Source organism: Flavobacterium fluvii (assembly GCF_900129545.1).
Taxonomy (GTDB): domain Bacteria; phylum Bacteroidota; class Bacteroidia; order Flavobacteriales; family Flavobacteriaceae; genus Flavobacterium; species Flavobacterium fluvii.
The window spans coordinates 57,672-115,342 of record NZ_FQWB01000004.1 but is presented as its reverse complement, the minus strand read 5'-3'; the positions used below and the strand labels follow the sequence as shown (position 1 = coordinate 115,342).

Genomic DNA, 57,671 nt, shown 5'->3' with positions numbered 1-57,671 from the left:
TTGAATCCGATATGACCGTTACCACCAATTCCCAGTACCTGTAAATCAATCCCGCCCAAAGCTTCAATCTTGGCTTCATAATCGGCACAATAATCCGCAATTTCTTCTTTTGACAAAGTTCCGTCAGGAATATGGACGTTTTCCGGCAGGATATCAACCTGGTCAAACAACAATTCCTTCATAAATCGCACATAGCTGTTTATGGAATCCGGTTGCATTGGGTAATACTCATCCAAATTGAAGGATATCACGTTTTTAAAACTCAGTCCTTCTTCTTTGTGTAAACGAACCAATTCAGCATACAATCCTTTTGGAGAAGATCCTGTCGCCAATCCCAATATACAGGATTCATTATTTTCCTGCTTTAATCTGATGAGTGATGCTATTTCTTTAGCAACCGCTACGGAAGCAGTCGTAGAGTTTTCAAAAACTACGGTGTTAATGTTCTCAAATCGTTTCTCAAATCCCGTTGATTTATCAATATTACTTTTTAACATTTTTCGCTTTATTAGATTATTGTTTTTTATACTGTGCTATTATTTTAGGCTATGGACCAGGTTCTGTATTTATGTCCTTTTATTGCAAAAAACAGAATCATAAGATAAGAAGGCAATAATATTATGTACGCCATTTGATTGCCGCTTTTTGCTGTTTCTGTAATGCCTTGGGTTTCATTTGCAATGTTAATGGAATCGGCTAAAGCACCATACATTAACGGAAAAATAGCACCACCTATAATTGCCATAATTAGCAAAGCTCCACCAATTTTAGTATAACCTCCCAAGTCTTGAAGTGCCATTGGCCAAATTGCAGGCCAGCATAGTGCATTTGAAAGTCCCATTAACGCCACCAAAAGTATTACAAGCGGTAATGCCGGAATTCCAGGTAAAGCAACCATTATTTCTGGAGAAATGAAGACAGTCAACAATACCAAAACAATTCCAAGTATTCCGGAAAGTTTTAAGGCATTGACTTGTGAAACATATTTTGGAATTAAAGTTATGCCCAAAACGTATCCTATAACCATTGCGACCATTGTGAAAGAAGTTAATTTTAGATAAAAATCTCCATTATCACCATATACTCCCAAGTGTTTACCAAAACTCCCTATTGAATCTCCTGCTATCACTTCGGCAGCTACATACAACATCAGGGTAATCACACCCAAAACTAATTGAGGGCGCTGTAATACATTTTTGATTTGTTGAAAAATGCTGAGATGCTCTACATTTCCATCTTCATCAAGGTTTATTTCAGGAAGTGGCGAGAATTTTACCAATACCGCCAAAACGAGAATGATTATTCCCATATAAATATAAGGAGCTTGTAATTGTAGTGCAAGAGAGTCTAATGCAGCAGTTTTTGCAGCAGCGTCCAGAGCGGCAATTTTGTCGGCGGTATAATCGGCCATGTTTGACAATACCAAGGATGTTAATGCCAGCGGAGCTATAAATCCGGCCAATTTATTGGCAGTACCTAAAATACTTATTCGAGCAGCGGCACTTTCACGAGGGCCAATTACCACAACATACGGGTTGGAAGCAGTCTGTAAAACGGCTAAACCTGTTCCCATAACGAATAGAGCTCCCAGGAACAACCCAAAAGTTCTTGTTTCTGCGGCAGGGTAAAACATAAATGCTCCAACTGCTATAATTATAAGTCCAAGTGATAAACCATTTTTGTAACCCGCTTTTTCAATAATCCAGGATGAGGGGATAGCCATTACAAAATAAGCAATGTAAAAGGCGAAAGTCACGAAATAGGCCTGTGATTCTGTTAGCTCGCAAGCTAACTTGAAAAACGGAATCAGAGGACCGTTTAACCAAGTCACAAATCCAAAAATAAAAAACATAAAGGTTAAAATAGCCATCGGTACCAATGTGCTGTCTTGTTTATTTGCCAGGGGAATACTCATTTCGTTCATATTATTTTCATTAAATGTTTTATAATTTTAAATCTAGGTTTTTTGGATAGGTTGGTGTTAAAAAAGAAAAATACTGATAGAATAACTATTTAATTTGCAGTAATTCATTTTCATAGAAACTAATAGTTTCCTGTAAAGCCCTGTCAATCGTATAGTCCGGTTTAAATCCAAGTTGGTTAAATTTGGATGGATTTGCAACGGAATGTTTGATGTCACCCGGTCTTTCTTCCAGAAATTGAATTTGGGACTTTGAGTTGGTGATTTCGATTATTTTTTTTGCCAAATCCAAAATAGACGTGCTATATCCCAAAGCAACATTGTAGGTTTCTCCACCCACTTTTGAAGCCAAAATATTTGCTTTCACGACATCTTTCACATAGATAAAATCCCTTGTTTGCGAACCGTCTCCATAAATAGTTATAGGTTGATTTTGAAGTGCTTTATTTATAAAAATGGGCACTGCGGCCGCATAAGCCGATTGCGGATTTTGACGAGGTCCAAAAACATTGAAATATCGTAATGAGGCAGTTGGAACATTCCATTGATCCTGATACATTTTCAAATAAAACTCTCCATCCAGTTTTGTGACAGCATAAGGAGTCATGGGTTCAGGCGTCATTGTTTCTACTTTTGGCAATATGGGATTGTCACCATAATTTGCCGCAGAAGACGAAAGCACCACTTTGCAGTTGGCACTCTTCTTTGCTGCCTCCAAAATATTTATTGTTCCCAATGCATTTATTTCAATGCATTCATTTATGTTTAACAGTGATTCGGGTACACTAACCAAGGCCGCTAAGTGAAATATTCCACTGGCTCCCTGCACTAGTTCTTCCACAAGATCTTTATCGCGTATATCTCCTTTTATGAATTTAACGTTCAGACCGTCAAGATTTTTTTCAAAGCCTGTTCTTAAGCTGTCCAAAACAATTACTTCATGTCCTTCTCCTGATAAATATTCGGCTATGTGGCTTCCTATAAAACCGGCTCCTCCTGTGATTACGTAATTTCCCATTTATCTTTTTTTAAAATATTTATTTTTTCTGAAAAACTTTCAATTAATTTGAATTGGTTTTTTGCCCGATCAAAATTATGTTCCGGATATTTGGTTTTATAATACACATCACCGTTTAAATAATCGGTTAAAAAACGCAATGCCATTATAAAAATCATCGTTTTTGCTCCCAGTGGAAGGTATTCTAATTCTAATGGAGACAAGAAAGGCTTCATTTTTTTCAGAAAACCTTTGGCATAGGCATTATAATAGTCGATATTAAACTCAACCAAGTCCAAATTAGTTTCATCCTCGGCGGCTGTATTGCAAATCGTTCGTATCGCATCACCAAAATCATAATGCACAATTCCCGGCATAACGGTATCGGTGTCAATAACACAAAGCCCTTTGTTTTTTGTGCTAAAAAGAATATTTGATATTTTGGTATCGTTGTGCGTTACACGGGTTTTTATGGCTCCAGACTCTTTCAAGTGCTGGATAATATGCATTTCTTCTCTAAGATCTTCAACGAGTTTAATCTGTTCTTTTGCTTTGTCCATACGCTCTATTGAGGCGTTTTTCAGAGCATCTTCAAATTGCGCGTAGCGAAATGACATGTCATGAAAATTTGGAATGACTTCCGTCAATTTGGACGCATCAAAATCACTGGTCAGCGTTAGAAATTTCCCTAGCAATCGTCCTCCTTCATAGGCAATTTTTTCATCTTTAACGATTTCATAAGTCACACTATCGTCAATAAAGTACATTATATTCCAATAATTGCCTTCTTCGTCTTTATAGTAAGGCTCTCCGGTTTTGGTATCTGCAAAAGCCAGCACGCTTCGTTTTTGCTTTTTCTCGGATAAATCTTTTAATTTTTCCTGAATATGGCGACTTATGGCAACCTTATTCCCAATAAGTCCGGGAACATCTTTAAAAACACCGTGATTAATGCGTTGCAATACAAAAAAAGGCTTCTCTTTTGTTTTTATCAAATAGGTATCATTAATATGCCCCGATGCCAATTCTTCATAAGAATCAAACTCTCCGTTATGGTTGAATTGATTAAAAATGCATTCTAGTTTTTGTTCTAACATCTTACCAAAGATTACGTGGGTAAAAATTCTGTTTTTTTAACTCGCTTATCGCCTTTTGCACAATTTCTTTGTCTTCTTTATAAGTAACCCCAAACCATTTGGAATCCGATTGCAAAACTTCTACAGTGGCTTTCCCTGATTTCAATATTTCATTCACAATGGAGGGCAAATAAAACTCTGCCTTTAAATCTTCTTGGTTTTCTTCTAAAAATTTTTCGAACAATTGTCCCCCAAACTCAAAACATTTTGGTGTAAAACCCCAAAAGTTCATCGACACAACGGCGTTCTCATCGATTGGAACAAATTCCCCGTTATCCTCTTTTCGCATTAATTTGCCGTCAATCTTTTCAATATGTGTACGCTCGGTAACACCTGTTAAATATCCATTTTCATTTACTTCACACTCGCCTCTGGAAACAAAACCATGATCGGATACCGTATTCTTCAACAAATAAGCCATGGTATTAAAATCATACGACTCTTTGTTCTTTTCTGCCAAAGATTTAGCCATCACTTTAAAAGCTTCGGCACCATAAAAATCATCTGCATTTATAATTGCAAAATTTTCTTGAACAGCATCTTTGGCCATTAAAAGAGCATGTCCCGTACCCCAAGGTTTTGTTCTTTCCGGATTAATATATTTCTGGGGAACATTTTCAAGTTCTTGATACACATAATCCACTTCTGCCTTTCCTTCCAGCTTTTTATTGAAAATTTCTTTAAACTCTTTTTCAAAACTCTTGCGTATTATGAATACAAATTTTCCAAAGCCGGCCTGAAGTGCATCATAAAGTGAAAAATCAATGATGGTATCCCCTTCTGGAGTAAACGTATCTATTTGTTTTAAGCCACCATAACGGCTTCCCATGCCCGCAGCTAAAATGACAAGAGTTGGTTTGTCTTTGTACATGCTTGTTTAAAATTTAAGTTATTGTAAATCAGGTATTTGAATATTTATCTATTGTCCAAAATTATTCTTTTGTTCCTTTTCACGAGACGAATTTATAGATTAAGTTTTAATAAAACAAGTAAAAACCAATAAAATGTGCTCGAGCACACTAAATTTATGTTTTCGAGCACAAATTTCTTATGTTTTCGAACACATTATTAGTGGAGTATCCTTAAATTAGCAAAATTATGTACTGGATTTGTCGATGTTGATTTTAAAAACAGATTAGGATTGTTTTTGTTTTTAAAGTATTTCCTTTTGGCAGTTTGTTTAAAAGAAGAAAAGAAAGATTATTGTAAATCTAATGGAATTATAAGGTGATAATTCTATTTAAATCAAATCTATCTTATCTCGTTTGATAATTAAAAAAAATCAGCAGTCAAATCTTGGACATAAAAACTTAACGAAAAAAATATATATTTGCGCATATGGATAGAAAATACACAATAAAGGATATTGCCGAGATGGCTGGTGTTTCGAAAGGAACTGTAGATAGAGTGCTGCATAAAAGAGGAAAGGTTTCTGATGAAGCCCTAAATAAAATCAATGAAGTTTTAAATGTCATAAACTACGAACCCAATCTTATTGCCAGGAATTTAAAGAACAATAAAGTCTATCGCATTTGTATATTGTTGCCGGATCCTGAAATCGATCCCTATTGGAAGCCTTGCATAAAAGGTATTGAAGATGCAGTCCAAGAATTCAGGGCTTATAATTTTTCGATTAAAACTTTTTTCTTCAATCCGGAAAGTAAAAAATCCTTTTTGAAAAAAAACGGAGCCGTTTTGGAGATGTCACCCGATGCTGTTTTATTGCCACCTTTATTCCATAAAGAAGCGTTGGAGGTTGTCAAGAAATATGAGGAGCAGAATGTTATTGTGAATATCTTTAACAACCAAATCCAATCGGATTCCATAAAGAGTTTTGTCGGTCAGGACTTATTTCACAGTGGAAGAGTCGCCGCCAAATTATTGGATTTGCTTTTGAAAAAAGGACAGATTGCCGTTATTCATATAGACGAATCCATAAAGAATGCCATTCACATGCAGGAGAAGGAGAGGGGCTTCCGAAATTATTTCAGTGAGAGAAAAAATCAGGATTATACTATTACAACCTTAAAATTAAAAAACCCTAATGTTGAAATTAATTTGACTAACTTTCTGAATGAAAATCCCGATTTGTCAGGAATCTTTATCTCTACTTCAAAAGCGTATCAAATTGCCAAAGCAATTAGTGAAATAAAAGATAAAAAAATTGCAATCATCGGATATGATTTGATTGAGAATAACGTGAGTTATTTGAATCAGGGAGTAATCGATTTTTTAATTCATCAAAATCAAAAAAAGCAAACTTATCTGGGAGTTACCTCGATTATTGAGTTTTTCCTTTTTGACAAACAAATTCCAAACACTATCCTTTTACCTATTGACATAGTCAACTCTGAAAATGCTTCGTTTTATATCGAATAGTTTTATTTTTTAAGATTAAAGATAAAAATGAACTATCCGGAAAGTCAGTTGATTTCTGTATTGATAATTAGATTTTGAAAACGGAATATTAGATAAGTACCCCATATAAAAAAAAGGCTGCCCAATTTTGGACAGCCTTTATTCATTTAATTTTGTTCTGCTAAATTAGCACTATAATTTTATCAAGTTGACAACTTTGGTGTCATTTCCTTGTTTAATTACAGTAAGATATTGACCTGGACTCAATTCCTGTCCAAATACAATAGGTTGATTGTTGTTTTTTTCTATGCGTTTCACCATTCGGGCAAGCATGTCGTAAACAATTACTTCTGTTTTTTCATTGCTGGCACCCTCCACAACCAATGTAAATTGATTATTGCTTGGATTCGGGTAAACTTTTACGTCGAACGAAGCGGATTCAATAGTGCTTTTTTCATTCTTGGCAAATTTTGAATTTGGCGTAGATGATGTACAAGGACTTAGAGAATCACCATGATCTAAATGGGCCTGAACTGCTGATTGAGCCACACATATTTCATTACAAGGGTTTTGACTATTTCCCGTTTGATGATAAATCTTGATTTTAGTATTGTTTCCAACAATGCAACGGGCATCTTCAGCATTTACCGTAGTTGTTTTGGATACTGAACATCCATTGGCATCAGTTACAGTTACCGTGAATATTGCTGTTTCCATCAAAGTGGCGGTAACACTATTAGTGTCTGATAGCCAAATTTCATCTCCTGAACTATTAATAATATTAGACTTAAGTGGACGATCCATCGTTATAGAAAAGGTATAAGGTGCAGTTCCGCCTGTTGGTATTCCTGCTATCGTTGTAGATTGATCCAATGAGTAACCATAATAAAGTTGTGGATTGCTATTGGTAACCGTTAAATCAAGTTCAGATTGTCTTGTAACAGTAAATGAACAATTACTGATATTTCCACCTGCATCTTTTACCTCATAGGAAATAGTTGTTGTAGTGCCATTTGCAAATGTTGAACCGGAAGCAGGACCATCGGTTTGGGTAAGTATCACATCAGGACAATTATCATTTGTTACAGGAAAAGGCCATTCGGCTGTAGCTTGACAAGCTGTTAAAACAATATTCCCAGGACAAACTATTGTCGGAGCTGTGTTGTCTGTTACTGTTACATAAAATGAACACGTACTGGTATTTCCTGCTGCATCAGTTGCTGTAGCTGTAACAATCGTTGACCCGATTGGGAATAAACTACCCGTTTCAGGACTATAGGTAATAGAAGCATCACTTAAATTATCTGTTGCCGTTGCAGCAAAACTTACATTGGCACCGCATTGATTTTGATCATTAGTCACTTGAATATTTTCAGGACAGTCAATTACTGGAGGAGTAAGATCTTTTACGGTTATCGTAACCGGAACAGCATCTCCCACAAGACCTGAAGCATCAGTTGCCTTTGCCGTGATAACATAAGAGCCTAATGGTAAACTTGGGGAAATCCAGGTGTATGGCGCTTGTGTTACCGTTGCTTTTTCGATTCCATCAATAAAGAATTTCACCGAAGAAACACCTCTGTCATCTGTAGCTGTTGCGCTAAGGGTTAGAGGATCTCCCTGATTTATTACTGCTTCATTAGCAGGTGATGTCAATGCCACTTGAGGTTTAGAGTCGGTAATTATTTGTGGTTTTAGAGATATATCTCCTGCCGCTTCTTTAGAATTTAAAGTTAAATCATAAGCACTTCCTTGTGTTAAAGAAACAATAGCAAGAGTCAGGATTTTATCGCCGTTTATTTCTGCTTTCAATTGATTTTTGATGTCCCATTCAAGAACATTTCCGGCAGCTTTTCCTTTTTGAGTAGCAAGTAAAGTGGTTTGGGCAGGTTTGTTGTTCCAGTTAAGACCAGTTTCAGTCCAAGTGTCGTTACTGCAGTACCAAAGTTGATAATCTGCTGAGGGACTTCCGGTTCCCGCTGTTTGTACAGTCAATTTTAGTTTTGCTACATCAAAATTGTCTGTTTGGTATTGACCCAAATTAAATTTTAAATAAGTAATTCGGTTAAACCCTGCGGCATCTTTTTTGACGGTTAGTGCAGTTTGAGTGCCAAAATTTGCAGTAGTACTACCGCCATCTCTTACATAGCTGTCAGCTGCAGACAATAAGTTGGTCAATGCTTTAACAGTAATAACAACTTCATTTGAAATGCTTGTTGCACCGGAATTATCGGTTACTTTTGCAGTCAAGGCATATTGGCCTGAAGGCACATTAGTCCAATTGTAACTGTAAGGTGCTGTTAAATCCTCTCCTAACTTAGTGGCTCCATTAAAAAATTCTACTTTAGATACGGTTCCACCAATGTCGTTTGCATTAGCAGTTATGTTAATATTCGTACCTAGTGCTATTGATGCTCCATTGGCAGGAGAAGTAATGGCAACTGTTGGTTCTATATCTTGTTCTTTGTAGAAGCCAATCTCACCAATTTGGGCAAATTGTTCTCCATCCCAACTGGATTTTGCAATGATTTTAAAATACCTGAAAGTAAGCGGAGCACCTTCAAAATCCTTTGCGTCTGTTGATTTTGGAATAACAAAATCGCCTAAAGAAGTAAAATTCACTCCATCGGTACTGTATAATATTTCTGCATTTTTAATGGCTCTTCGAAACGTATTTACGATTGTATATCCGTATAAGGTCTCTAATTTACCCAAATCTATAGTAATAGTATGTGGATATGTTGCTGCCGGGGGTGTTGACCACTGACTGTGCCAAGAGGTAGCCGGGTCGCCATCAATTAGTAATGCAGATGATGTAGCTTGCTGAGAACTTGTTGTTGCAGTCCATCCTGTTTTACTTATTTCTTCCTTGGTTCCAAAGTCCAGAACCGGTATTCCGTTTACAAAATTATAGGTGTAAATGGTTTCTTTAATAGTCCCGTTGGCATGTACTAATTTTACTTTCAATTCATAAGGGGTGGCATCGTCTTTTAGTGCCAAATCACTTATAGGCATCTCGACATGAAAACTGTCAACAGCAATGGTTTTTGTTTCCCAGGTAATGGCATTGTAGTCATGATTTACGCCTGTTCCTTCGTATACCATATTGGCATCATGGCTATTGGGATCATTGTAAAAAACAACACTATTAACTGGTGTGTCTGTCGTAAATTTTCCTGAAACCACTATCGCACCTTTAGTGGAAGAATAACTAGGGTGAATAGTTTTAATTTTAGAATTTACGGCTCCATAATAGGTTTTGGTATCTTTATTGAAAATCTGGTTGGTATTCAAAATGGCGCAGTCAGTGGCGGTTAAAAAAGTAGCCGACTTTCCTAATGTACTGTTTCCTGCCCACATCAAAGCCATTCCCAAAGTAGCGTTTTCAGATTCTTTTTGGCGGTTGTGTGGTAAGTTTAATCCATGCCCCAATTCATGGGCTAGACCACCGGCCCATTTTATCCATCCGGAAGTACCTTTAAGGCTCATGTCTATGTCTGCAATGTCTTTTGCATAACATGTTTTTCCCGTTCCAAAGAATGGTACTCCTGTAGGACTAGGGTTATGAGGTAAAAGGATAAGGAAATGTTCGCCTTGTCTTTCATCTGGATGTGCAGCATAATACGCATCTACTTCAGATTTTACATTTGGTGCTCCAGCATCGTAACCATAACTTTCTTTTCCTAATTTTCCTTGAATCAAGGTGATTTTTACTCTTTTGGCAGCATCATCTTTTAATAGCCCGAAAGTTTTGTAACCATAGCCATTTTTCTCCATTTCCTTGCCATAGTAGTCTTGCAGCCATAGCATAAATTCACTAATTCGTCTTTCGTAATCCGGTATGGCAGGGTTGTCATTAGGAATAAAGTAAACCAGGTTTAAATTTCTTGCATGGTCCGATACGTATTGAGCTTTTGCTAAACAAGGTATTAGCAAAAGCAAAAAAGCCATTCTTCGAAATCCCAATGGCGTTAGAAATTTGAGATTGCAGATTTTTGATAAAAAAGCCTGTTGGGCTTTTACCAAAAAGGGCCATAAGTGGCTGAGTAATTGTTTTTTCATTTGTTTTGGTTTAGTTAAAAAAATAGTTATTAATATTTTGAGATTTTTAGAACAACTTATGTAACGCCTTCACGGATAATTGACAAAAAACAGAACTAGTATTGCTAATTTCAGAAATCAAATAATATGAGTTTTTTCATATTAAATTTAAAGTCCGAAAATTCCAAAAAATCATGTTGTTTTTTTGCTGAAAATGACAAGTTATAAATGTTTATTTCGCGCTTTTAACTCCTTAATTATGACGAAACTATATTTTATTTTTTAATTAAACAAATAAAACGATAAAAAATGTGCTCGAACACGTTAAATTTATGTTCTCGAGCACATTTTATTGGTTTTTGTTTGTTTTATTAAAACCGAATCTATAATTTCGTCGCGTAATAAAAAAAAACAGACCTTGTTTTTTTTATTAAATAATATTCTTTTGATAATTTATTTTACTCGATTCAAGTATGATCCAAGCTATTTCTAAAAAAATATAAAGCATGAAAAATAAAAAAACATTCGTAACAGTTTTCTTTTTGCTAACTGTATTTCTGCAAGCATTTTCCCAGGAGAAAATGCTGAATCTGAATAAGCCCCAACGGGAAAAATGGTTTTCAAATCTTGGTTTTGGAATGTTCATACATTGGAGTATGGATGTACAGCTAGGGACGATTATTAGTCATAGTATGGTTGGAGCTTCAGATGATTATTTGAAACGTTATATCGATGATTTGCCCAAAACATTCAATCCGACGAATTTCAAACCTGAACAATGGGCAAAAGCAGCAAAATTAGCAGGAATGAAATATGTGGTGTTTACAACCAAACATCACAATGGTTTTTGTATGTTTAATACTAAAACCACAACATTCAGTATTGCAAACACACCTTATAAAAAAGATATTACCCAAATGGTCGTGGATGCTTTTCGCAAAGAAGGTATTGCAATCGGACTCTATTTCTCTCCCGATGATTTTTATTTCTTACACAAACAAGGTACATTAATATCAAGGGAAAGGCCAGAAGCCCTTGCTTCGCACAATCCAGAGTTGAACAGTTATGCAAAAAAACAAATGACAGAGTTAATGACCAACTACGGGAAGATTGATATAGTGTTTTTAGACGGTCTTGATCAATTTGGAAAAACAGAACTTGCAAAAGTTTGTTGGAAAATAAATCCTGATGTGGTAGTAACAAGAGGGGCTATACAAACTCCCGAACAAGTAATTCCGGACAAACCAATTAAAGCGCCGTGGGAAGCTTGTTATACACTAGGCCAAGCATGGCAATTCCAGCCGACTAATGAAAATTATAAGTCAGGAAATGAAGCAATTAAAAAACTGATAGAAATTAGAGCAAAAGGAGGAAACCTTCTTTTAAACTTTGGTCCAGATGCAGAAGGAAATTTTCCTCCAGAGCAACTAGCCATATTAAATGAAATATCGCTCTGGAATTTTATCAATCAGGAGGCGCTGGAAAACACAGTGGCCTGTCCCGTTATTAAAGAAGGAACAAACTGGTTTCTTAAAAATGAAAAAGATAATTCACTGTATGTTTTTTTAACGGAGAGCAATTGGAAGTATAAAGAACGAAAAACCATTCAACTAAAATCGTTGAAAGCGAATAGCAATGCCAAAATTTTATTGTTGGGGCACAATGGAAAAGTACTCGAATACATTACAAAAGCCAATCCTGAACCAACCATTATATCTAAAGGCGATGAAGGAATTGAAATATCGGTAATGAATGCACAGCGTATTTATGATGGTTCAAATTGGCCCAATCCATTGGTTGTAAAACTCGATAATGTGGAGTTTAAGAATTAAGAAGCAAAACAGTAAAGAAAAATGGATGTAATTGCCTCCATTATTAAATTCGATGGACAGCGAACAAATAAATCAATCTTATATAATGACAAAAATTTTAATAGTTGGAGCCAGTGGACAACTAGGTTCTGTTTTGACCGAAAAACTACAGGACAAGTATGGTGCGGATAATGTAATAGCTTCGGATTTACGCATGAATCCATCTTTTAATGGTTGTTTTGAAGTCCTTGATGCAACAGATTTTGAGGCTTTACAACGGCTAGTTTTAAAATTTGGAATTACACAAATTTATCATCTTGCGGCTATCCTGTCTGCAAATGGCGAGAAGGCGCCACTAAGTACTTGGGATATAAATATGAAATCTCTTTTTAATGTTTTGGAGGTTTCAAGATTGACTAATATTGATAGAGTATTTTTTCCAAGTTCTATTGCTGTTTATGGAAACGATGCACCAAAAAATCAAACACCGCAAGATTATGTTTTGGCACCTTCAACGGTGTATGGCATCAGTAAAGTGGCCGGTGAAAATTGGGCCAAATATTACCATGAAAAGTATGGTCTTGACATACGTTCCATAAGATACCCGGGTGTGATTGGACATCAGTCGTTACCGGGCGGAGGAACAACTGACTATGCAATTGATATTTTTCATAAAGTTGTTAAAAATGAGGTTTTTGAATGTTTCTTGGAACCTACAACAATATTGCCAATGGCTTATATGGATGATGCTATCAGGGCTACCATCGAATTAATGGAAGCGCCTAAAGAAAACATTAGCGTGAGAACTTCTTATAACTTGTCGGGGATGAGTTTTTCACCCGAAGAATTAGCCAAATCCATTCAAAAGATTTATCCGGAATTTGAGATAGTGTACCAACCGGATTTTAGACAAAAAATTGCCGAAAGTTGGCCATCCAGTATTGATGATTCAGTTGCCAGAGCGGATTGGAATTGGAAACCAAAATTTGATATTGATGCGATGACCAATGTCATGATTGACGAATTGAAACTAAAATATACAACAGAACTTAATATTAATTAGACGATGTACGGAACTGCAAAAAATGAATTGATAAGCGAGCTGGAAAACATAAAATCCAACGGGCTTTATAAAAATGAAAGAATAATTACTTCGAAACAGGGAGCCGAAATCAATACAACAGCCCAAAATAATGTATTGAATTTTTGTGCCAATAACTATTTGGGTCTTGCATCAAATGGGGAAGTAATTGAGGCAGGAATTGAAGCCCTTACAAAATATGGTTTTGGACTTTCGTCAGTGAGGTTTATCTGTGGGACACAGGATATCCACAAAGAATTGGAACAGAAAACAGCTGCGTTCTTGGGAATGGAAGACTGTATTTTATATGCTTCGGCATTTGATGCCAATGGAGGTATATTCGAACCGTTACTTTCTTCCCAAGATGCAGTAATATCAGATGAGTTTAATCATGCATCCATAATTGACGGTATTCGACTTTGCAAAGCCAATCGATTTCGATACAAGCATAATGACATAGCAGATTTAGAAGAACAATTGAAAGCAGCCAGCTCTGCAAGGCGAAAACTTATTGTTACCGATGGTTCATTTTCGATGGATGGAACGATTGCCCAATTGGATAAAATATGTGACTTGGCCGATAAATATGGTGCTTTGGTAATGATCGACGAGTGTCACTCCACAGGTTTCATAGGGACTAGTGGGAGAGGTGTTCATGAATACCACAATGTAATGGATCGCGTTGACATCATCACGGGAACTTTTGGAAAAGCGTTGGGAGGTGCTTCGGGTGGATTCACGGCTGCAAGAAAAGAAATTGTAGAATTGTTGCGTCAAGTTTCCCGACCTTACCTGTTTTCAAATACAATAGCTCCGTCCATTGTTGGTGCTACTTTAAAAGTGCTTGAAATTTTAACCGATTCCACTCATTTAAGAGATAAATTGGAAGAAAATACAAAATATTTCCGTCAAGAAATGACGGCAGCCGGATTTGATATTGTTCCCGGTGTACACCCCATAGTGCCTATAATGTTATATGATGCACAATTGGCCCAGGATTTTGCACGAAAACTGTTGGAAGAGGGAATTTATGTAATAGGGTTTTTCTATCCGGTTGTGCCAAAAGGAAAAGCCAGAATACGAGTGCAGATTTCTGCGGGACATGATTTGGATCAAATAAAGAAAGCTGTTGATGCTTTTGTTAAAGTTGGAAAAGAGCTGAAAGTAATCGAAAGTTCAAAAGCTTAAAATGCTGATGATTCCGATTTATACTCAAATAAAATTAGATAGCATTTAATAGTTTTTAGCTAGAAAAAAAACGAATATTTATATATCTAAAAACTAATAAAAAAAGACATTTATCGCTAAAATTATTTGTGTAATAGTGACTGTGTCATTGCTAAATACAAGTTAACGCTTAAGTGATAGGAATCTGACGAATTGTAAAATAGAGGTGCGACAAATAAAAAAATTTGAATAAATTTCATCTATAATGGCGAATAAATTAAAATTAGCTTTGATAGCGTGCTGTTTTTCAACAGTAACTTTGTCTCACGCACAAGGGGACATCATGTTACCCGAAAATGTGAAAACACCTTATGATTCCTATGTAGGTCCAAAAGATAAACCTGCAAAAGAAAATCTTGCCAAATGGCGGGATTATAAATTTGGGGTCCTGATTCATATGGGATTGTACAGCCAATTGGGAGTCATTGAATCCTGGGGGTTGGCTCCTGAAGACTGGGTAACACGAAACGGTTATGAAGATTATGAATCTTATGCTTCAGATTATCGCGGAGCTCGATTCAGTTTTAATCCAACACATTTAGATTCCGAAAAATGGGCTAAGATGTTCAAAAGTGCGGGTTTTAAATATTTAGTTTTCACGTCCAAACACCACGATGGATTCTGTATGTATGATTCGAAATTTACCGATTTTAAAATCACGAATCCGAATTTACCTTACGCCAAAAATTCAAAGCCCGATGTGTTAAAAGATGTGATGGATGCTTCCCGGAAAGAAGGATTGGCGGTTGGGATTTATTTTTCGAAACCGGATTGGAATTCTCAGGATTTCTGGTGGAAATATTATCCCCCAAAAGACAGAAATCCAAATTACAACATCAAAGACCATCCCGAAAGATGGCAAAGTTTTGTAAAATATACCCAAAATCAGTTGGATGAATTGACTTCCAATTACGGTAAAGTGGATATATTATGGCTTGATGGCGGATGGATTCGTCCCGCTTCTAATGCAAAAGGGCGTCAGAACTTGGATATCAACATGAAACACATTGTAGATAACGCACGCAAAAAACAACCAGAATTGATTGTTGTAGACCGAACGGTATCGGGTGAATATGAAGATTTCCTAACCCCTGAGCGAAGAGTGCTTGAAAAACCAATTCCTGTGCCTTGGGAAAGTTGCATTACCCTTGGAGGAGCCTGGGGCTGGGTTCCAAATGATAAATACAAATCAGGTACTCAAGTAATTCAATTATTGACTGGTATTGTTGCCAAAGGAGGTAATTTATTGCTTGGTGTGGGGCCTGACGGGAAAGGAGAATTTGAACCAAAAATAAAACAAACATTGGCCGAGGTTGGAAAATGGCTTGATGTGAATGGAGATGCCATTTATGCCACAAAGCCAATATTACCTTATTCTGAAGGTAATTTATATTACACTTCGAAAGGTGAAAAAACCGTTTTTGGAATTTACCTTCCCACTGCAACCGAAAAAGAGATTCCTTCTCAGATTGTCATCAAAAACAGTTTAAAAGGAAAATTGAACGTTATGCTTTTGGCAAACAAACAAAAACTGAATTATAAAAATGTGAATGGCGGAATCAGTGTTACGATTCCTAATTCATTGCGAGCAGAATTGGCTAAACAAGCCGGAGTAGTCATAAAAGTAAGTGCCTAGTAAAGAACTTTCTTTTAGGATTTATTCATTAACTTTAAACATTTAAACATTTAAACCTTAAATAAGCCTATTCTTTTAAAATTAGTATGCCGAAAGAAGAAGCGATATGGAAATTTGGTGTTTCCGTATTTGGATTTACCCATGTTATCCAGGTAGGCTCAAAATTTCCGCTTTTGTCCGGGGAATATTTAGCCCGAAAAATTCCTGTTTCGATTTTGTTGTTTTTTATTAAATTAAAATCGTTTAGGGATTGAATGGAAATTGACCCTTCAACAGTGAAAGAATCCTCTTTTACGGATGATTTAACCACGATATCGTCCTTTGGCCAATTCCAACTGAAATCCAAATTCTTGTTTGGATGCGCCATAAAATCCATTAATCGGGCATCCGTGTCCATTTCCAGACAGTAATAGGGATTCATGGAATCGTCGGGTCTGAAAAAAAGTTCGACTCTATCTGAATTATTGATGCTGTCAATGCTGTCATTCTGCTTTTCTATGTGAATGGACGAATCCAAAACGGTGAAGTTGAAAAACAATTTTTCGGTATCCCAAAGTGCCCTGAACGTTATTTTTGATGGTTTTTCAGTATCCCATGGAGAACAAAAATCGGTTAGCATCATGGCGTTATTCCATAAATTGTCATCTCCTTTTCCGGTGATGATTAACTGTTTTTTTTCGATTAAATTTACTTTGTAATCTTTTACTTCGTGATTCATTTTTGTGTTTATTATTTGTTTTAAAACCAAGTCCAAACATTCTTTTAAAAACGAAATTATTAAAAGAAAGAGCAATTAATTTCTTTATATAATCCCCATTTATTTTATCGTATTTAACAGCTCTTTTTAAGCTGGTTTTTAGCATCCAAAAAAAATAGAAAAAAGTGATTGCAAGATTGAATAAATAATTATTGATTTTCCGCAAATTAATATCATTTAATCAGTGTTTCAACCATTAGTAGGAAAAAAATCATGTAAATCTATTGAATTTATTTCAAAATTAATAAAAATAGATTATGAAAAAACAGTATTTCACTACATTTTGTGCTCGATAACATAAATTTAATGTGTTCGAACACATTTTTTAATGTTTTCTTTGGTTAATAGAAATATAATCTATAGTTTCGTAACGGAATAGTAAATTTTATTGTTTTGAATTTTCTTTTTTTATCAAATTGAGATGTTTGATTTATAGTTGAAAAAGGCGAAAACTAGATAGTCAAAAATAGTTTGCAACCTTTTCATGAAAACAGAAAACAACAATTCTAAACCATCCGATTAAGTAATTTGTAGAGTATTAAATTTATGGAAACTACCAATACACGTCGTTCCTTTATAACAAAATCCATTGCAGGTGTAACAGGAGCTGTGGCGGCAGGCATATTGCCTTTGTCCGCTTTTGCTGAAGAAACAAAATCGGATTTACTTACAATAGACGATTCCCATATGTTTTTGACTAAACCGTATTTGCAGGCTCCAACCATAAACGGTATGACTATAATGTGGCTTACCAATTTAAAATGTCTGAATTGGGTTGAGTTTGGCGAAACAGAAAAATTGGGAACAAAAGCACAGCAAGTTATTAATGGAATGATGAATACGCATTCTAAAATAAATTGTGTGTCCATAAATGGTTTAAAACCTGGCACCAAATATTTTTACAAAGTTTTTTCGAAGCAAATCGTGGAATTTCAGCCCTATAAAATGACTTTTGGAGAAACTATCAATAGTGAAATCTATTCATTTACGACCTTGAATCCTGATGCAGAAAAAGTCAGCTGGTTGGTATTGAATGATATTCATGATCGTCCGAAATCATTTGAAGAACTGATAAAAATCAATCAAGACAAACCTTATGATTTTGTTTTTCTAAATGGTGACATGTTTGATTACCAAAAAGATGAAAACCAGGTCATCAACCATTTATTGAATCCCTGCAGTTTTTTTTCAACCGAAAAACCATTTTTATTTGTTCGGGGAAACCATGAAACCAGAGGGCAATTCTCGAGAAATCTTTATGATTATTACTGTAATTATGATAATCGAGAATACTATTCTTTTAAAATGGGCTCCGTGTTTACAATAGTTTTGGACACTGGTGAAGATAAATTGGATACGCACCCCGTTTATGGTGGTGCAGTCGATTTTGACAAATATAGGGAAGAGCAAGCCGTGTGGCTGGAGGAACAAATGCAAACGAAAGCGTTTAAAAAAGCACCTTTTCGAGTGGTAATGATGCATATTCCACATTTTTATTCTGGGGAGGACTGGCATGGACCTTTGGAGTGCAGAAGACTTTTTGGGCCATTGTTCGATAAGTACAAAATTGATTTATTTATTGCGGGACATACCCATGAATATGGATTGTATGAACCAAATCCAAAGCATTCTTATCATTTTGCCATTGGCGGAGGCCCAGTTACAGGAACAAGAACTTTGACTCGAATTGAAGCCAGCTCAAAAAAAATGAATCTGACGATGTTCAAAGACGATGGCAGCGAGATAGGTCAATTCAATCTGGATGCCAAAAGGTAAAAACCACAAAATTAATTACTGCCGCAAGTGAAAAAGATAATTCTATTAATTGTGGTCAATGGAATAGGAACGAAAAAGCAGTGATAAATAGTAAGTGACCAGATTCTATGTCAAAAAATAATTACGCATTACAAACTAAACTTAGAAAAATAAGTTTCATAAAACATTAATGAGAACCAAATGAAGAAGCACTTTTTTGTATTATTTCTATTCTTCTTGTTTATTGCAAATTCAGGGGCGCAATCAAAACATACTTTTTCCATTACAGGAGGTAATTTTGTTTTGGATGGTAATCCCATTCAAATTCATAGTGGTGAAATGCATTACTCACGTATTCCACAACCGTATTGGCGTCATCGCTTAAAAATGATGAAAGCTATGGGGTTAAATGCTGTTGCGACCTATGTTTTTTGGAACTATCATGAAATTGCACCCGGTGTTTGGGATTTTAAAACCGGAAATAAAAACTTGGCCGAGTATATTAAAATTGCGCAGGAAGAAGGTTTGTTTGTAATCTTGCGTCCGGGACCCTATGTGTGTGCCGAATGGGAATTTGGTGGGTATCCGTGGTTCTTGCAAAATGTGCCCAATATGGTTATTCGAGGCCATAATGAAGCCTATTTGGCTGCCACAAAATCGTATTTCACGGCATTATACAATCAAGTCAAAAATTTGCAAATTACCAAAGGCGGACCAATTATTATGGTTCAGGGCGAGAATGAATTTGGTTCTTACGTGGCGCAACGTAAAGACATTCCGTTGGCAGAACATAAAAAATATAGCGCTGCGGTATTCCAGCAGTTAAAAGATTTAGGATTCGAAGTTCCTTTCTTTACTTCAGACGGGAGTTGGTTATTTGAAGGAGGAGCTTTACCCGGTGCGCTTCCAACGGCCAATGGTGAGGGTGACATTGCAAAATTGAAAAAGGTAGTTGAGCAATTTAACAACGGCCAAGGTCCTTATATGGTGGCCGAATTTTATCCCGGTTGGTTAGACCATTGGGCAGAACCATTCCCTACACAAAAACCGGAGCAAACTGTTCGTCAAACCAAAAAATATTTGGATAACGGAGTTTCATTTAATTACTACATGATTCACGGAGGTACAAATTTTGGTTTCACTACCGGAGCAAATTACAACAAGGAACATGATATTCAGCCTGACATGACCTCATACGATTATGATGCCCCAATTAGTGAAGCCGGTTGGGCAACGCCTAAATACAATGCTTTGAGGGAGTTGTTGAAAACGAATGAAACACCAGCTGTTCCTGCAAAAATAGCAGTGATTACTATTCCTGATATAGCCTTGACCAAAGCAGTTGATTTGGCTGATCTTAAATCAGGGATAAGCTCCGTAATCGAAGACAATCCTTTGACTTTTGAGCAGTTAAATCAAGGGAATGGATACGTTTGGTACAGCAAAAAATTCACGCAACCCATCAGTGGAAAATTAGAATTAAAAGGCTTACGTGATTATGCAATAGTTTATGTTAACGGAATAAAAGTTGCCGAGTTAAATAGATACTATAAAAAATACGATTGCGAAATTGACATTCCATTTAATGCTACTTTAGACATTGTTGTGGAAAATATGGGACGTATAAATTACGGTCCACAAATAAATGAGAACAACAAAGGAATTATTAGCCCGGTAATAATTAATGGGGAAACGATTACGGGTGATTGGGAAATGTATAAACTCCCCATGACTGACGTTCCGAATTTGGCCAAACACAAAAGTTCCGCAAAAACAAACCGTCCCACTTTATACCAAGGCTCGTTTAATCTTGCGAAAACAGGTGATACTTTTTTGGATATGCGGGATTGGGGCAAAGGAATTGTGTTTGTAAACGGAATCAATATTGGTCGCTATTGGAGTGTTGGTCCGCAACAAACTTTGTATCTGCCGGGATGTTGGCTTAAAAAAGGCAAAAATGATATCGTGATTTTCGAACAAAAAAATGAGGTGGTGCAACAAAAGGTCAAAACTATCATTACGCCTATTTTAGAAGATTTAAAACCGGAAAAAGGACAATAAAGAATAGTAATAGACCTTATTCAAAACCATAAAAAAAACATAACGATAATCCTGATACAGATTATTTCAATTTTATAAATCAATTAAATAGCATGAAATATTTTAAAAAAACGCTTTCTTTTTTTGCGCTAGTTCTTCTGGGTTCTAATCTAAACGCCCAAGAAGCGGCCACTAATTTAGCTTTGCCTCTTGGGGGCAATGCGTACAGTTCTTTGCATCTGGGCAGTAAAACCATAACAAACAACGGAATAGAAAACTGGACTAATCCCGAAGAATATTTTACGGCTTACTTCCGAATTTCGAAACCAGGAACTTTCAAAATAGCAACAGATGAATCAGTTGCCGTTTCCGGAAAATCAGTTGTTGAGTACATAATCAATAATGTTTCCAAAAAAGTAACATACAATGAAACTAAAAAGCAATCGCTAATCGCAGGAAGTTGGAAAATATCCGATACAGGATATGTTGCCGTAAAAATAAAAGGTATCAGCAAGACTGCTAATGCTTTTCCTTCCATTCCAAAATTAATAATTAGTAGTGAAGATGCTAAAGGAAATATAGGATTAGTTCCTAATAATGAAGGGCATTTTTTTCATTGGGGCAGACGTGGGCCTTCGACACATTTGGCGTATCAAGTGCCAGAAAAAACAAACGCCGAATGGTTTTATAACGAAGTTACCGTGCCAAAAGGCCAAGATTTGATAGGGTCTTATTATATGGCAAACGGATTTGGCGAAGGATATTTTGGCATACAGGTTAATTCTGCCAAAGAACGCAGATTCCTGTTTTCTGTTTGGAGTCCCTTTAGTACAGACGATCCTAAAAGTATTCCAGACACTCATAAAATTAAATTGTTGAAGAAAGGGAAAGATGTTCATGCAGGGGAGTTCGGGAATGAAGGTTCAGGGGGACAAAGCTATTTGAGATACAATTGGATTACCGGTAATACCTATAAATTTTTACTCCATGGTGTGCCTCAAAAGGATAATACAACCACTTATACGGCTTACTTTTTTGCTCCAGAATTGGGTCAATGGCAGTTAATCGCAAGTTTTAATCGTCCGCAAACCAATACGTATTTGAAACGATTCCATTCATTTTTAGAGAATTTTATTCCTGAACAGGGTGATTTAACGCGCAAAGTGTTGTTTGGTAATCAATGGATTTGCGATGATAAAGGAAATTGGGTTGAAATAAATGCTGCGAAATTCACGATCGATAATACCGGAAGTAAAGGGTATCGCATGGATTATTCAGGAGGTTTGGATGATAACTCATTCTATTTGAGAAATTGCGGGTTCTTTAATGATTACACTAAGTTTAAAACTCTTTTCACAAGACCTTTAAATAATATAAAACCTAACATTGATTTTAATAATTTACCCTAAGTTTTAAAGCATTTTTACCTTTTTTAAACAATAAGAGATTTACATAATTTTTAATAATTTTAATTAATATAATAATGAAAACTACTTTTTTTAAATCCATTCTGACTATCTGTTGTGTATTGGGATGGATAGGGGCATCTGCCCAAATGATTAAGACCGCTACTCCAAAGCGTGCCAAAGGACAAACAGACGTTTTGCGTATGGCTTGTACCCCATTACCAAAGGTTCGTGTCGCATTCATAGGATTGGGTATGAGAGGACCGGGTGCTGTTGAGCGCATGACACATATTGAAGGAGTTGAGATTGTTGCACTTTGCGATATGCTGGAAGACAGAACAAAATCAGCAAACAAGATTTTGGAGAAAGCGGGACTTCCTAAAGCACAAGAATTTTTTGGTGATGCAAATGCTTGGCGTAAAGTAACGGCTCTTCCAAATGTAGACCTTGTTTATGTTGCTACCGACTGGAAACATCATGCGCAGATTGGCGTTCAAGCGATGAAAGACGGAAAGCACGTGGCAATTGAAGTGCCCGGTGCCATGACAATGGAAGAAATTTGGGATTTGATCAATACATCCGAAAAAACCAGAAAACACTGCATGCAATTGGAGAATTGTGTGTATGATTTCTTTGAATTGACTACTTTGAACATGGCTCAACAAGGATTGTTTGGTGAAATTCTTCACGCAGAAGGTGCTTATATTCACAATCTTGAACCTTTTTGGAAAGATTATTGGAGTAACTGGCGTTTAGACTACAATAAAGAACACCGTGGAGATATTTATGCCACACACGGTATGGGACCAGCTTGTATGGCGTTGAATATCCATCGTGGTGACAAAATGAATTATTTGGTTTCCATGGATACCAAAGTTGTAGGTATTCCTGCTTTCATTAAAGAAAAAACAGGAGAGGAGATAAAAGATTTTAAAAATGGAGATCATACTATGACCATGATTCGTACAGAAAAAGGAAAAACAATCCAAATTCAGCATAATGTGGCGAATCCTCGTCCGTATAGCCGTATGTATCAACTTACTGGAACAAAAGGTTTTGCCAATAAATATCCTGTAGAAGGTTATGCATTGGATTCAAAATCGATAAGTGCTGATGTAAAAGTGAATCACGAGAATTTGAATGCCCACAGTTTTGTGCCTGCAGACGTGAAAAAGGCCTTGATGGAAAAATACAAACACCCAATTGTGGCTGGAATCGAAGAAAAAGCCAAAAAAGTTGGAGGTCACGGAGGAATGGATTTCGTAATGGATTACCGTTTGATTTACTGTCTTCAAAACGGACTTCCGTTGGATATGGATGTATATGATTTGGCAGAATGGTCTTGTTTGGCTCCATTAACAGAAACTTCCCTTAATAATAATTCGGCTCCAGTGGAAATTCCTGATTTTACTCGTGGAGGTTGGAATAAATTAAAAGGATTAGAATTTTCAAAATAAAAGGAATTAGAACCTTTCTAAATGAAATAGGAATAAAAACCATTGATTCGATCAATGGTTTTTATTCCTTAGTTGATATTTATGATTAGATGGTGACCGAAAAGAGGGAGGTAAGATTATAGTCATATGTTTTTTAAAATAAAAAAAATGTAAAGATGAAATATAATTTAAAATATGGGGTTTCCATCTTGTTGTTGATTATAGTAGTCAGTTCCGGAAAAAGTCAAACTGTAACAGTAGTGGAGAAGCCCGATCCTTCAACAATGGTTCAGCCTATTAATTGGAGTAAGTTTCGAAAAAAAGTACCTCAGGATCAATTAACGAATACGGTAAAATCAGCCTTGCTTAATGTCAATAAATTTGCACTTAATTCTTGGTATCGTGATGTAAAAAAATACGAGTCAGATTCTACGGGCTATCTTGACTTGAAAAGCAAATCGAAGGTAAATGAATACAGGTATCGTTTTCCGGCAGGAATGTCATTTGGTTTGGCTATTGCCATTAAAACCGGAATATATGACCCTTCCATCACAGGAGTGTCCTTGCAAGAAGCTAAAGACAAAACGATCAAGTTGGTTCGTTCAGTGGCTTATGATCATAAAGTTAATGGCAAACGCAAGGTTTGGGGCGGGGATTGGCAAGCGGCTCTTTGGGCTTATTACTCGGGATATGCAGCTTGGCTTTTATGGGACGATTTTTCACCGAAAGATCAATCCTATATCACAAAAATGATTGTTACCGAAGCCGATCGCTTTCTTCCTACGGCTCCTCTTTTTTATAAAGACAGTAGCGGAAAAATACTTTTCCCGGGTGATTCTAAAATTGAAGAGGATGCTTGGAATGCTGAATTATTGTATTTGGCAGCAACAATGTTGCCAGATCATCCCAATTCAAATAAATGGTTGCAAAAAGCTGTTGAATATATGGTCGCAGCGACTGCTTTGCCTTCGGATTTGCATAACTCGAAAGTTATACATGGAAAGCCTGTTAGTAATTGGTTGAAAGGTTACAATGTCGAGGAGCCCGGTTTTGTGATTAATCACGGTATAATTCACCCAATATACAATGCGCTTACTTCGATGATCAATGCGCCTATTGTATTTTCGTTAGCCGGAAAAAAGACACCGGAAGCAGCCCGATTTAATCTAGATAAAATTTACTATTCAGTGACTGCTCATCGGTTTTCGTCACCGCCTTACAAAGCGCCGGGTGGAACAATGTATCAGGAGGGATCGCCCGAGGTTTATTACCCTGAGGGATCTGATTGGGGATTAGGTATTTATGATGCTTTCGCAAATATGGATATCGCCGCTTTTACCTATGGTTGGGATAATCTTGCGCAAAAACATAAAGGGAAGTATTGGGCAAAACTGCATATGGACAAAGTGTTGGCGCAACAGGAGCGTTTTGCCGACAGGCATACCTATACCGGTGATAATGAAAACAGTTATCCGGGTAGGGAAGAAGCTATTGCCACTCGTATGGGATCGGCTTGGATGACGATTTGGATGCAGCAACAGATACCTGCAGTTTATGATAACAAACCTATTCCTGAATGATTTTTTGTTTAGTTATCGGAGGAATTAACAATAGAAGAGAACTTTCTCAAAATAAATTATGAATTAATTAAATCTAAAAAACAATGCGTAAACAGATATTATTATTACTTTTTGTGGCTTTTTTTGTTAGTACGGCCAATGCCCAACTACCGGAATTGCGTGCAGATAGTATTTATCATCAAATGAAAAAGGTGGCTGACTGGCAATGGAGAACCTTGGAAACTGAAGGCTGGAAAAATTCGAAAAAAGACTGGACTAGCGGAGCTATGTATACGGGCATGATGGCCTGGGGCAAAATTGCCAATGATGAAACCTATTATAAAAAGCTTGTACAAGTAGGAGAGGACAATAAATGGAAAATAGGTCACTATCGCCAATTTGCCGATGATTATTGTGTAGGACAATTGTATTCCCAGCTTTATACAATTTATAAAAATCCAAAATACATTGAAGACTTTAAATCTCTTGCAGATACGCTTGTAGTGTTGCCGCATACTGAAAGTCTTGAATGGAAAAACAAAATTTTTGCCCGTGAATGGGCATGGTGTGACGCCTTATTTATGGGACCGCCTGCATTGGGTTACCTTACGGAGGCAACAGGTGACATGAAGTATTTGGATACTTCATCAAAACTGTGGTGGAAGTCAACGGAATACTTATACGATAAGGAAGAGCATTTGTACTACAGGGACAGTCGCTATTTCGGCAAGAAAGAAAAGAATGGAACAAAAGTGTTTTGGAGCCGTGGTAACGGATGGGTAATGGGAGGTTTGGTTAGGGTATTGTCCGTAATGCCGAAAGATCATCCAGACAGAGAAAAATTCATCCAGCTTTTCAAGGATATGTCGGCCAAGGTGGCCAGTATCCAGCAAGCTGATGGAAGTTGGCATGCAAGTTTATTAGACCCGGGCACGTATCCTGTAAAGGAAACCAGTGGTACAGGTTTCTTCTGTTATGCTTTAACTTGGGGGATTAATCAGGGGATTTTACCGTATAAAAAATATGCTACGGTTGTTGAAAAGGCTTGGGACGCATTGACGACTTCGGTGCATCCAAACGGTAAATTAGGGTATGTTCAGGCGCAGGGTGCCGCACCCGATAAAGTAACTTTTGATGATACGGATGTTTACGGTGTTGGGGCATTTTTATTGGCCGGAAGCGAAATGTTGCGCATGACGGTTGATCAGGAAAAAAACACTGCCGTGGTTGAAGCCGTAAATACTACTTCATCAAATAAAATTGAAAAAGTAACTGTTGATTGGAAAACTTTATCATCAAAAATTAAAAAGATAAAGGCTAATGAGCTAGTGGTGCAAGAAGCTGTAAATGGACAAAATGTTCCGTTTGAACTTGTCTATAATGATAAGAAAAAACCCGAAGCGATTGTTTTTAATGCTTCAATGACACCTGGCAGCAGTAAAATATTTAAGATTGGTAAAAAATAATAATGAAAAAGGTTGTTTCAGTACAGCCTTTTTCTTTGTATAAGAGTGACTTAAAAAAGGATAGTATTCAAATAATATTCAAAAGGAAAGGTATGAGGCGCCTATCAGTGATTGCTTTTTTGTTTTCATTTCATATCCTTAAGTTTTTTTAATTTGATAGTTATAATAGTATGGATGACAAAAAAATAAGAATTAAAGATATTGCCAAAAAAGCTGGGGTTTCTACAGGAACAGTTGATAGAGTTATTCATAATCGGGAAAGTGTAAAAGAAGAAACCAGAACCAAAATATTGAATTTATTGCAGGAATATGATTATCAGCCCAATTTAATGGCACGGGCTTTAATTTCTAAAAAAGAATATACTATCGCTGTGTTGATACCAAAAGGAAGCCAGGAAAACTCTTTTTGGGAAAAGCCTTTAAAGGGTATTGTCAAAGCTGCGATGGAAATCAAAGCGTATAATTTCAGGGTGGAATTGTTTTTATTTGACCAACACGAAGAAGAAGACTTCACACAACAAGTCCAAAAAATAATAGCCTTTAATCCTCAGGGGGCTGTCATAGCACCTTTTTTTGTCGATGGAACCAAACATCTTGCCAATGAATTAAACGAAGCCAATATTCCGTACATATTCATCAATTTTGATATGAAAAGTGAAAAACGTCTTCGGTTTATTGGCCAGGATTTCTATGCAGGAGGCTATTTGGTAGCCAAATTGCTGCATTATGGTTTAAAGAAAAAAGGAACTATTTTAATTATAAATAACACAAATAAAACAGAGAATTTTAACCATTTCCATGAACGTAATATGGGATTCTTAAGTTACTTCGAAGAACATGGCATGGGACAAGATTATTTGTTGCTGAATAAAAACATCTTTGATGATTTTGAGAGCGCCATTGGTGAAATATTCTTGGAGCACACAGATATAGTGGGAATTTATTTTTCCGGTTCAAGAGTCTATTTAACGGCAAGATACCTTGAAAAGATAAATAGAAAAGATATTCTTTTGATTGGGCATGATTTGATTGAGGAAAATGCTAAATATCTTGAGTCTGCTTACATAGATTTTATTATTTCCCAACGTGCTGTAGAACAAGGATATTTATGTGTTACTGAACTTTTTAATTATATAGCCAAAGGGGAGAAGAAAGAGGAAGAGGTTGTAATGCCTATAGATATTCTGACCAAAGAGAATTTAAAATATTATAGTAGAAAACCCTGAATAAAAAGGAAGGTTGCTTTTGTTTGTTCTTTATTTTGATATTGTTTTCAGTGCCCGCCATATTTCTTCCATTCAAAACTAAAAAAGAATTCTCAAAACTAAAACAAGTTTTTGAGAATTCAATATTTGAAATATATTCTCCGACAGGGGGACAAATAAAAAACAGAAAAAGAGGGTATTTCACTAAATGAACAGCCCCCAAAAGTTAGACACTATTTGGGGGCTGTTTATTTTATGGCTGCCTTTTTCTTTGTATATCCAGTTTTTTTTTATTGTATTTTATACTGTTTTACAGTATTTTACCAACTATTTTGGATTATTAAACTATTATCCAAAGAGGATAGGATGAATACTGTGACATTCATTCTCATTTTACTGAAATGGTTACCTTATTTTCTGAGATTACATTCCCCTGTTTCCATTCGTGTTTGTCTTTTATGGCATTTAACACCAATAAATCAGTATGACGTGAATCTTTCATTTTAGTGGCAGCCTTATAGATAACATTACTTTGTGAGCCCAGGTCAAAATTCAAATTATCTACTTTTACAGATTTTGCCACAGCCTGATTGGTTTGTCCTGATGCTGCTTTTACATTGGATTCCTGTTGATCCAGTTTAAGGGTTCTCGATCCTTTTTCATACACCCAGTTGGGATTGTTTAGAATCCCAAAAGACAGGGTTCCAACAGAATTAGTAGTACAGTCCTGTAATGCGGTAAGTTTTTCGCTAATCGTTAATTGTCCATTAGGTTTGGATTCGCATCTGATAGCTGCTTGTATATATTTCCCATGTTGTACTACCATGTTTACTACAAAGCTGTTTTTGGTTTCTTTTACGTCAACAGATTTTAGTACAACACGCTGTACAGTATCATTTACAGATATGGATCCAATCCCGTTTCTTTGATCGGGGGAAACAATATGATCTTTTGCCAGCGGCATTAACTGAATCATAATTTTTTCTCCCCAGGAAATACTGTGGAATGCATTTTTAGTTCTATTAATGAGAAACTTGCCATCAACAAAGTAATTGGTTCCTGGTTTTTGCATAACCGGTTTTAATTCCTTTTGAGCAAACTGTAATTCCAGCCACGCTTGCGCCAGCCAGTAGCTTAAATGACCCTGTGCCGAAGCGAAATAATTTTCACCGGGTGCATAAATAGCTCCGTCTTGATTTCTTTGTTGCATTTTTTCAGCAGTTTCAAGCCCTGCTCTTAGAAAATAAACTGCCTCTGGATCATTAAACCTTGCTACGGCCGTTGCGTGCGAAGGCATCCAGTCGGCATTTCTGAATATTGCCCAATCCTGTCCGCTTGGATAGCAATAGCCGCCATCTGGTAAAAACAGGCGCATTTGGTTTTTATAGATTTGTGGCAGATTATATAAAAAAGCCTGAAGCGGTTTTCTTCCGGACAATAAATAATAGACATCATTTTCGGCATTCTGAATCCAGGCTCCCATATAATCAGGGTGGACAATATCGTGGTTTTCCAAAGTAAAATCATCGTAGATATTTGCGCCGTTAAATTGTTTTGAAACAGGGATCTGATCTACAATAGCGGTAGAAGAGGAGTCGGCTGGACGCAGATAACTGGACATGGCCCATTTTTGCAGCGCTTTTTCCCATTTAGCATATCTAGAATCATTGGGCATTAGGAACAATGCAGCAGAAATTACCTGGCTGTTCCAAGAATTTTCTTCCGATTTACTATCTAATTTTAGCTTGTGTGGAGGATTACCGGCAGCAATCCTGTCTGCTTCGTGTGCCACAACATTCCTTGCTCCTTGTTGAATATCACTTGGTAGTTCATCCCATACATACCAAGCCGCATTCCCCATTAAGGAAACCCAAAGTGCCGATTGCCAAGCATCTCCCCAAGCTTTGCCGTCATCTGTTTTTAAATCTCCGACCCTATGTGTGCGCACCAAATACCTAATCATCGGAATAATTTCATTCTGCAGCATTTCTTTCTTTGATAGACCAACGGTCGCTGGGTCGAATTTGCCAAAGCGGTACAGAAAAGACATACTGGCGGCAAACGCAGCGTTTGGACGAATGGATGCCTCTCCGGATCCACTTTTGGTCATTAGTTTCATGGAAGAATCGCCTTTCCAGTTTTGTATTCCGCCACGAAGGTGGTGTACTTGTTTTTCGATTAATTGGTAAATCCTGTCTTTTTCCTGCTGATACAGTGGATTTTCTTTTATTTGACAGGTTAATACACTAGCATCGCTGCTTGCGCTACTTTGGGCTTTCACGTTATAGTGAAATACCCCACCCAAGAAAAGCACGGAGTATAAGAAAGTCTTCATTTATTTGTTCTTTATTTTGATATTGTTTTCAATTAGTGTTTTGCAGCAAATTGCTGTATTTCAGTATTCATTGTTTTTAAAAAAAGTCTCCTCCTTACATTTTCAACCTAACTTGCGATTACGTTTTTTTATCGTACAAATGATACTTCAATAGGATTTTTCAGTGCTTCTGCTTTTTGGTTCAGGTATTTAATCCAGACCTCTGCCGAGGTAATTCTTCCGGCTCTATCCCAGGCTGCTCCATTATAATATACAATCGATGAAGGTTTTGTTAAAACGGTTTCCGTTAACAAACTACCTTGTTTCACCTGCATTTGTTTTACAGGCGCAGTAAAAATACATCCTGTACCGGTAGTGCCATTTTTAGGATCAGTTGGTTCCCAATATGCCATTATTCCATCTTTTTCATTCAATGAAATCATTCCGTTGGCAGGTCTTTTGGCGATTCCCACTACAACGGGCAAAGGTTTTGCATCATTCCATGAATATTCCGCTTCGGTGCGACTCAGCTGCGAGCCCGCATCTATAGAAATGGTTTTAACAACATTCACCATTCTTCCTGAAGCCAGCCATTCATCATAGCTCAATTGGAACGTTGAGCGTAAAGGACCATTATCCAAAACTTTCCATTTGGTATAGTTTTTTGGGAACCGGATAGTATCGTTAATATATGGAGCATTATCTCCTGCACCTAGCGTGTGCCCAACGTTGTAATAATCCATACCCTCTCCTTTGTCAGTATGATAGGTTTCTGATTTATACCATTTGTTGACGATAAGAGAATCTGTTCGTTTTGTCCAAACATCAACCCCATAAGCCATTTCGTTAGGGAATTTCTCTAGCGCTTTACCATACATACGGAAAGCAATACGGTCATTCTCCCAGGCAAAATCGTCTTTGCGTTCAGGCACGTATCGGGCAAACGTTTTAGCTTGAAAAGCCTTATGCTTTCCCTTTACCAATTTTAAACTAAGCGATCCTTTGGCAGGAATACTTACCTGCACGAGCAGATTTTGAAGCTGGGGCGTACCTTTATATTCCAACTGGAAAGGAAGTTCGGCTTTACTAACCGCATTAATGACTTTAAAATTGGCGGGATCCAAATCAGGATAAGTTGCGATTATTTCGTTCCAAGAAAGTGAAACAACTTCATCTTTTCTTTCTTGAGCCAAGGAATTGTATAATTTAACGGTTTGCTTTTGAGCCGAAGAATTTAAAGACAAAAGCGAACATAAACAAATTAGTATAAAACGCATATCTAAACTTTTTTTAATATTTAATGTAATAATTTTTTTCTTAAAAAGGAGAGCGCATAACTTTTGCATCTTCAGTAATGGCAATTTCAGGCGCATCAAATCCGGGTGTGATAATTTCTTTCATTCAAAAGGAAAAAGACAGCCTTTGCTGTCTTTTTCTAAAACGTATTAAGGAGCTATAGCAACAACACCAATCAGGCCTGCATTGCTTTTTACAAAAAATCTGCTGTTATAATTCATCAGACGGTTTAAGCTCCATTTATTATCAATAGTCTACGTGATAGTCTCTCTTAAACGCTTGGCTGCTCCATGCTTTTTTTGAGGTCCAGTCAGCAGCCGGATCGGTCCAGAATTTATTATCAGCCGGTAAACCCAATGGCAAAAACCCTAAAGTGGCCATGTACAAACTTCCGGTTGAAGTGTAACCATCAGCAATCGTTGGCTGAGAGCCGCAGAAACCTAATACCAACCAGCCGTTGCTGTCAAAATTATTGCACTGATCGTACATGCGATGCATAACTGCAGTCAAAGCGCAACGTACCTGTGCGGGCTCAATATATTCCGGTAATTTTTCCATCAATGCCACTTGTCCCAACGCCTGAAAAGCAGCTGTACGATACGTGCTGGAACGGCCAAATGCAGGATAGGTTCCTTCAGGACTAATGAAACGCTCCGAGAATTCAGAATAACGGATCATGCGTTTCAAAGCAAGTTCATAGTCCTCTGTTTTAACCCTTTTTTTATCTGACAATACTTTGAAAAAATCAACAAGCATAGGGTGAATAACGTAACTATTATAATAATCGAGGCTAAAGCTAGGGCCATCACTATAAAAACCATCTCCTACATACCATTCATTAATTTTCTTTTGTGCAAATTGAATACGTACCGGATCAGCCTTTTCGCCAATGTACATTAAAAAAGCTTCGTTGATTCCTGCAAACAGCAACCAGTTGTTGTAAGCGCCGGTCATGGTACGAAGGGCTTTAAACTCTTCGGCCACTCTTTTCTTGGTTTCGGAATCCAAAGGTTCCCATAAAGCCTTCGGCGCTCTTAAAAATGCCTGTGCCATGTAGGCTGCATCGACAATAGGTTGGGCGTCTGTTCTGAAATTCAGATAATCCGGATTGGTAGGATCTACCCCATTAGCTATACCTTTTAACAAGGCTGTACGTAATTCTTTGCGCAGCTTTCCTTCTTTGGTATTGTCATCTGGTAAAGCCAACCATGGAGCCACCCCGGCCATAGTACGGCCTACTGCTTCCAAGTAAGTTACTCTTTTATAAGAATCTGGCTTGGCCCCTGGAGGAACTTCCACCGGCATGTTTTTCTTTAATGTTCCATTGGACAAATTGAGTATTACGGGAGAAGCCATTTTATATAACAAATTGCTCCAATATTCGCGATCTTGTTGTCCGGTAATTACTGCCGTTTTAGACACTTTGCTCTTTTGGGCATTTACATTATAGTTGAATATTCCACCTAAAAAAAGCAGGGAGAATAAGAAAATCTTTATTTGTTTGTTCATTTTGGTATTGTTTTTTAATTCTTTTTTTTCTGCAATCTGCATTATATTATTTGTATATCCAACTTGGCACGAATAAGGACAGTCATATAACTAAAAACAGGGTTACTGCATAATACAGCAACCCTGTTTTAATTAATTTTCCCACCCTGGGTTTTGAATCAATTTATTAGAAATGTTAATTTGCGATTGGGGAATCGGTAACAAATTTGAAGTATTCTCAATAAATACAGAAGGTTTAAGTAGATCAAATTCTGTATAAGTATAATTAGTAGGAATATCAATGTAATTAACATAAGCAGGATTAGTAAGAGCAGCAGGAGAAGGAGCTCCGGGTTTAAGAACAATCTTCATCGCTCTTAATTTTTTGCCGTATGTGCTTGTTCCTATTTTCCAGCGTCTGATATCCCAGAAACGATGATCCTCAAAAGACAATTCAATGCGACGTTCGTCACGGATTATCTGGCGCATTTCGTCCTGGGTCATACCTGTTTTCAAACCGTACTTGCCATCCGCTCCAGCTGTAATGCCTGCACGTTTACGTAAATCAATTAAAGCGTTATAAACGGATGCATCAGGTGCACTAAGTGATTCGTTTTTTGCCTCGGCGTAATTTAATAAAATTTCTCCATATCGTAAAAACGGAAAGAAATGCTGTGCCCCTCCCGAGGTTCCAGTAAGATCTTCACTCATGCATTTTCGGTTGTAATAACCTGTACCTGAGTTTATTCCTACCCATGGGTCTATCAGCCCGTCCATACCAGTGGGTTCGCCTACAAATGTATAAACAGGTTGTTTTAAACTGTTGCTTGGATTGAGCCATTTTGCACCATTATAAATAACAGAACGGTAAAAGCGTGGATCGCGGTTTATATAAGGATTTTGTGGGTTATAACCAGACAGTGGATCCGTAATGGCTTTACCATTACTCATTGGAAAAGCATTCACATAATGGGCATTGAGATGGGTATGAAAACCACCACCACGAGACTTAGGCAAGTGAGAACTTTCTAAGCTACGATTGCTTCCAGTAAGACGCGCAAGAATCATTTCTGGATTTATACGAGTCAAATACAACAGGTAATATCCTTCGGCCGTACTATTATTTCCATTCGTCCCTTGAAGCAATGAATAATTTCCCGAATCCATTACGGCTTTTGCTGCATCGGCAGCTTTTGCCCATCGGCTAGGATCATTCGAAGGGTAACCAAATACAGGGTTTGGTTTAGCCGCACCACCGTTGAACAATGGACTTGCAGCAAACAATAATACTCTCGCTTTCAAAGCCAGACAAGCACCTCTGGTGGCACGACCATAATCCTGTCCCTTTCCTGCGGCGATATAATCAACAGGAAGATCTGCTGCTGCCAAATCCAATTCACTAGTAACAAAATTCACACACTCTTCGTATGTGTTGCGAGGCAAATTAAAATCACCATCAATTGTTAATACTTCTTCTATTATGGGCACACCTGCATAATGTTTCATTAGCATGTGATAATAATAGGCTCGCAGAAAACGAGCTTCTGCTTTCATGCGTTTTTTCGTTCCTGCAGATAAAGGAGCCTCATCCACACGTGAGAGGAACAAATTGGCTCTACGAATATTAACATAGTTGTCGCTCCACGTCGTATTAAATGGTTGTGGGATGCTGCTGGCACTCATAGTCCCTTTCTGAAAAGCCGCTACCGGAGGATTAGAGTTGCTTGCAACCCAACGTTCGTCTGATTCATCAGAATATTCAGATAATGAATTAGAGGTGTTGATACGTACCAACATCGTCTCAGGTCCCAGACCGGAATAAACAGCTGTTAAAACCTGTGTTGTTTTTAGACTGTCTGTCCATACTTGTTCATCAAATATATCTGTTTGGGTACTGTTTGTCAGCACTCCATCTTTTTCACAAGATATAGCAACTATGGCTATAAAAGCAGGCAGAATTAAATATTTATAAATTTTCATCACTATTTGCATTAAAAGTTAAGATTCAAACCAACACTATATACTATTTGTTGTGGATAGTTTTCACCACGTCCTGAAGGAGATTCAGGATCGACAATTCCTAATTTATCCCAGGTTATCAGATTCGCACCATTGGCATGTATACGCATGCTTTCCATACCAATACGTTTAACGAATTTTTGGTTAAATTGGTATCCTATTTCTACATTTTTTAGCCTCAAATAATCAGCATCACGCAACCAGAATGAATTGGTATTTCTATTGTTGGCGCTAGTTAAATGCAGTTTAGGATAGGTAGCAGTTTCAGCAGTTTCAGGAGTCCAACGCCCAAACATCGTTTCTTGAAAACGCCCGACATTATCATAAACAAGTTCGTCCGACAGTCTTACGCTTCCATTCTTTGCTCCTTGGAACAAGAAACTAAAATCAAAACCTTCGTAGTTCATTCCTCCTGAAATACCATAAGTAGTATTTGGAATCTGTGGATTTCCAATGGCTCCTTTATCATTATCATCAATAATACCGTCACCATTTAAATCTGCAAATTTCAAATCGCCCGGTTGTGGATTAAGATTAGCAGGTTTAGGACTGTTTGCCACATCGGCAGCATCCTTGAAAAAACCAATAGCTTTCCAGCCAAAAGGTTGACCAACCGATTTTCCGGTTTGCTGTAACCAATCGTATTTTAATGTTGGCTCATCACGTTCCAATATTGTATTCTTGGCAAAAGATACATTTGCATTCACGAAATATCCAACATTTCCGATTTTATTATTATGGCCTAATGAAAAATCAAATCCCTTATTTTTAACTTCACCCATATTGACCTGTGGGAAAGTAACTCCAACAACTTGACCCACTGTGGCACGTGTAGTGATAATATCGTAACGGTAGTTGTCAAAATACTCAAAAGTCAGTTTTATTTTTGAAGAAAGGAATTCAGCATCAAGAGCAATATTGGTTTTGCGTTCTTTTTCCCACGTAAGGTCAGGATTACCAATCTTTCCTTCAGCCAATCCGTTATAGATAGTATTGCTGCTATCACCAAACCCATATGAACCTGTAGGTATATAGGTACTTAAATAAGGATAGCTAGTTAAATCAGCGATACCAACATTATCATTACCAGTCAAACCATAAGATCCCCTAATTTTAAAAACATTGATAAATTTCACATTGTTTTTGAAAAACGATTCTTGACTCAATGCCCAACCTGCCGAAACTGCCGGAAAAAATCCAAAACTATTCTTGTCATTAAACATGTTTGAACCATTGTATCCTGCACTAACCTCAAACATATAACGTTGATTGTAGTCATACGCAACACGACCTACGTATCCTAAATAATTAACATCTTTGTTGGCACCTCTTACGGTTGTGTTTTGGGTATACATGGCAAGTGCAGTAACATTGTGCTTCCCAAAATGGTTCTCATAATTTAATTGTAGTTGCAAATCAGAAATTAATTTAGGCGTCTTATCGCTTGCAGTTCCTGTACCAACCTGAAATGGTCTTAAAACGGGGTAAGCAGCATTGAATAAACTATACTTGTCTTGTGCCGGATCATAACGGTAAGTAGGATATCCGTCTCTGTATAAACTCCTTTGTGAAGTCTGGGTATTATTAAATGCCATTTGTAGTCTTGTCGACAATCCTTTTGTGATAAAACCTAACTTGTATACACCTGCAATGGTAGCGTTAACATCATTCCTATAAGTCCTGTCGTAGCCTGCCAATGTTAATTGAGCCACCATGTTTGCGTGGCTGGTAGTTTGTGAAGGAGCACCCCATGAACCATCTGGATTATAGACAGGATAATTATAAGCCTCGAAACCCAAACGCATTAACTGGTTGAATACTGATCGACCCGATTCGGCTGGATGTGGTTGATTTACATTCTGTAAAATAGCGCTTAAATTAAGAGTTAAATCGAAATCCTTATTCACGTTAATATCGAGGTTTGAACGGAAATTATATCGTTTAAAATAATAGTCATTATCTGTTTCGCTTGCATCAAAAGTTTTGAAAATACCGTTTTGGTACAGATATCCTCCTGAAATAAAATACTTGGCCCGATCAGTACCTCCCACAACATTGACATTGGTTTGAGTCTGCAATGAGTTATTACGCGTCACCTCTTTCTGCCAGTCAGTATTTGGATAAGCCGAAGGCATGTCACCTGTTCTGTAGTGTTCCATTTGTTCATCTGTGAAAGGGAAGGCGAGTCCATCATTTAGATAGCTCTCTTTAAGCAAAGTAAGAGCATCGTATGCGTTCAAAAATTTAGGCAGACGGTTCGTTATATTAACCCCTACTTGTGTGCTAACACTCACTCTAGCTTCTCCAGTTTTACCTCTTCGAGTTGTAATAATAATTACACCGTTTGCCCCTCTAACACCGTATACGGCTACGGCAGAAGCATCTTTCAAAATAGAGATGCTATCTACCTCGTTCATGTCGATTTGCCCAATATTATCCTGTTGTACACCGTCAACAATATAAAGCGGGGTGCTGCCTCCTGTGTAGGTACTTACACCTCGGATTTGTATGTTAGACGCATCTCTACCTGGTTGACCACTGTTTTGTTGAGAAAACAAACCTGGTAATCTACCCGCTAGTGCATTGGTAAGATTGGCCACGGGACTCTGTCTTAACTCTTTTCCGCTCAAGGTCGCAATGGAACCGGTAACTGTAGGTTTTTTCTGTTTTCCATAAGCCACAACAACTACTTCATCCAATTCATTGTTGTCTGGCTCTAATTGGACACGCAAAGTAGATTGCCCATTTGTTGTAATCTCACGAGTATTAAAACCTGTAAATGAAATTAAAAGTACTGCCTTGCTATCGGCAGCGATACTGAACTTACCTGTTTCATCAGTTATCGTAGATATTTTAGTACCTTTAATTAGGACAGTTGCTCCTGGCAATGGCAGGCCTGTTTCATCAATGACAGTACCTTTTACGACATTGGTTTGAGCGCTTAGCATACCTGGTAAAAGGAATGTGAGCATATATATTATTAATAGAATTTTTTTCATAAAAACACATTTATATAATGGTTATAATTTTATTTGCCTGAGGCGCATACTACCAACCTTGATTTTGTTTTAGATTAGGATTTTTACTAATATCTGTAAAAGAAATAGGATACCAATACATTCTGGCAGCATCAAAAAATACTGTTTGTACGGGTACAACCTGATAGGTTAAAGTTGTGCCTGACTTGGTAATCTGCATACCCTTAAGTTGACCGTTTAAAACTGTTTCTGCAATTTTCCAGCGTCGAATATCCCAAAATCTATGTTCCTCAAATGCCAATTCAACGCGTCGTTCATTACGAATAAGGTCACGCATTTGAGTTTTAGTTAAGCTGCCATTTGCAATTACCGGCGTAATACCAGCTCGTGTACGCACTGTATTTATAGCTGTATAAACTGATGCATCAGGTGTTGCAAGGGCTTCGTTTTGCGCTTCAGCATAATTCAATAAAGTTTCAGCGTACCTGAAAATCGGAAAATTATGCGTTGCATTTGCATAAGCTGCAGCCGTACCGCTGACAGCCATAAACTTGCGCAGGTAATATCCGGTCTTTGTTCCGGAAGCTCTTCCTGGCTTAAGATTATTTTTACCACCCACAAATAATTCTAAAGGAGTACTCAACCAAGAAAATCCGTTATGAAATATGGTTAAAGCAAAACGATTGTCCCTGTTGACATACGGATTAGTTGCGATATATCCTGATCCGGCCTCATTAATTAATTTTCCGTTTTTCATTGGAAAGGCATCTACCAAATCTTGAGTAGGATTAGTAACACCCTGACCTGTGCGCTGAAATCCAGGAGGTTCATTTAAATTTTCAATAGTTGCATTATCACCTTGTTGATAGGCAAAAATGAACTCTTTGTTTTTTCGGGTGGTGAACATCGTTCCAAAATTGGCCTCAAGAGAGTATAGATTCGTCTGTATTAAGTCATTTGCCGCTGTGGCTGCCGCTTGCCATCTGGCAACATCGCCGGCAGGATTATATAACGGACTGGCATTATACAACAATAATCGGGATTTTAAAGCGAGAACAGCTCCTTTGCAAGCACGCCCTATTTCGGCATCAGTCAATGTAGCGGGCAATATATTATCACTGATTAGTGCATTACATTCACCTAGAATATAGGCCACGGATTCATCTAAGGTATTACGCTTGAGTGCTACATCATCATCAAGAGTAAACACTTTATCGCCAATAAGCGGTATTCCTCCCCAGCGCTTTAGCATTTCAAAATAGAACATGGCTCTTAAAAAGCGAGCCTGGGCACGATAGGAGTTTTTACGAGCTTCAGATATTCCTGAATTTCCAATATTGGCCAATAATATATTGACACGCCTGATAGCGGCATAATTACTTGCCCATGGATTTTCGGGTAAATCGGATGGACCCCATTGGCCGGTTTTAAACTTGTCAACCGGTACGGTGCTTACATTTGCAGTAACGGCATCATCGGTTCCTCCATCTAAATAATTTTGATCTATACGATTAAATCCACGTGGTAATTGTGTGTAAATACTGGATACGTATTCATCAATATAAGTACCCTCTTTGTCCTTTGGGTTAAATATGTCGTTAATCTCAGTACGCTCTACTGGCAATTGGGTCATTACATCCTTCTCACATGAAGTTAATGATAATAAGGCCAACGCTAAGCTGCTAATTAGTTTGTATGGTGTTTTCATAATTATTCCTCTCTTTCTTTAAAACTTTATACTAATTCCTAGACTAAAACTCTTGTATAGCGGATAATTACTGAATAATGATTCCGGATCCAAATCTTCGAGCTTGGTAAATGTGAAAGCATTAAAAGCATTCGCATATACTCTAAATTCGGATAGGTGAATTCTTTTCATAAAATCACTTGGCAATGTATATCCTATTTCTATATTTTTAACACGAAGATAATCGCCGTCTTTGATCCAATAAGTTGATGTACGGTCGTTATTGACGTTTGTACCATAGCTCAAGCGCGGATAAGTGGCAGTAGCGGCAGTTTCCGGAGTCCAACGTCCCAAATGATGAGGTTGAACACCTGTGTTTACCAATCCATTTGTCTGAAACGCCCATGCATTTGATCCTGTATAGAAAAAATCTTTATTGGCAACACCTTGTACTAATACAGAGAAATCGAAGCCTTCGTATTTTAACCCTATTGAGCCGGAATAATTAATTGGACTACTTTTCTTTCCTATGGCGGTTTGATCATCGTCATTAATCACTCCATCACTATTTACATCTTTGTATTTTATGTCACCGGGTTGTAGGTTGGCAAAAAACTGTCCTGGGCTTGCATTTATTTCTGCCTGTGATTGAAATAACCCTAGAGCAACTAAGCCAAAAGGCTGACCGATACGACCACCAGTACGTTCCTGATAAGAATACTGTCTAGGTAACTCATCTGTAAAAATCACTTTGTTGGCAAAAAATTGAGTATTGGCCATAAGAGTCACACCCATCTTACCGATATTAAAATTGTAATCGGATCCTAATTCGATACCATTATACTCATATTCACCAATATTTTCAACCGGATAAGTTATGCCTAAAATTGGGTTTGACGCACCGCGAGTTTGTAATACATCATATTGACGGTTGTTAAAATATTCTAGGTTCACTCCCAATTTAGAGTTGAAAAAACGGGCATCGATACCTGCATTTATTGCTCTTGATTTTTCCCAAGTGATATTTGGATTACCAAGAGTTTGCTCGTTCCAACCATTTAAACCGGTACCAGAAGCACCAAATACATATCCTGAACCCGGAGTATAATACGGTTGAGTGGCAAAATAAGATGCGCGATCAAACCCCAATAAACCTGCTGAAACTTTTAATTTCAATTGATTAATGCTGGCCACTTTAAAAAAGTCTTCTTTGCTGATGTCATAACCTGCCGAGATTGCCGGGAAGAATCCAAAACGATCCCCTTTTGGATATTGTTCCGTGCCTTGGTAACTGAAAGCAAAATCTGCAAAATATTTTTCATTATAATCATAACTTACCCGACCCATAAGTCCTTGATAAGCATGTGTTAGCGGCACAGTATTGTCATTGTTTGAACTAATGTCATACTGATCCCAAGTATAACGTAAGGTGGCATCAACAGAATGTTTGTTGAAAGAACGATTGTAAGCCAAGCCTGCATCATAGTTTAAGCGTCTTGTAACATCGCCATAGGAGTCTGAGCTTGAAAAAGTACCATCAGAATTAAATTGTCTATAAGTCTGGGCTTGTGTAACCGGATCAATGATTAACTGATAAACTGCAAAGGCAGAGCGACTCTTGTTCACGGTATTGCTATAGTATGACGAATAATGTACCGAACCTGTTAATGAAAGGCCTTCAGTAATAGAATTAAGTTTTCGGTTGATATCGGCATCGACAAAAAGTGTTCTTCTATTTTCAAGACTGTAACCTGTACTATATAGTAAGCCACGAATATTTCTTTGATACAATGAGTTACCACCCAATGAGCCATTGGGATTTAAAACAGGGTAAGCATTTGGCGGAGTGTTTTTCATTGACGAAAACAAGGCATTAACATCTGTACCCGGACTATTTAATTTTTCATACCTACCGGCTATTCCCAATCCAACAGTCAAATTCTTGTCAATGTCAATTTCTACATTGGAACGGAATGAATTACGCTTGGAACCATTATTGGTATCATAATCATTAGGACCGCTTTTAAATATTCCGTCTTGTTTTAAATTTTCAAGCGAGATAAAGTACCGTGCAGTCTTATTTCCTCCGGAAACATTCAAGTTATGGCGGGTATAATAATAGGATGGTTTTAGGGCTTCTTTATACCAATTTACATTTGGATACAAATACGGATTTTGTCCTGTTCTATACCCTTCAATTTCTGCTGGTGAATAAATCGCCGGATTTCCATCGTTCTTTGATGCTTCGTTTGATAAAAGTGCATAGTCATATGAACCGAGGTAATTGGGCAAATAAGTAGGTTGTTGTATCGCCAGTTGAGTGGTAAAGTTGACTAGTTGTTCAGAATCAGATCCTTGTTTGGTTTTTACCATTATAATTCCTCCTGAACTGCGCATGCCTAACGGTGCAAGAGATACAGGATCTTTTAATACGGTAATGCTTTCTATTTCATTGACATTTACTTGGTCGATATCACGTATCGCACCATCAACCATAATTACTGGTGATTGATTTCTAATCGAAAAGTTGGAACCATCGTTGCCTAACGAAATGGATTGAGTTGCAATTAAACCCAACAATCTGCCAGCCAATGCATTACTTGTCATTGGGGAACTAACCGTTCTTATTTCTTCGCCTTTGATGCTGGCTGAAGCACCCGAAAACGTTTTTGTTTTATGTTTTCCATAGAGAATTTCAACTGTATCTTTTGGTGGAACACTTTCGTCCAAACTAACGTCCAAACGATCGGTTTTCACTTGCTCTTCATATAGTTGAAATTTATGGGCCGAAAAAACAAGAATGTCATCTTGTTGGGCACTGATGTTGTAAATACCATCTTTATTGGTTGTAACTGAATTACTACCCCCTTTTATGGAAACCTTCACTCCCGCAATTGGAGAGCCGTTTTTATCTGTAACCTTTCCGGAAACAGATGAATCCTGCTGCCTAATTTTTTGAATATTAGATATGTAGGACGTTGCATAAGAGCTATCGTGTGACAAAAACGCTCCTATTACTGCCAAAATTAAATATTTTTTTTTCATATTGAAAAAGTTGTTTTGAGGTAAAACTTTATAACCGCTCATCAGGCTATGTTTACCGATTGTTTTCTCATTAAAATCACGACGAGATGTCTTGTGTCACTCTGCGTCTAAAACCGATAGACGGCAATTCTTTTTTGTGTGCAACAATATTTTTAGTTTAGCTTTATTATGGTGTTTTTGCGACGACCATAATACTTTGCATTGATTTTTAAACATACTTTGTTTTTTGTTAGTTATTAGTTATTATTTTGATTTGGCTTTTCGTTTATCAAATAAGTTTTTTGTTAGTGTAACATTGAAAAAAATAATAATTGAGATTTGGTTTGTTATTTCAATAATACTTGTTTTTTTCTTACAAAAATCAAATTTAATGAGCGTTGTTTTTTGTTGAGTATTTATTTAAAAAAGGTTTTGTTTTCTTAAACGTTTATGCACTGTGAGAACATATTGATAATTTTAGTTTTTAAATCGGGGGATTTTAATGCTTTTAAGTTTTATCATAGGCTTAGTTTTATGTGCATAAGTGAATGATTCGCTTTTTTTATTCTAATGTGTTGGTTTTGTTTGTTTTGGTTTTGTTTATTTAGGTTAATAAAGAGTTCGTTTTCTGTTTGAATTCGAAAAATGAATAGTTCCTATTTCATTGTAACTATTGTTGTTAAATTTAAATTTTAACTTTTTTTTTAAATTACTAAAGCGAAACTATAGTATTATTTTTTACTAAACAAGAAAAAATACAAAAAATGTGTTCGAACACAATAAAAAAAAATATTTTAGTGGGTTCGAACACATAATTGTAGGAATTATGGATATGTGAATTGACATTTTTTGGAAAATCTATTAAGTTTTTTTATTTTTAAATTTTTCTAAACATTTAAAAAAGAATGTTTTTGGAGTGTGTAATAGAAAACTTGGAGTCAAAATATTGTGACATTATTATTTGAGTTTTGAGAAAAAGATATTTTCAAGAAAAACTACAAGAAAATAGATTAATGAAGTTGTATTTTTTTAATTAATTCAAGTTGCTAGTTAATTGATTTGTTAAATTGCAATCCAAAACACAAACAAAGTTAGTTTTATCAGAAAACCTTAGTTGTAAAACAACAATTTCCATTATTAGTATAGATATGTCTATCAGGTTTTTTAGGAATTCTTTCAGCAATTTCTTTAACATTTGGAAACCCTTTAGGGTAGGGGCTTAAATCAATCGAGATTTCGTAATAATCATTTTCGGTTATATATATATCCCAATAATAATGTTTTTATCTTCTAAATAAATTAAATTCTTGTAATTAGTTAACAAATCACTTATCTGCTTTCTAGAATCCATAAGGTTTAGGGATAATTGGAGCAGAACTCAAAAACTTAATATTAGCCTCAAAGGTTGCATAATTTCATTCATTTTAAAGAGTTTTTTAAAAAATAGTAACTCTATAGTTTTAATGTATAATTAATTTTTATATTTGATGATTAAATTAATAAAATGAGCGAAAAAACGAAACCGTATGCCTTAATTACTGGTGCCAGCAAAGGCATTGGAAAATCTATTGCTTATGAATTGGCTAAACAGGGTTATCCACTATTGCTTGTTGCAAGAAGTGACGAGGAATTAAAAGCACTATCTGATGATCTTCAAGTTAAATATGCCATCAATGCTCCAATTTTATCGATTGATCTTTCGATAAATGGTGCATCGCTAAAAGTAACCGATTGGATAAAAATGAATAACTATCCAGTTGGCTTGTTAGTTAACAATGCTGGTTATGGTGTGTGGGGCGATTTTAGTCGGTCTTCTCTAACCGACCAGCTTGGCATGATGCAACTTAACATGAATGTAGTTGTAGAACTTTCACATTTATTGGTACCTATACTATCGCAAGAAAAACAAGCCTACATTTTAAATATATCGAGTACTGCTGCATACCAAGCTGTACCTACGCTGGCTGTTTATTCAGCCACAAAGGCTTTTGTCTTATCTTTTACCCGTGCCTTGCGTTTCGAACTTGCCCAAACTTCAATTTCAGTAACCTGTTTTAGTCCAGGCCCAGTTGATACTGGTTTTGCGGCAAGAGCTGGTTTAAACGCTTTGAGCAAAATGGCTGAAAAGTTTAATATGCAACCTGATGAAGTTGCAAAAATTGCAGTAAAAGCCATGTTCAGCAAAAAATCAGAAGTTATTCCGGGTTTTACCAATATCATTTCGGTTTATGCCAACCGCATACTACCAAAGGCATTCATCGAAAAAACTGCAGCCGGAATTTATAAAATTTAATTTTTTCAAAAAAAAAATAAAAAATATTTTTTGCAAAAGTGAAAATATATATTATGTTTGCATTAAATTCTACTAATCCTATAGAGTATGTCAAATAAAAGAAAAAATACGTTTAGTTTTCCTGAGAACCGAATGCACGCAAAGATGCGAATGCGTTGTTGTTGCTGTTGCAAATCACTTAGATAAAATTACAAACACTATTATTTCATTTATTAAATCTATATTATTATGATATCTTCTTATAAAACCTTTACCCTTACTGAGCAATTAACTGATGAGCAAATTGACTTTTTTAACCAATACGGATTCATCCATTTCAAAAAATTTATAAATCCGGAAACTGTTTCATCAATCATTGATGCATCCAAACAAGTGCAGCAAAATTGGATTGAAAATGACCTTCAAAAAATAAATGGTGTTCCAATTAAATATGGAAAAGATTTAGATGGCTCTCCTATTGTACAACGTTTTGCTTTTATCAATCAACATCATCAAGCCTTAAGCGGTCTTCTACTTGATCCAAGATTTAATGGTTTATTACCATTGGCAGGCGATGGCGCAAGATTAGGTACCGAAGAAAAAGATGGAATGGTTTTTAACCATTATATCAATGGACCAGAAAGTAAGTTTACTAAAATGGGCTGGCATACAGATGGTTTGAGAGATATTTTTTATGGTGCAAAATTAAATCCGATGCTAAATGTGGGTATCCACTTAAGCACTTTAAAACCCGAAAATGGCGGTCTTAAAATCATTCCGGGTACTCATAAGCAAAGTATTTATCAAATGCTTTTCCGTAAAAAATACTTTTTAGATCATAACGCCGATCCAGAGGAAATTTCCATCAATCCAGAAGCTGGAGATTTAACCATTCACGATGGGCGATTGTGGCACAGAGTTGCAGAATCATCTATCCGTGGCGAAGAAAGTAGAAGGAGGGTTATTTATATTCCAATTATAGCAGGAAAATACGCTCCTAAAAATGAGAACAGTCCAACGGTTTTCTATCAACGTTTTGCCGGAATTGTTAAATAATTATGCTGATTATGCTCGCATTTAGTTATCTGGTTAGATCAGGTAAACTAAAAAGTACCACAGATTTTCTTAAAAGTATTCGAAGAAAAATAAAGTTGAAAATTATAAAACTAGAATTGGGCTATTAATGGGAACAGAAACACAGGCTGCAGATAATAGTGCAATTGTACAAAGGACATTCTCTGATCGTAAACGGACTAATATTTTAAAAAAAGCAGAACAGTTAACGATTGTATTTTTGCTTCCAAAGGTACCCAAATTCATTTCGCCAAACGTACTTACTTTAATTGGTGCGCTTGGTTCTGGATTCGTTTTTTTAGCTTTTGTTTTAGGCACTTATGTAACAAATTGGTATTTGTTTTTAGGGATTGTCGGTTTGGCTATAAACTGGTTAGGCGATTCTCTAGACGGAAGATTGGCTTATTATAGAAATATTCCGCGCCGTTGGTACGGTTTTGCACTCGATATTATTGCCGATTGGATTGGTATTGTACTTATAGGCTTTGGCTACTATATTTATGCTAAAAATGGCACACAAATAGTAGCCTTTGCTTTTGTTGCATTGTATGGCTGGTCTATTATTATCAGTCAGCTGCGCTACAAAATTACAAATGAATACAGTATAGATTCTGGGCTTGTTGGTCCTACAGAGCTTCGATTTATTATTGCTTTTATTTTAATTGTAGAAGTTTTATTTCAGGGATCAATTACCTATTTGGCTGGCTTAATCACTATCGTGTTATTTATAATCAATATTATAGATAGCTTAAAACTTTTAAAGTTGGGCGATTTAAAAGATAAAAGCCAGGAATGATATGTTCAAGAAGAAATCCATTTTCACTTTTCTACAAGCACAAGTTGCGGCATTTTTGGGCGGTATTACCGATTATGGTTTAATGATTTTATTGACCGAAGTATTTAAACTGCATTTCACCTTTTCTATTCTAATCTCTGGAACCGTTGGCGCAATTATCAATTTCAGCATCAATAGATTTTGGGTATTTAAAAATCAATCTGGTTACAGCAATCACATCAATAGTCAGCTTTTTAAATTTGCGTTGGTGGTATTGGGAAGCATTTCCTTAAAATCATTTGGTACGCTTATTTTGCAAAAATCATTTCAAATCGATTATAGAATCGGAAGATTAATCACGGATAGTTTTGTTTCTTATGGATTTAATTATCCACTGATTAAATATTGGGTTTTTAGGGTAAACAAAAAACCGAATGTAATCGAATCAAATTAGTCTATAAAATATTTAGTTATGAATAAATTAATATTTAAAAATTTTACAAAATCACTAATCGTTATAACGATCTTAGTAAATATAATTTCTGAAAATCTATTGGCACAATCCAAAAATCCATCTCCATTACATTTTCCAACGCCTAAAAATATAGATAATATGTTATTTTACATTCAGCGAGACCCGAATGTAAACACTGCTATTTATGCCATAAACTACCAGGAAAATGGAAAAATAAACAAAAGCAATCCTATAAAAGCGTATTGGATTCGATATGCTGAAAAAGGAGAAAAAAAAGATTTTAGTTATGTACAACGCAAATTTGCATACGGAATAGAAAGTAAAGCCTTAAATAATGAGGACTTTGAGCTTCAATTTGTATCGTATAAAAAGTTACCCTTAACCTTGAAAAAGATAGATTCAGATCAAAAATATCATGTTTTTGTAAATGTAAATCAGAAAAAAATACAGGTAGAAAAAATATTTGTACGCATTGAAGGAGGTTCTTTTTGGTTACCAAATGTGAAGTATGTCGAAGTTACCGGAATTGATGCTTCCTCAAATAAAACAATTACTGAAAGAATGCTATTAAAATAAGTGTCCCGTTTGGTGTGTTCTTTGTAAAAGTAATAAAATACTAGACATAAAAAAAGCGGTTTAGTGTACACTAAACCGCTAGTTTAAAGAAAGTTACTTTCGTAGCGAAGACGGGAGTTGAACCCGTGACCTCAGGGTTATGAATCCTGCGCTCTAACCGACTGAGCTACCTCGCCAAATACAACTGGGAAACCATCCCTGAATGCGGGTGCAAATATAAAAATTAAATTAGAGCTTACAAGCATATATGAAAGAAAAAAAAATATTTTTAAAAATGCTTTTTTATTGGCTTTATATTCTATACATTTCCAAAAAATTAATTTGTTTCACATGGATTTAAAAATACGTTATGAAATAGAGTTTCCCATAAACTCATCCCCCCAGTTGTTGTATCAATATATTTCAACTCCTTCAGGTTTATCGGAGTGGTTTGCAGACAATGTGAATTCGAGAGGTGAATTTTTTACTTTTATTTGGAATGATTCGGAAGAGAAAGCAAGACTTTGTTCCAAGAAATCAGGTGAAAAAGTACGATTCAAATGGGTGGACAACAATAATAAAGACACTGAATACTTTTTTGAGTTGAATATCTTGGTGGACGAAATCACGAAAGATGTGTCCTTGATGGTAATTGATTTTGCCGAAAAAGATGAATTAAGTGAAGCAAAACAGCTTTGGGAGAACCAAGTTTTGGATCTTAAACATGTAATTGGTTCTGTTTAGTAAAATTGTATTTTATGACTTATATTTGCCCTGAATTAAATTCAGGGTTTTTTTATGATTAATTTTAATGGTTCCATCGTGTCTAACGACACCAGTTTATTGACTCAAAATCGTGCTTTTCTATACGGCGATGCCGTTTTTGAAACGGTCAAAATAGTAAATTCCAAAATTCTTTTTTTAGAAGATCATTATTTCAGGTTGATGTCGTCCATGCGCGTCATTCGAATGGAAATCCCGATGAATTTTACGATGGAATATTTTGAAGAGCAAATTCTGGCATTGGCAACAGCCAAAAATTCAGCAACATCTGCACGCGCCCGAATTACCGTTTATAGAAATGACGGGGGGTATTATTTGCCGAAAACGAATACAGTTTCGTTTTTGATTAATGTGGAAAGCCTGGATAATACTTTGTATTCTATCAATGAGGGCGAATATGTAGTGGATTTATACACGGATTTTTACGTAACAAGACATTTGCTTTCCTCCATAAAAACCACAAATAAAATAATAAACATAACGGCAAGTATTTATGCCGATGAAAATGGTTTTGACAATTGTTTGTTGTTGAATGACGGTAAAAATGTTATTGAAGCATTGCAGGGGAATATTTTTGTGCTGAAAGGAAATACACTGACCACGCCGCCAGTTTCTGAGGGATGTTTGAATGGTGTGATGAGAAAGCAAATTTTGGCTTTGGCTCGGAAAATGGAAAACTTGGAGGTTGTCGAAGGGGTAATCTCTCCTTTTGATCTTCAAAAATCGGATGAATTGTTTATTACAAACGTGATTAAGGGGATACAACCTGTTACCAAGTATCGTAAAAAAGAGTTTGCAACCAATTTTTCTCGACTATTGTTGCAAAAATTAAATGATGCGGCAATTGGTAGTTAATTCAGGTATGGATTTTCAGGTGCGTTCGACCAAATTAAATAATCGCCACCCAATTCCATAATTTGTTTTTTCCAAAATTGAGAAGGTGATTTTCCAATTATTTTATTCTCATAATTGTTTTTGACAATAATCCATGAACTTCCTTCCATCTCGGTTTCTAGTTGGTCTTCATCCCAGCCTGTATAGCCTAAAAAGAACCTGATGTTGTCTTTGTTTATTTTACCGCTGTTGATGAGTTCTTTTGTGGATTCGTATTCGCCACCCCAATAAATTCCGTTGGAAATCTCTACACTGTTGGGAATCAAGTCTGGTATATTGTGAATAAAATACAGGTTGTCCTGTTCTACAGGGCCGCCATTGTAGATTTTGAATGTAGCTTTGATTTCAGGAATCAAGTCATGAATCGTATATTTCAAGGGTTTGTTGATAATAAAACCCACGGAGCCGCTCTCATTATGATCCGCTAATAAAATAACCGACCTATTAAATGATAAATCTCCAATTAATGAAGGCTCTGCAATTAGGAGATTTCCTTTTTTTAAATTTGCTGAAATCATGGGTTCTAATTTTACTTAAATTTAAGTATAAAGATAAAAATAATCCAAATATAATCGACAGACGGCATAAAAAAACCTTCCAATGGAAGGTTTTTATTATATTTAAGGGAAACTTAAATTAGTTTACAGCTCCTTCTAATTCAGCTCCAGCTTTAAATTTCACTACGTTTTTAGCAGCGATTTTTATTGTTTTTCCTGTTTGAGGATTTCTACCATCTCTTGCAGCTCTTGCAGAAACTGACCAAGATCCGAAACCTACTAAAGATACTCTTCCGCCTTTTTTCAAAGTACTACCTACGTTTCCTAAAAATGATTCTAAAGCTAATTTTGCAGCAGCTTTTGTAATTCCTGCGTCAGCAGCGATAGCGTCGATTAATTCTGATTTGTTCATAATGTCTAGTTATTAAATGTTGGTTAAAAAAACTTTGTTAATAATAACAAATTTAGTAGGATTTCATTCCCTTACAAGGGTTTTGTTTAATTTTAGCGTGTTTTGTTGATAACTTGTTTTTTTTGTTCATAAACCTGCGAATATTCCTTAAAAATCATCGATAAACAACCGTTTTATTGAGGTTAATAGGCCTTTGCGTGCTCTGAAAATACGATTCCATTCAACAATTCGGGGGTACTCATCTTCTTTTTTCCCGGAAATTGGATGCTGGACACCTGAATAAAGCCATCTTTAACGGCAATTTTCATTTCTTTTTTGCTGCAAACCAGACTTCCGGTGCTGTAATTATGCTGTTCCAATGTCATTTTGGCTTCATGAATTTTTACGTTCCATTCTTCGTTTTTGTCGCTGATAAAACACCAAGCCGATGGATATGGACTCAATCCCCGAATTAAATTGTAGATTTCAACGGCTGGTTTTGTCCAATCTATTTTGCAATTTTCTTTATTTAACTTGTAGGCCGTTTTAATTTCTGGATGCTCTTTCTGGATGGTTGTTGCAACATTTCCCTTTTCAATCAATGCCAAAGTCTCCAAAACGGTTCTGCTTCCCAGTTGCATTAATCGGTCGTGCAATTGCCCTGCATTCTCCTCTGGCGCGATGGCTGTTTCCGAACTTAGAATCATTGCACCGGTATCTATTTTGTCATCGATGAAAAAGGTGGTCACTCCGGTTTTGGTGTCGCCGTTTATAATAGCCCAATTGATGGGAGCAGCTCCGCGATAATTGGGTAACAAAGAGGCGTGAAGATTGAATGTTCCCAATTTTGGCATTCTCCAAACCACTTCGGGCAACATCCTGAAGGCAACCACGATTTGCAGATTGGCATTCAAGGCTTTTAATTCGGCTAAAAAACCTTCATCTTTTAAATTGGTGGGTTGCAACAAAGTCAGATTATTGGCCAATGCATATTCTTTTACCGCCGAATATTTTATTTTTTGACCACGACCGGCCGGTTTGTCTGCTGCCGTGATAACGCCCACAACATTATAATTGTTCTTGATTATGGTGTCCAGAATCCCAACGGCAAATTCGGGAGTCCCCATAAATATGATTCTTGATTTTTCCATTGTAATTGCGAGATACTAAGTTATCTCGTTATTTAAGTGAATATTTATTGTTTGGTTTTACGGAAATTTTATTGTTTTCCAATAAATTTTGCAAGGCAAAGATAACATCGTCTTCGGAGTATTTGGTCAGTTTTTGAATTTCTCTCGAATTCAATTCTTGTATTTTTAATAATCCAATAATTTTTTCCGAAATCATGGAAGTGTCGATAGGTTTCTTTTTTTTCGAAATGCAATAGGAGCAAATTCCGCAATCTGTTTCGGCTTTTTCTCCAAAATAATCCAGAATCAACTTGCTTTTGCACACTTTTTTCTCATTGATATAATGTATAACCGATTCGAATTGGGCGACTTTCTGCTTGTTCTGGTTTTCAAGATATTTCGAAACCCGGTTGATGGTTCTTTCGTCTTCACGAATTTCATTGAAAATAATCGTCGCATCATTGTTCTTTTTATGATAATCGATGATGTCCCGCTCTTTCAATTTTTCTAAAATCGAATGAATCAGGGGTTCTTCGCAATTTGATTTTTTAGCAATTAAAGACAGATTAATGGCAGTTTGCGATTCGTAAATTCCGGGATAGGTGCGAAGAAGCGATAAAATAACGGGTTCTTCATTTGGATTCAAACTCATGTAGCGAATCACCTCTTTGGACTCAATGACGAATTGCATCGTGATTTTCTCTGAATATTCCTGTGATAAAGTCAAAATGCCTTGACGGTCCAAAAACTGGATGGCGTTGAAAGTTTTCAAGGTGGGGAAACCATATCTTTGACAAAAGTGGTTCAGGTTGAACGAAAATTGTTCGTCAATTCCTTCGCCGTAAGCAATTCGGAAATACGTGCATAGTTTGATGTAAATCTGGGTCAGGATTTTTTTGTCGGGCAGCACATTAATGAATTGGCTTTGGGCTTGAGTCTTGTCGGATGGACTGGTGAGGATGACGGCAAATGCCTTCTCTTCATTTCGACCAGCACGACCTGCTTCTTGATAATAACTTTCCATACTTTCGGGAAGATGGATGTGTATGACCGTTTTTACATTGGATTTGTCAATTCCCATACCGAAGGCATTGGTGGCAACCATGATCTGAACCTCTTCTTTCATCCAAAGACCCATATTTTTTTCTTTCTCTTTTACGGATAATCCGCCGTGGTAAAAAGTAGTCTTGAATCCTAAAGACTGCAATTGCGAAGCGGTATCCGAACACGATTTCCTGTTTCGGACATATATGATGGAAGGTTGCGGATTTTTCTTCAAGATTTGTTCCATTCGATGCAGCTTGTCTTCGACTTCAAAAACCATGTAGGCAATATTTTTTCGGGCAAATGATTTCTGGAAAATGGCAGGTTTCTCCAATCCCAATTGAAGAATTACATCGTCCATTACTTTCTTGGTTGCCGAGGCGGTAAGAGCCAGAAAGGGAACTTTCGGGAAATGGGTTTTTAGTTTGGCAATTTTCAGGTAAGCGGGGCGAAAATCGTGACCCCATTGCGATACGCAATGCGCTTCGTCGATGGCAATTAAATTGATGGGCAGGGTTTTTATCCGTTCCAAAATCCAGTCCGATTGCAAACGTTCCGGCGACAAGTACAGGAATTTGTAATTGCCAAATTCGCAATTGTCCAAAAGCGTGATCATTTCGTCCGATTGGATTCCGCCAGTCAAGGCAATGGCCTTGATGTTGAGTTGTTGCAAGCGGTGTACTTGATCTTTCATCAAGGCGACCAAAGGTGAAATAACCAGACAGATTCCGTCTTTCATTAAAGCGGGAACTTGAAAACAAATTGATTTTCCGCCACCTGTGGGCATCAGCCCAAAAGTGTCTTTTCCGTCCAAAACCGAATTGATTATTTCGTCTTGTGGCGACCTAAATTCGTCGTGTTTCCAATATTTTTGGAGAATTGCTAATGCTTCAGACATTAAATAGGAGTTGTTGATTAGCCATTAAAAAGTTCAAAACTCAAAGTTTAAATCTCCTAAATTATCTAGAAATTTCATCTAAGATAAATAAAATTCTATTATCTACACTGCCTTTTGGAACTTCTATGGGTTTGTATCCATAATTTTGATAGGTTTCCGTAAGATGATCATGGATCAGTTTTGCTTGTTCAAAGTTTTCGTAGCGGGCTTCGTCGCTCACATATATTTCTTCCCAAGGCGGAAGAATAAAGATTTTGGTGTATAAATTTTCACGACAAGCCAAGTCAAAATGGGTTGGATAGTTGTCGCCAATGTAGTGCATGTAAGCCAGGATATCAGGAATTCCCCGGTCGATAAAAACCACGTCTTGTTTTTCTTCCAAGGCGCTATTGAATTGTTTTTTTCTTCCTTCCAATAATAATTCGCTGAAAAGCAGCGGGTTTTCAAGAAACAGTTGTTCAATGCCTTGTTTTTGTGCATCCAAGGTTACTTGTCGGGAGATTTCGGGATAGCAACAAAATCCTTTGCCTATCAATCCATCGATGATAGTGCTTTTGCCGGTTCCTGGTCCGCCGATAATGACTATGATTTCTTTGCCCACATTTTTAAAATAAGCCGCAAATTTACCTAAAGTTATTGGAATTTAGAAAAATTATCTTGGACCGTCTTTTCTTTATTTTAAAAATCATAAACCCTAAATCCCAAATCTAAAATCAAAACTGTATATTTGCTTTTATTTTTAATTATAGCATGGATAAGAACACTCAAGAATTTTATGACAGGTTGAAAGTGGAGTTGGATTTGAGCACTACTTGGCCAGCTACCTATTTATATAAATTTATTGTACCGTCTGTAAACGACAATGTTTTGCGTGTTGAAGAAGCCTTTAATTGTTTGGGAGCAGTCATAAAAACGACAAAATCCAAAACCGGAAAATTCACGAGTATTTCTGTTGACGTTACCATGAAAGATTCTCAGGCAGTAATTGATAAATACATTGAAGTTTCCTCAATTGACGGTATTATTTCCCTATAAATCAAAACAAACATAGCGAGCAGCTAGATTCTCGAAAGAGGATTACTCTTTAAACAGGCATTATACCCATGTCTAAAACAGTAAAATAATTCAAACATGAAATCGCCATTAAAAAAAAGTTTGCGTAAGCAAACACCAATAAATAAAAAGGCGATACCATATATGACAACTAAAAAACAACTTATACATATATGAATTCAAAATATATAAAAGAAAACTCTAACGATGTCGTGCATCATTTGGAATATAATGCTGAAAGACCGCATTTGATTATTCCGGAATACGGTCGTCATTTGCAAAAATTGATTGACCAAGCCACCGCGATTGAAGACAGGGAAGAGCGCAATAAAGCGGCAAAATACATCATTCAGGTTATGGGAAGTTTGAATCCCCATTTGCGTGACGTGCTTGATTTTCAGCATAAATTGTGGGACCAACTTTTTATAATGTCCGATTTTAAATTGGATGTAGAATCTCCTTATCCTGTGCCAACCCGTGAAGTATTGCAACTGAAACCCGATGTTTTGAAATACCCGCAAAATTTTCCAAAATATCGATTTTATGGCAACAACATCAAGTACATGATTGATGTGGCCAATAAATGGGAGGAAGGTGAGATGAAAAATGCCTTGGTGAAAGTGATTGCCAATCACATGAAAAAATCTTATTTGAGTTGGAATAAAGACACCGTGAAAGATGACGTTATTTTCGAACATCTATATGAACTCTCCGATGGAAAACTGAATTTGATTCAAAGTACCGAAGAGCTTTTGACAACCACGGATTTATTGCGAACCAACAAGAGGATTTCCAATAAAATTACTCCAGTTGGCCAGCCAAAAATTCAAAGCAACAAAAATCTAAAAGCAGGAAAGTCAAACCCAGCACATAAGAACCAAAATAGAAAACCTTTGTAAAATTAGTTATGGGTTTTGAATTAAGAGTTTTTATTCAAAAGCAATTAATTCGTAATTCGTAATTCGTAAATCATAAATAAAAAATGGGAATTTTTAAAATAGAAGGAGGCATTAGCCTAAAAGGAGAAATAACGCCACAAGGAGCAAAAAACGAAGCATTGCAAATTCTATGCGCCGTATTGTTGACACCTGAAAAAGTAATCATCAATAATATTCCAGATATAATCGACATTAACAAACTGATTACCCTTTTGGGAAATTTAGGCGTTAAAATCCAAAAAAATGGCCCAGGCTCTTTTACTTTTCAAGCTGACGAGGTCAATGTGGGGTATTTAGAAACTGAAGCTTTCAAGAAAGAAGGCGGTTCGCTTCGAGGTTCCATCATGATTGTTGGGCCACTTTTGGCACGTTTCGGAAAGGGATATATACCAAAACCGGGTGGCGACAAAATTGGACGTAGAAGATTGGATACCCATTTTGAAGGATTCATAAATCTTGGTGCAAAATTCCGTTACAATAAAGAAGACCATTTTTATGGTGTTGAAGCTACAGATGGATTAATAGGTTCCGATATGTTGTTGGACGAAGCATCTGTAACTGGAACTGCCAATATCGTCATGGCTGCGGTTTTGGCCAAAGGAAAAACAACCATTTACAACGCTGCCTGCGAACCTTATTTGCAACAGTTGTGTAAAATGATGAATGCCATGGGAGCCAAAGTTTCGGGTATTGGATCAAACTTGTTGACTATCGAAGGTGTTGAAAGTCTTGGTGGATGCACGCACAGAATTCTTCCCGACATGGTTGAAATAGGAAGCTGGATAGGATTGGCGGCAATGACCAGAAGCGAAATTACCATTAAAGACGTGAGCTGGGAAAATTTGGGACTTATTCCAAACGTTTTCAGAAAACTGGGAATTACTTTGGAAAAAAAAGGAGACGATATTTACATTCCATCACATAAAGATGGTTACCAAGTGAAAACGGACATCGACGGATCCATTCTTACGATTTCGGATGCGCCTTGGCCAGGATTCACCCCGGATTTATTGAGTATTGTCCTTGTTGTGGCGACTCAAGCCAGGGGAGATGTTTTGATTCATCAAAAAATGTTCGAAAGCCGTTTGTTTTTCGTGGATAAATTGATTGATATGGGAGCCAAAATTATTTTGTGTGATCCGCACAGGGCTGTTGTGATTGGTCATGATTTTAAATCAAGATTGAAAGCCACAACGATGTCTTCACCAGATATTAGAGCGGGAATCTCTTTGTTGATTGCGGCGCTTTCGGCAAAAGGTACCAGCACTATCCAAAATATAGAACAAATCGATAGAGGTTACGAACGAATTGACGAACGATTGAGAGCCATCGGAGCCAAAATTGTTCGAGCATAAAAACAGTAACACTGATTCCGCAAATTTTCACAAATTAGGGTATTTACTACTTCAAATATCTGTGCAAATCTGTGGAATCCGTGTTTATAAAAGGGTAATAAAATACTCCCGTTAGATTAATAAAATATCCAAAAATGACAAACGAGCAAACCGCAGTAAAAGCCACATATTTTAGTATAGTGGGCAATGTCTGTTTGGCTTTAATCAAGGGATTGGCAGGCTTTTTTGGAAATTCCTATGCTTTGATTGCCGATGCCATCGAGTCGACTACCGATATTTTGTCATCATTTTTGGTCTTGTTCGGAATCAAGTATTCGAATAAACCGCCGGACGAAAATCATCCTTATGGACATGGACGAGCCGAACCTCTAATTACTTTTTTAGTCGTAGGTTTCTTGATTACTTCGGCAACAATTATTGCTTACGAGAGTATCATCAATATTGGAACCCCTCACGAATTGCCAAAAACTTGGACGCTTTTTGTTCTTGGAGCCATAATTATTTGGAAGGAATATTCCTTTCGAATAGTGATGAAAAGAAGCGTGGAATCCAATAGTTCTTCGTTGAAAGCCGATGCTTGGCATCACAGAAGCGATGCAATAACATCGGTGGCGGCATTTGTCGGAATTTCGATTGCCTTGATTTTGGGAAAAGGATACGAATCTGCAGATGATTGGGCGGCACTTTTTGCGGCTGGATTCATATGTTACAATAGTTATTTAATTTTCAGGCCAGCCCTTGGAGAAATCATGGACGAACATCTGAACGAAGACTTGATTGTCGAAATCAGGAAAGTGGCCCAACAAGTGGATGGAGTCGTAAATACCGAGAAATGTTTTATTCGAAAAGCGGGAATGAAATACCACGTTGACTTGCACGCCATTGTCAATGCCAATATT

Annotated in this window: 42 protein-coding genes and 1 tRNA gene (2 of these 43 cut by a window edge); 23 read left to right on the top strand and 20 right to left on the bottom strand. The window is 36.7% G+C overall.

Going from position 1 to position 57,671, the window contains the following annotated elements:
* The 5 genes from BUC16_RS10405 to BUC16_RS10385 form a co-directional block, all read right to left on the bottom strand.
* Nucleotides 1-497, bottom strand: partial view of a glucosamine-6-phosphate deaminase gene (locus tag BUC16_RS10405; RefSeq protein ID WP_073370401.1) — the 5' portion only. The gene continues 1,432 nt to the left of window position 1, outside the view; 497 of the gene's 1,929 nt are visible here — the first part of the coding sequence; it begins with the start codon at nt 495-497; its stop codon lies off the left edge, out of view.
* Between the two features lie 44 nt (nt 498-541).
* Nucleotides 542-1,924, bottom strand: coding sequence for a sugar MFS transporter (locus tag BUC16_RS10400; RefSeq protein ID WP_073370399.1), 1,383 nt, complete (start codon nt 1,922-1,924; stop codon nt 542-544).
* An 85-nt stretch (nt 1,925-2,009) separates the two neighbouring features.
* Nucleotides 2,010-2,939, bottom strand: coding sequence for an NAD-dependent epimerase/dehydratase family protein (locus BUC16_RS10395; RefSeq protein ID WP_073370398.1), 930 nt, complete (start codon nt 2,937-2,939; stop codon nt 2,010-2,012).
* A complete protein-coding gene (locus BUC16_RS10390; protein ID WP_073370396.1) occupies nt 2,924-4,015 on the bottom strand; it encodes a phosphotransferase enzyme family protein in 1,092 nt (363 codons plus the stop codon). The genes BUC16_RS10395 and BUC16_RS10390 overlap by 16 nt, the downstream gene beginning before the upstream one ends.
* Nucleotide 4,016: 1 nt before the next feature.
* Nucleotides 4,017-4,925, bottom strand: a complete 909-nt coding sequence (locus tag BUC16_RS10385; RefSeq protein ID WP_073370394.1) for a nucleotidyltransferase family protein — start codon at nt 4,923-4,925, stop codon at nt 4,017-4,019.
* 467 nt (nt 4,926-5,392) lie between these two features.
* On the opposite strand from BUC16_RS10385, the gene BUC16_RS10380 reads away from it, so the two are divergent.
* Nucleotides 5,393-6,433, top strand: a complete 1,041-nt coding sequence (locus tag BUC16_RS10380; RefSeq protein WP_073370393.1) for a substrate-binding domain-containing protein — start codon at nt 5,393-5,395, stop codon at nt 6,431-6,433.
* Between the two features lie 171 nt (nt 6,434-6,604).
* Here BUC16_RS10380 and BUC16_RS10375 read toward each other — a convergent pair whose 3' ends face one another.
* Complete coding sequence (locus BUC16_RS10375) at nt 6,605-10,474, bottom strand: Ig-like domain-containing protein (RefSeq protein ID WP_073370391.1); 3,870 nt, start codon at nt 10,472-10,474, stop codon at nt 6,605-6,607.
* 485 nt (nt 10,475-10,959) lie between these two features.
* On the opposite strand from BUC16_RS10375, the gene BUC16_RS10370 reads away from it, so the two are divergent.
* The 4 genes from BUC16_RS10370 (at nt 10,960) to BUC16_RS10355 (ending at nt 16,208) form a co-directional block, all read left to right on the top strand.
* Entirely contained in the window at nt 10,960-12,285 is a 1,326-nt protein-coding gene (locus tag BUC16_RS10370) for an alpha-L-fucosidase (RefSeq protein ID WP_073370390.1), read from the top strand.
* A gap of 85 nt (nt 12,286-12,370) precedes the next feature.
* Complete coding sequence (locus BUC16_RS10365) at nt 12,371-13,327, top strand: NAD-dependent epimerase/dehydratase family protein (protein WP_073370760.1); 957 nt, start codon at nt 12,371-12,373, stop codon at nt 13,325-13,327.
* Nucleotides 13,328-13,330: 3 nt separating this feature from the next.
* Nucleotides 13,331-14,533 (top strand): glycine C-acetyltransferase, encoded by a 1,203-nt coding sequence (kbl, locus tag BUC16_RS10360; RefSeq protein WP_073370388.1) that lies wholly within the window; start codon nt 13,331-13,333, stop codon nt 14,531-14,533.
* A 244-nt stretch (nt 14,534-14,777) separates the two neighbouring features.
* Complete coding sequence (locus BUC16_RS10355) at nt 14,778-16,208, top strand: alpha-L-fucosidase (protein ID WP_084546147.1); 1,431 nt, start codon at nt 14,778-14,780, stop codon at nt 16,206-16,208.
* A gap of 67 nt (nt 16,209-16,275) precedes the next feature.
* On the opposite strand, the gene BUC16_RS10350 is transcribed toward BUC16_RS10355, so the two are convergent.
* Nucleotides 16,276-16,926: a sugar-binding protein gene (locus tag BUC16_RS10350; RefSeq protein WP_073370385.1), complete on the bottom strand. Its 651-nt coding sequence runs from the start codon at nt 16,924-16,926 to the stop codon at nt 16,276-16,278.
* 585 nt (nt 16,927-17,511) lie between these two features.
* Between BUC16_RS10350 and BUC16_RS10345 the strand changes: the two genes are divergently transcribed.
* The 7 genes from BUC16_RS10345 to BUC16_RS10315 all read left to right on the top strand — a co-directional run bounded on the left by BUC16_RS10345 (nt 17,512) and on the right by BUC16_RS10315 (nt 27,853).
* The gene (locus BUC16_RS10345; protein WP_073370383.1) at nt 17,512-18,741 is read left to right on the top strand and encodes a purple acid phosphatase family protein; all 1,230 of its coding nucleotides are present in this window, start codon (nt 17,512-17,514) and stop codon (nt 18,739-18,741) included.
* Nucleotides 18,742-18,921: 180 nt separating this feature from the next.
* A complete protein-coding gene (locus tag BUC16_RS10340) occupies nt 18,922-20,781 on the top strand; it encodes a glycoside hydrolase family 35 protein (protein WP_073370382.1) in 1,860 nt (619 codons plus the stop codon).
* A gap of 92 nt (nt 20,782-20,873) precedes the next feature.
* Complete coding sequence (locus BUC16_RS10335; RefSeq protein ID WP_073370380.1) at nt 20,874-22,169, top strand: DUF3472 domain-containing protein; 1,296 nt, start codon at nt 20,874-20,876, stop codon at nt 22,167-22,169.
* 74 nt (nt 22,170-22,243) lie between these two features.
* A complete protein-coding gene (locus tag BUC16_RS10330; RefSeq protein WP_073370378.1) occupies nt 22,244-23,623 on the top strand; it encodes a Gfo/Idh/MocA family protein in 1,380 nt (459 codons plus the stop codon).
* 155 nt (nt 23,624-23,778) lie between these two features.
* Nucleotides 23,779-25,182: a hypothetical protein gene (locus BUC16_RS10325; RefSeq protein ID WP_073370377.1), complete on the top strand. Its 1,404-nt coding sequence runs from the start codon at nt 23,779-23,781 to the stop codon at nt 25,180-25,182.
* 83 nt (nt 25,183-25,265) lie between these two features.
* A complete protein-coding gene (locus tag BUC16_RS10320) occupies nt 25,266-26,627 on the top strand; it encodes a glycoside hydrolase family 88/105 protein (RefSeq protein ID WP_073370375.1) in 1,362 nt (453 codons plus the stop codon).
* 170 nt (nt 26,628-26,797) lie between these two features.
* Nucleotides 26,798-27,853 carry a LacI family DNA-binding transcriptional regulator gene (locus BUC16_RS10315; RefSeq protein ID WP_073370373.1) on the top strand — a complete coding sequence of 352 codons (1,056 nt, stop codon included), beginning with the start codon at nt 26,798-26,800 and terminating at the stop codon, nt 27,851-27,853.
* A gap of 367 nt (nt 27,854-28,220) precedes the next feature.
* Here the strand turns inward: BUC16_RS10315 and BUC16_RS10310 are convergent, their stop codons facing one another.
* The 7 genes from BUC16_RS10310 to BUC16_RS10280 all read right to left on the bottom strand — a co-directional run bounded on the left by BUC16_RS10310 (nt 28,221) and on the right by BUC16_RS10280 (nt 42,659).
* On the bottom strand, nt 28,221-30,167 hold the full coding sequence (locus tag BUC16_RS10310; RefSeq protein WP_073370372.1) for a hypothetical protein: 1,947 nt from the start codon (nt 30,165-30,167) through the stop codon (nt 28,221-28,223).
* 128 nt (nt 30,168-30,295) lie between these two features.
* Nucleotides 30,296-31,423, bottom strand: coding sequence for a BT3233 family polysaccharide utilization protein (locus BUC16_RS10305; RefSeq protein WP_084546146.1), 1,128 nt, complete (start codon nt 31,421-31,423; stop codon nt 30,296-30,298).
* A 265-nt stretch (nt 31,424-31,688) separates the two neighbouring features.
* The gene (locus tag BUC16_RS10300; RefSeq protein WP_244534356.1) at nt 31,689-32,993 is read right to left on the bottom strand and encodes a DUF2264 domain-containing protein; all 1,305 of its coding nucleotides are present in this window, start codon (nt 32,991-32,993) and stop codon (nt 31,689-31,691) included.
* 90 nt (nt 32,994-33,083) lie between these two features.
* Nucleotides 33,084-34,910, bottom strand: coding sequence for a RagB/SusD family nutrient uptake outer membrane protein (locus BUC16_RS10295; protein ID WP_170860866.1), 1,827 nt, complete (start codon nt 34,908-34,910; stop codon nt 33,084-33,086).
* Between the two features lie 11 nt (nt 34,911-34,921).
* Nucleotides 34,922-37,948: a SusC/RagA family TonB-linked outer membrane protein gene (locus BUC16_RS10290; protein ID WP_084546145.1), complete on the bottom strand. Its 3,027-nt coding sequence runs from the start codon at nt 37,946-37,948 to the stop codon at nt 34,922-34,924.
* Between the two features lie 49 nt (nt 37,949-37,997).
* Complete coding sequence (locus BUC16_RS10285; protein WP_073370367.1) at nt 37,998-39,635, bottom strand: RagB/SusD family nutrient uptake outer membrane protein; 1,638 nt, start codon at nt 39,633-39,635, stop codon at nt 37,998-38,000.
* A gap of 18 nt (nt 39,636-39,653) precedes the next feature.
* Nucleotides 39,654-42,659 (bottom strand): SusC/RagA family TonB-linked outer membrane protein, encoded by a 3,006-nt coding sequence (locus BUC16_RS10280; protein WP_170860865.1) that lies wholly within the window; start codon nt 42,657-42,659, stop codon nt 39,654-39,656.
* A 1,483-nt stretch (nt 42,660-44,142) separates the two neighbouring features.
* Here BUC16_RS10280 and BUC16_RS10275 point away from each other — a divergent pair.
* The 5 genes from BUC16_RS10275 to BUC16_RS10255 all read left to right on the top strand — a co-directional run bounded on the left by BUC16_RS10275 (nt 44,143) and on the right by BUC16_RS10255 (nt 47,810).
* The gene (locus BUC16_RS10275; protein ID WP_073370364.1) at nt 44,143-44,931 is read left to right on the top strand and encodes an SDR family NAD(P)-dependent oxidoreductase; all 789 of its coding nucleotides are present in this window, start codon (nt 44,143-44,145) and stop codon (nt 44,929-44,931) included.
* 228 nt (nt 44,932-45,159) lie between these two features.
* The gene (locus BUC16_RS10270) at nt 45,160-45,966 is read left to right on the top strand and encodes a phytanoyl-CoA dioxygenase family protein (RefSeq protein WP_073370362.1); all 807 of its coding nucleotides are present in this window, start codon (nt 45,160-45,162) and stop codon (nt 45,964-45,966) included.
* A gap of 127 nt (nt 45,967-46,093) precedes the next feature.
* The gene (locus BUC16_RS10265; RefSeq protein WP_073370361.1) at nt 46,094-46,780 is read left to right on the top strand and encodes a CDP-alcohol phosphatidyltransferase family protein; all 687 of its coding nucleotides are present in this window, start codon (nt 46,094-46,096) and stop codon (nt 46,778-46,780) included.
* 1 nt (nt 46,781) lies between these two features.
* Nucleotides 46,782-47,213: a GtrA family protein gene (locus BUC16_RS10260; protein WP_073370359.1), complete on the top strand. Its 432-nt coding sequence runs from the start codon at nt 46,782-46,784 to the stop codon at nt 47,211-47,213.
* 18 nt (nt 47,214-47,231) lie between these two features.
* Nucleotides 47,232-47,810, top strand: coding sequence for a DUF4833 domain-containing protein (locus BUC16_RS10255; RefSeq protein WP_073370358.1), 579 nt, complete (start codon nt 47,232-47,234; stop codon nt 47,808-47,810).
* Between the two features lie 102 nt (nt 47,811-47,912).
* Here BUC16_RS10255 and BUC16_RS10250 read toward each other — a convergent pair.
* Nucleotides 47,913-47,986 (bottom strand) — tRNA-Met (locus tag BUC16_RS10250).
* A 154-nt stretch (nt 47,987-48,140) separates the two neighbouring features.
* Here BUC16_RS10250 and BUC16_RS10245 point away from each other — a divergent pair.
* A complete protein-coding gene (locus BUC16_RS10245) occupies nt 48,141-48,533 on the top strand; it encodes an START-like domain-containing protein (RefSeq protein ID WP_073370356.1) in 393 nt (130 codons plus the stop codon).
* Nucleotides 48,534-48,587: 54 nt separating this feature from the next.
* Nucleotides 48,588-49,427 (top strand): aminotransferase class IV, encoded by an 840-nt coding sequence (locus BUC16_RS10240; protein WP_073370355.1) that lies wholly within the window; start codon nt 48,588-48,590, stop codon nt 49,425-49,427.
* Here the strand turns inward: BUC16_RS10240 and BUC16_RS10235 are convergent.
* The 5 genes from BUC16_RS10235 to BUC16_RS10215 all read right to left on the bottom strand — a co-directional run bounded on the left by BUC16_RS10235 (nt 49,424) and on the right by BUC16_RS10215 (nt 54,027).
* Nucleotides 49,424-49,984: a YqgE/AlgH family protein gene (locus BUC16_RS10235; RefSeq protein ID WP_073370353.1), complete on the bottom strand. Its 561-nt coding sequence runs from the start codon at nt 49,982-49,984 to the stop codon at nt 49,424-49,426. The genes BUC16_RS10240 and BUC16_RS10235 overlap by 4 nt on opposite strands.
* 118 nt (nt 49,985-50,102) lie before the next feature.
* Nucleotides 50,103-50,375: an HU family DNA-binding protein gene (locus BUC16_RS10230; RefSeq protein WP_073370351.1), complete on the bottom strand. Its 273-nt coding sequence runs from the start codon at nt 50,373-50,375 to the stop codon at nt 50,103-50,105.
* 182 nt (nt 50,376-50,557) lie between these two features.
* Nucleotides 50,558-51,505, bottom strand: a complete 948-nt coding sequence (fmt, locus tag BUC16_RS10225) for a methionyl-tRNA formyltransferase (protein WP_073370350.1) — start codon at nt 51,503-51,505, stop codon at nt 50,558-50,560.
* 28 nt (nt 51,506-51,533) lie between these two features.
* On the bottom strand, nt 51,534-53,426 hold the full coding sequence (locus BUC16_RS10220) for a RecQ family ATP-dependent DNA helicase (RefSeq protein WP_073370348.1): 1,893 nt from the start codon (nt 53,424-53,426) through the stop codon (nt 51,534-51,536).
* A gap of 61 nt (nt 53,427-53,487) precedes the next feature.
* Complete coding sequence (locus tag BUC16_RS10215) at nt 53,488-54,027, bottom strand: AAA family ATPase (RefSeq protein WP_073370347.1); 540 nt, start codon at nt 54,025-54,027, stop codon at nt 53,488-53,490.
* Between the two features lie 149 nt (nt 54,028-54,176).
* Here BUC16_RS10215 and BUC16_RS10210 point away from each other — a divergent pair, with 149 nt between their 5' ends.
* The 4 genes from BUC16_RS10210 to BUC16_RS10195 form a co-directional block, all read left to right on the top strand.
* Nucleotides 54,177-54,461, top strand: coding sequence for a DUF493 family protein (locus tag BUC16_RS10210; protein ID WP_073370345.1), 285 nt, complete (start codon nt 54,177-54,179; stop codon nt 54,459-54,461).
* A 191-nt stretch (nt 54,462-54,652) separates the two neighbouring features.
* A complete protein-coding gene (locus tag BUC16_RS10205) occupies nt 54,653-55,378 on the top strand; it encodes a DUF4290 domain-containing protein (protein ID WP_073370343.1) in 726 nt (241 codons plus the stop codon).
* A gap of 83 nt (nt 55,379-55,461) precedes the next feature.
* Nucleotides 55,462-56,772 carry a UDP-N-acetylglucosamine 1-carboxyvinyltransferase gene (murA, locus tag BUC16_RS10200; RefSeq protein ID WP_073370342.1) on the top strand — a complete coding sequence of 437 codons (1,311 nt, stop codon included), beginning with the start codon at nt 55,462-55,464 and terminating at the stop codon, nt 56,770-56,772.
* Between the two features lie 134 nt (nt 56,773-56,906).
* A protein-coding gene (locus tag BUC16_RS10195; RefSeq protein WP_073370340.1) for a cation diffusion facilitator family transporter crosses the window boundary here: on the top strand, nt 56,907-57,671 show its 5' portion. Its footprint extends 108 nt past the window's final position; 765 of the gene's 873 nt are visible here — the first part of the coding sequence; its start codon is at nt 56,907-56,909; its stop codon lies beyond the right edge, outside the window.

Coding starts and splice junctions, on each gene's coding strand:
- BUC16_RS10365 (WP_073370760.1), top strand. CDS start 12,371: ATGACAAAAATTTTAATAGTTGGAGCCAGTGGACAACTAGGTTCTGTT.
- BUC16_RS10265 (WP_073370361.1), top strand. CDS start 46,094: ATGGGAACAGAAACACAGGCTGCAGATAATAGTGCAATTGTACAAAGG.
- BUC16_RS10315 (WP_073370373.1), top strand. CDS start 26,798: ATGGATGACAAAAAAATAAGAATTAAAGATATTGCCAAAAAAGCTGGG.
- BUC16_RS10270 (WP_073370362.1), top strand. CDS start 45,160: ATGATATCTTCTTATAAAACCTTTACCCTTACTGAGCAATTAACTGAT.
- BUC16_RS10330 (WP_073370378.1), top strand. CDS start 22,244: ATGAAAACTACTTTTTTTAAATCCATTCTGACTATCTGTTGTGTATTG.
- BUC16_RS10335 (WP_073370380.1), top strand. CDS start 20,874: ATGAAATATTTTAAAAAAACGCTTTCTTTTTTTGCGCTAGTTCTTCTG.
- BUC16_RS10295 (WP_170860866.1), bottom strand. CDS start 34,910: ATGAAAATTTATAAATATTTAATTCTGCCTGCTTTTATAGCCATAGTT.
- BUC16_RS10395 (WP_073370398.1), bottom strand. CDS start 2,939: ATGGGAAATTACGTAATCACAGGAGGAGCCGGTTTTATAGGAAGCCAC.
- BUC16_RS10255 (WP_073370358.1), top strand. CDS start 47,232: ATGAATAAATTAATATTTAAAAATTTTACAAAATCACTAATCGTTATA.
- BUC16_RS10340 (WP_073370382.1), top strand. CDS start 18,922: ATGAAGAAGCACTTTTTTGTATTATTTCTATTCTTCTTGTTTATTGCA.
- BUC16_RS10345 (WP_073370383.1), top strand. CDS start 17,512: ATGGAAACTACCAATACACGTCGTTCCTTTATAACAAAATCCATTGCA.
- BUC16_RS10220 (WP_073370348.1), bottom strand. CDS start 53,426: ATGTCTGAAGCATTAGCAATTCTCCAAAAATATTGGAAACACGACGAA.
- BUC16_RS10235 (WP_073370353.1), bottom strand. CDS start 49,984: ATGATTTCAGCAAATTTAAAAAAAGGAAATCTCCTAATTGCAGAGCCT.
- kbl (WP_073370388.1), top strand. CDS start 13,331: ATGTACGGAACTGCAAAAAATGAATTGATAAGCGAGCTGGAAAACATA.
- BUC16_RS10260 (WP_073370359.1), top strand. CDS start 46,782: ATGTTCAAGAAGAAATCCATTTTCACTTTTCTACAAGCACAAGTTGCG.
- BUC16_RS10355 (WP_084546147.1), top strand. CDS start 14,778: ATGGCGAATAAATTAAAATTAGCTTTGATAGCGTGCTGTTTTTCAACA.
- BUC16_RS10325 (WP_073370377.1), top strand. CDS start 23,779: ATGAAATATAATTTAAAATATGGGGTTTCCATCTTGTTGTTGATTATA.
- BUC16_RS10400 (WP_073370399.1), bottom strand. CDS start 1,924: ATGAACGAAATGAGTATTCCCCTGGCAAATAAACAAGACAGCACATTG.
- BUC16_RS10375 (WP_073370391.1), bottom strand. CDS start 10,474: ATGAAAAAACAATTACTCAGCCACTTATGGCCCTTTTTGGTAAAAGCC.
- BUC16_RS10385 (WP_073370394.1), bottom strand. CDS start 4,925: ATGTACAAAGACAAACCAACTCTTGTCATTTTAGCTGCGGGCATGGGA.
- BUC16_RS10380 (WP_073370393.1), top strand. CDS start 5,393: ATGGATAGAAAATACACAATAAAGGATATTGCCGAGATGGCTGGTGTT.
- BUC16_RS10240 (WP_073370355.1), top strand. CDS start 48,588: ATGATTAATTTTAATGGTTCCATCGTGTCTAACGACACCAGTTTATTG.
- BUC16_RS10285 (WP_073370367.1), bottom strand. CDS start 39,635: ATGAAAACACCATACAAACTAATTAGCAGCTTAGCGTTGGCCTTATTA.
- fmt (WP_073370350.1), bottom strand. CDS start 51,505: ATGGAAAAATCAAGAATCATATTTATGGGGACTCCCGAATTTGCCGTT.
- BUC16_RS10390 (WP_073370396.1), bottom strand. CDS start 4,015: ATGTTAGAACAAAAACTAGAATGCATTTTTAATCAATTCAACCATAAC.
- BUC16_RS10210 (WP_073370345.1), top strand. CDS start 54,177: ATGGATAAGAACACTCAAGAATTTTATGACAGGTTGAAAGTGGAGTTG.
- BUC16_RS10310 (WP_073370372.1), bottom strand. CDS start 30,167: ATGAAGACTTTCTTATACTCCGTGCTTTTCTTGGGTGGGGTATTTCAC.
- BUC16_RS10350 (WP_073370385.1), bottom strand. CDS start 16,926: ATGAATCACGAAGTAAAAGATTACAAAGTAAATTTAATCGAAAAAAAA.
- murA (WP_073370342.1), top strand. CDS start 55,462: ATGGGAATTTTTAAAATAGAAGGAGGCATTAGCCTAAAAGGAGAAATA.
- BUC16_RS10300 (WP_244534356.1), bottom strand. CDS start 32,993: ATGCAGATTGCAGAAAAAAAAGAATTAAAAAACAATACCAAAATGAAC.
- BUC16_RS10370 (WP_073370390.1), top strand. CDS start 10,960: ATGAAAAATAAAAAAACATTCGTAACAGTTTTCTTTTTGCTAACTGTA.
- BUC16_RS10280 (WP_170860865.1), bottom strand. CDS start 42,659: ATGAAAAAAAAATATTTAATTTTGGCAGTAATAGGAGCGTTTTTGTCA.
- BUC16_RS10230 (WP_073370351.1), bottom strand. CDS start 50,375: ATGAACAAATCAGAATTAATCGACGCTATCGCTGCTGACGCAGGAATT.
- BUC16_RS10290 (WP_084546145.1), bottom strand. CDS start 37,948: ATGAAAAAAATTCTATTAATAATATATATGCTCACATTCCTTTTACCA.
- BUC16_RS10205 (WP_073370343.1), top strand. CDS start 54,653: ATGAATTCAAAATATATAAAAGAAAACTCTAACGATGTCGTGCATCAT.
- BUC16_RS10275 (WP_073370364.1), top strand. CDS start 44,143: ATGAGCGAAAAAACGAAACCGTATGCCTTAATTACTGGTGCCAGCAAA.
- BUC16_RS10245 (WP_073370356.1), top strand. CDS start 48,141: ATGGATTTAAAAATACGTTATGAAATAGAGTTTCCCATAAACTCATCC.
- BUC16_RS10320 (WP_073370375.1), top strand. CDS start 25,266: ATGCGTAAACAGATATTATTATTACTTTTTGTGGCTTTTTTTGTTAGT.
- BUC16_RS10305 (WP_084546146.1), bottom strand. CDS start 31,423: ATGCGTTTTATACTAATTTGTTTATGTTCGCTTTTGTCTTTAAATTCT.